The organism is Ruegeria sp. CL6 (assembly GCF_056536465.1).
This window is the reverse complement of record NZ_JBQFPR010000004.1, coordinates 1-57,371: the sequence shown is the minus strand read 5'-3', so window position 1 is coordinate 57,371 and position 57,371 is coordinate 1. Positions and strand designations below refer to the sequence as shown.

54 protein-coding genes (1 of these 54 running past the window's edge) are annotated in these 57,371 nt (G+C 57.0%); 36 read left to right on the top strand and 18 right to left on the bottom strand.

Going from position 1 to position 57,371, the window contains the following annotated elements; all coding sequences use genetic code 11:
* Positions 1-262, bottom strand: partial view of an aldehyde dehydrogenase family protein gene (locus ACR0LH_RS12605; protein WP_480721219.1) — the 5' end (the start) only. It extends 1,184 nt beyond the left edge of the window; only the first 262 of its 1,446 coding nucleotides appear in the window; its start codon is at positions 260-262; its stop codon lies off the left edge, out of view.
* Between the two features lie 101 nt (positions 263-363).
* Between ACR0LH_RS12605 and ACR0LH_RS12600 the strand changes: the two genes are divergently transcribed.
* Entirely contained in the window at positions 364-1,233 is an 870-nt protein-coding gene (locus ACR0LH_RS12600; RefSeq protein ID WP_480721218.1) for a LysR family transcriptional regulator, read from the top strand.
* Here the strand turns inward: ACR0LH_RS12600 and ACR0LH_RS12595 are convergent.
* Positions 1,230-1,955 carry a glutathione S-transferase family protein gene (locus ACR0LH_RS12595; protein ID WP_480721217.1) on the bottom strand — a complete coding sequence of 242 codons (726 nt, stop codon included), beginning with the start codon at positions 1,953-1,955 and terminating at the stop codon, positions 1,230-1,232. The genes ACR0LH_RS12600 and ACR0LH_RS12595 overlap by 4 nt on opposite strands.
* 440 nt (positions 1,956-2,395) lie before the next feature.
* On the opposite strand from ACR0LH_RS12595, the gene ACR0LH_RS12590 reads away from it, so the two are divergent.
* From ACR0LH_RS12590 to ACR0LH_RS12575, 4 genes are all read left to right on the top strand, one after another.
* Positions 2,396-3,346, top strand: coding sequence for an ABC transporter substrate-binding protein (locus tag ACR0LH_RS12590; protein ID WP_170385689.1), 951 nt, complete (start codon positions 2,396-2,398; stop codon positions 3,344-3,346).
* An 83-nt stretch (positions 3,347-3,429) separates the two neighbouring features.
* Positions 3,430-4,467 (top strand): glycine betaine/L-proline ABC transporter ATP-binding protein, encoded by a 1,038-nt coding sequence (locus ACR0LH_RS12585; protein WP_170385692.1) that lies wholly within the window; start codon positions 3,430-3,432, stop codon positions 4,465-4,467.
* Positions 4,460-6,049, top strand: coding sequence for an ABC transporter permease (locus tag ACR0LH_RS12580; protein WP_480721215.1), 1,590 nt, complete (start codon positions 4,460-4,462; stop codon positions 6,047-6,049). Before ACR0LH_RS12585 ends, ACR0LH_RS12580 begins: the two co-directional genes overlap by 8 nt.
* A 48-nt stretch (positions 6,050-6,097) precedes the next feature.
* Positions 6,098-7,072 carry an arginase family protein gene (locus ACR0LH_RS12575; protein ID WP_480721214.1) on the top strand — a complete coding sequence of 325 codons (975 nt, stop codon included), beginning with the start codon at positions 6,098-6,100 and terminating at the stop codon, positions 7,070-7,072.
* Here the strand turns inward: ACR0LH_RS12575 and speB are convergent.
* Positions 7,069-8,037: an agmatinase gene (speB, locus tag ACR0LH_RS12570; RefSeq protein WP_480721212.1), complete on the bottom strand. Its 969-nt coding sequence runs from the start codon at positions 8,035-8,037 to the stop codon at positions 7,069-7,071. The two genes, ACR0LH_RS12575 and speB, sit on opposite strands and share 4 nt — an antisense overlap.
* 60 nt (positions 8,038-8,097) lie before the next feature.
* On the bottom strand, positions 8,098-9,615 hold the full coding sequence (locus ACR0LH_RS12565) for a trimethylamine methyltransferase family protein (protein ID WP_480721211.1): 1,518 nt from the start codon (positions 9,613-9,615) through the stop codon (positions 8,098-8,100).
* 183 nt (positions 9,616-9,798) lie between these two features.
* On the opposite strand from ACR0LH_RS12565, the gene ACR0LH_RS12560 reads away from it, so the two are divergent.
* Both ACR0LH_RS12560 and ACR0LH_RS12555 read left to right on the top strand, forming a co-directional pair.
* Positions 9,799-12,234, top strand: a complete 2,436-nt coding sequence (locus ACR0LH_RS12560; protein ID WP_480721210.1) for a GcvT family protein — start codon at positions 9,799-9,801, stop codon at positions 12,232-12,234.
* Positions 12,235-12,324: 90 nt separating this feature from the next.
* Positions 12,325-13,296, top strand: coding sequence for a LysR family transcriptional regulator (locus tag ACR0LH_RS12555; protein WP_170385711.1), 972 nt, complete (start codon positions 12,325-12,327; stop codon positions 13,294-13,296).
* Here the strand turns inward: ACR0LH_RS12555 and ACR0LH_RS12550 are convergent.
* Complete coding sequence (locus ACR0LH_RS12550) at positions 13,293-14,318, bottom strand: LacI family DNA-binding transcriptional regulator (RefSeq protein ID WP_480721208.1); 1,026 nt, start codon at positions 14,316-14,318, stop codon at positions 13,293-13,295. The genes ACR0LH_RS12555 and ACR0LH_RS12550 overlap by 4 nt on opposite strands.
* Before the next feature lie 138 nt (positions 14,319-14,456).
* Here ACR0LH_RS12550 and ACR0LH_RS12545 point away from each other — a divergent pair, with 138 nt between their 5' ends.
* From ACR0LH_RS12545 to ACR0LH_RS12475, 15 genes are all read left to right on the top strand, one after another.
* Complete coding sequence (locus ACR0LH_RS12545; RefSeq protein ID WP_170385718.1) at positions 14,457-14,642, top strand: hypothetical protein; 186 nt, start codon at positions 14,457-14,459, stop codon at positions 14,640-14,642.
* Positions 14,643-14,666: 24 nt separating this feature from the next.
* Positions 14,667-15,812 carry a TRAP transporter substrate-binding protein gene (locus ACR0LH_RS12540; RefSeq protein WP_170486305.1) on the top strand — a complete coding sequence of 382 codons (1,146 nt, stop codon included), beginning with the start codon at positions 14,667-14,669 and terminating at the stop codon, positions 15,810-15,812.
* 86 nt (positions 15,813-15,898) lie between these two features.
* Positions 15,899-16,411, top strand: coding sequence for a TRAP transporter small permease (locus tag ACR0LH_RS12535; protein WP_170385722.1), 513 nt, complete (start codon positions 15,899-15,901; stop codon positions 16,409-16,411).
* 11 nt (positions 16,412-16,422) lie between these two features.
* Positions 16,423-17,751 carry a TRAP transporter large permease gene (locus ACR0LH_RS12530; RefSeq protein WP_170411718.1) on the top strand — a complete coding sequence of 443 codons (1,329 nt, stop codon included), beginning with the start codon at positions 16,423-16,425 and terminating at the stop codon, positions 17,749-17,751.
* Between the two features lie 12 nt (positions 17,752-17,763).
* Positions 17,764-19,071: a histidinol dehydrogenase gene (gene hisD / locus ACR0LH_RS12525; protein ID WP_480721206.1), complete on the top strand. Its 1,308-nt coding sequence runs from the start codon at positions 17,764-17,766 to the stop codon at positions 19,069-19,071.
* Positions 19,064-19,825, top strand: a complete 762-nt coding sequence (locus tag ACR0LH_RS12520; protein WP_480721205.1) for an SDR family NAD(P)-dependent oxidoreductase — start codon at positions 19,064-19,066, stop codon at positions 19,823-19,825. The genes hisD and ACR0LH_RS12520 overlap by 8 nt, the downstream gene beginning before the upstream one ends.
* On the top strand, positions 19,822-20,802 hold the full coding sequence (locus ACR0LH_RS12515) for an alcohol dehydrogenase catalytic domain-containing protein (protein WP_480721203.1): 981 nt from the start codon (positions 19,822-19,824) through the stop codon (positions 20,800-20,802). Before ACR0LH_RS12520 ends, ACR0LH_RS12515 begins: the two co-directional genes overlap by 4 nt.
* A gap of 9 nt (positions 20,803-20,811) precedes the next feature.
* Entirely contained in the window at positions 20,812-21,222 is a 411-nt protein-coding gene (locus ACR0LH_RS12510; protein WP_170486300.1) for a universal stress protein, read from the top strand.
* Between the two features lie 47 nt (positions 21,223-21,269).
* Positions 21,270-21,776, top strand: coding sequence for a sulfopyruvate decarboxylase subunit alpha (gene comD / locus ACR0LH_RS12505; protein ID WP_170385740.1), 507 nt, complete (start codon positions 21,270-21,272; stop codon positions 21,774-21,776).
* Positions 21,773-22,327, top strand: coding sequence for a sulfopyruvate decarboxylase subunit beta (gene comE, locus ACR0LH_RS12500; RefSeq protein ID WP_170385743.1), 555 nt, complete (start codon positions 21,773-21,775; stop codon positions 22,325-22,327). Before comD ends, comE begins: the two co-directional genes overlap by 4 nt.
* A 268-nt stretch (positions 22,328-22,595) precedes the next feature.
* Positions 22,596-23,156 (top strand): TetR/AcrR family transcriptional regulator, encoded by a 561-nt coding sequence (locus tag ACR0LH_RS12495; RefSeq protein ID WP_170804160.1) that lies wholly within the window; start codon positions 22,596-22,598, stop codon positions 23,154-23,156.
* Between the two features lie 287 nt (positions 23,157-23,443).
* Positions 23,444-24,742 carry a hypothetical protein gene (locus ACR0LH_RS12490; RefSeq protein ID WP_170804159.1) on the top strand — a complete coding sequence of 433 codons (1,299 nt, stop codon included), beginning with the start codon at positions 23,444-23,446 and terminating at the stop codon, positions 24,740-24,742.
* Positions 24,743-24,757: 15 nt separating this feature from the next.
* The gene (locus ACR0LH_RS12485; RefSeq protein WP_480721202.1) at positions 24,758-25,879 is read left to right on the top strand and encodes a cytochrome-c peroxidase; all 1,122 of its coding nucleotides are present in this window, start codon (positions 24,758-24,760) and stop codon (positions 25,877-25,879) included.
* Positions 25,879-26,619: an MbnP family protein gene (locus ACR0LH_RS12480; RefSeq protein ID WP_480721201.1), complete on the top strand. Its 741-nt coding sequence runs from the start codon at positions 25,879-25,881 to the stop codon at positions 26,617-26,619. The genes ACR0LH_RS12485 and ACR0LH_RS12480 overlap by 1 nt, the downstream gene beginning before the upstream one ends.
* 117 nt (positions 26,620-26,736) lie before the next feature.
* Positions 26,737-27,183 (top strand): hypothetical protein, encoded by a 447-nt coding sequence (locus ACR0LH_RS12475; protein ID WP_170778387.1) that lies wholly within the window; start codon positions 26,737-26,739, stop codon positions 27,181-27,183.
* Between the two features lie 78 nt (positions 27,184-27,261).
* Here the strand turns inward: ACR0LH_RS12475 and ACR0LH_RS12470 are convergent, their stop codons facing one another.
* Genes ACR0LH_RS12470 through ACR0LH_RS12460 form a run of 3 tightly spaced genes read right to left on the bottom strand, consistent with a single transcriptional unit; the run spans position 27,262 to position 29,540 of the window.
* On the bottom strand, positions 27,262-28,014 hold the full coding sequence (locus tag ACR0LH_RS12470; RefSeq protein ID WP_480721199.1) for an outer membrane protein: 753 nt from the start codon (positions 28,012-28,014) through the stop codon (positions 27,262-27,264).
* Between the two features lie 38 nt (positions 28,015-28,052).
* Positions 28,053-29,294, bottom strand: a complete 1,242-nt coding sequence (locus ACR0LH_RS12465) for a DUF3179 domain-containing (seleno)protein (RefSeq protein ID WP_480721198.1) — start codon at positions 29,292-29,294, stop codon at positions 28,053-28,055.
* Positions 29,295-29,354: 60 nt separating this feature from the next.
* Positions 29,355-29,540 (bottom strand): hypothetical protein, encoded by a 186-nt coding sequence (locus ACR0LH_RS12460; protein WP_480721197.1) that lies wholly within the window; start codon positions 29,538-29,540, stop codon positions 29,355-29,357.
* A 225-nt stretch (positions 29,541-29,765) separates the two neighbouring features.
* Here ACR0LH_RS12460 and xylB point away from each other — a divergent pair, with 225 nt between their 5' ends.
* The 3 genes from xylB to ACR0LH_RS12445 are packed head-to-tail and all read left to right on the top strand — an operon-like array spanning position 29,766 to position 33,471.
* Positions 29,766-31,220 carry a xylulokinase gene (gene xylB / locus ACR0LH_RS12455; RefSeq protein WP_480721196.1) on the top strand — a complete coding sequence of 485 codons (1,455 nt, stop codon included), beginning with the start codon at positions 29,766-29,768 and terminating at the stop codon, positions 31,218-31,220.
* On the top strand, positions 31,220-32,173 hold the full coding sequence (locus ACR0LH_RS12450; protein WP_480721194.1) for an aldose epimerase family protein: 954 nt from the start codon (positions 31,220-31,222) through the stop codon (positions 32,171-32,173). The genes xylB and ACR0LH_RS12450 overlap by 1 nt, the downstream gene beginning before the upstream one ends.
* Positions 32,170-33,471, top strand: a complete 1,302-nt coding sequence (locus ACR0LH_RS12445; RefSeq protein WP_480721192.1) for a cytochrome-c peroxidase — start codon at positions 32,170-32,172, stop codon at positions 33,469-33,471. Before ACR0LH_RS12450 ends, ACR0LH_RS12445 begins: the two co-directional genes overlap by 4 nt.
* Here the strand turns inward: ACR0LH_RS12445 and ACR0LH_RS12440 are convergent, their stop codons facing one another.
* Positions 33,472-34,983: a CRTAC1 family protein gene (locus tag ACR0LH_RS12440; protein ID WP_480721191.1), complete on the bottom strand. Its 1,512-nt coding sequence runs from the start codon at positions 34,981-34,983 to the stop codon at positions 33,472-33,474.
* Positions 34,973-36,238, bottom strand: a complete 1,266-nt coding sequence (locus ACR0LH_RS12435; protein ID WP_480721190.1) for an ROK family protein — start codon at positions 36,236-36,238, stop codon at positions 34,973-34,975. Before ACR0LH_RS12435 ends, ACR0LH_RS12440 begins: the two co-directional genes overlap by 11 nt.
* Before the next feature lie 103 nt (positions 36,239-36,341).
* On the opposite strand from ACR0LH_RS12435, the gene xylF reads away from it, so the two are divergent.
* The 10 genes from xylF to ACR0LH_RS12385 all read left to right on the top strand — a co-directional run bounded on the left by xylF (position 36,342) and on the right by ACR0LH_RS12385 (position 49,904).
* Positions 36,342-37,361 carry a D-xylose ABC transporter substrate-binding protein gene (gene xylF / locus ACR0LH_RS12430; protein ID WP_170486286.1) on the top strand — a complete coding sequence of 340 codons (1,020 nt, stop codon included), beginning with the start codon at positions 36,342-36,344 and terminating at the stop codon, positions 37,359-37,361.
* Between the two features lie 64 nt (positions 37,362-37,425).
* Positions 37,426-38,724, top strand: coding sequence for a sugar ABC transporter permease (locus tag ACR0LH_RS12425; RefSeq protein ID WP_170385785.1), 1,299 nt, complete (start codon positions 37,426-37,428; stop codon positions 38,722-38,724).
* Positions 38,724-39,527: an ATP-binding cassette domain-containing protein gene (locus ACR0LH_RS12420; protein ID WP_170778395.1), complete on the top strand. Its 804-nt coding sequence runs from the start codon at positions 38,724-38,726 to the stop codon at positions 39,525-39,527. Before ACR0LH_RS12425 ends, ACR0LH_RS12420 begins: the two co-directional genes overlap by 1 nt.
* A 9-nt stretch (positions 39,528-39,536) precedes the next feature.
* Positions 39,537-40,844 (top strand): xylose isomerase, encoded by a 1,308-nt coding sequence (gene xylA / locus ACR0LH_RS12415; RefSeq protein WP_480721189.1) that lies wholly within the window; start codon positions 39,537-39,539, stop codon positions 40,842-40,844.
* Between the two features lie 168 nt (positions 40,845-41,012).
* Positions 41,013-42,500 carry a YfcC family protein gene (locus tag ACR0LH_RS12410; RefSeq protein WP_480721188.1) on the top strand — a complete coding sequence of 496 codons (1,488 nt, stop codon included), beginning with the start codon at positions 41,013-41,015 and terminating at the stop codon, positions 42,498-42,500.
* 9 nt (positions 42,501-42,509) lie between these two features.
* The gene (locus ACR0LH_RS12405; protein ID WP_480721187.1) at positions 42,510-43,883 is read left to right on the top strand and encodes an amino acid permease; all 1,374 of its coding nucleotides are present in this window, start codon (positions 42,510-42,512) and stop codon (positions 43,881-43,883) included.
* On the top strand, positions 43,880-45,106 hold the full coding sequence (locus ACR0LH_RS12400) for an arginine deiminase (protein ID WP_480721186.1): 1,227 nt from the start codon (positions 43,880-43,882) through the stop codon (positions 45,104-45,106). Before ACR0LH_RS12405 ends, ACR0LH_RS12400 begins: the two co-directional genes overlap by 4 nt.
* Positions 45,107-45,159: 53 nt before the next feature.
* Positions 45,160-46,158, top strand: a complete 999-nt coding sequence (locus ACR0LH_RS12395; RefSeq protein ID WP_170385803.1) for an ornithine carbamoyltransferase — start codon at positions 45,160-45,162, stop codon at positions 46,156-46,158.
* A gap of 3 nt (positions 46,159-46,161) precedes the next feature.
* Complete coding sequence (arcC, locus tag ACR0LH_RS12390; protein ID WP_480721185.1) at positions 46,162-47,100, top strand: carbamate kinase; 939 nt, start codon at positions 46,162-46,164, stop codon at positions 47,098-47,100.
* Positions 47,101-48,365: 1,265 nt separating this feature from the next.
* The gene (locus ACR0LH_RS12385; protein WP_480721184.1) at positions 48,366-49,904 is read left to right on the top strand and encodes a ShlB/FhaC/HecB family hemolysin secretion/activation protein; all 1,539 of its coding nucleotides are present in this window, start codon (positions 48,366-48,368) and stop codon (positions 49,902-49,904) included.
* A gap of 159 nt (positions 49,905-50,063) precedes the next feature.
* Here the strand turns inward: ACR0LH_RS12385 and ACR0LH_RS12380 are convergent, their stop codons facing one another.
* From ACR0LH_RS12380 to ACR0LH_RS12355, 6 genes are all read right to left on the bottom strand, one after another.
* The gene (locus tag ACR0LH_RS12380) at positions 50,064-50,315 is read right to left on the bottom strand and encodes a hypothetical protein (protein WP_170554994.1); all 252 of its coding nucleotides are present in this window, start codon (positions 50,313-50,315) and stop codon (positions 50,064-50,066) included.
* 645 nt (positions 50,316-50,960) lie between these two features.
* A complete protein-coding gene (locus ACR0LH_RS12375; RefSeq protein ID WP_480721183.1) occupies positions 50,961-51,578 on the bottom strand; it encodes a hypothetical protein in 618 nt (205 codons plus the stop codon).
* Between the two features lie 92 nt (positions 51,579-51,670).
* Positions 51,671-51,970: a hypothetical protein gene (locus ACR0LH_RS12370; RefSeq protein WP_480721182.1), complete on the bottom strand. Its 300-nt coding sequence runs from the start codon at positions 51,968-51,970 to the stop codon at positions 51,671-51,673.
* 191 nt (positions 51,971-52,161) lie between these two features.
* Positions 52,162-54,009, bottom strand: coding sequence for an adenylate/guanylate cyclase domain-containing protein (locus ACR0LH_RS12365; RefSeq protein WP_480721180.1), 1,848 nt, complete (start codon positions 54,007-54,009; stop codon positions 52,162-52,164).
* A gap of 358 nt (positions 54,010-54,367) precedes the next feature.
* Positions 54,368-54,832: a GNAT family N-acetyltransferase gene (locus ACR0LH_RS12360; RefSeq protein WP_480721179.1), complete on the bottom strand. Its 465-nt coding sequence runs from the start codon at positions 54,830-54,832 to the stop codon at positions 54,368-54,370.
* Between the two features lie 13 nt (positions 54,833-54,845).
* The gene (locus ACR0LH_RS12355; RefSeq protein ID WP_480721178.1) at positions 54,846-55,103 is read right to left on the bottom strand and encodes a YjhX family toxin; all 258 of its coding nucleotides are present in this window, start codon (positions 55,101-55,103) and stop codon (positions 54,846-54,848) included.
* Between the two features lie 388 nt (positions 55,104-55,491).
* Here ACR0LH_RS12355 and ACR0LH_RS12350 point away from each other — a divergent pair, with 388 nt between their 5' ends.
* Positions 55,492-55,899, top strand: a complete 408-nt coding sequence (locus ACR0LH_RS12350; protein ID WP_480721176.1) for a (R)-mandelonitrile lyase — start codon at positions 55,492-55,494, stop codon at positions 55,897-55,899.
* A 177-nt stretch (positions 55,900-56,076) separates the two neighbouring features.
* Here ACR0LH_RS12350 and ACR0LH_RS12345 read toward each other — a convergent pair whose 3' ends face one another.
* Positions 56,077-56,289 carry a eukaryotic translation initiation factor eIF-2-beta/eIF-5 family protein gene (locus ACR0LH_RS12345; RefSeq protein ID WP_170486273.1) on the bottom strand — a complete coding sequence of 71 codons (213 nt, stop codon included), beginning with the start codon at positions 56,287-56,289 and terminating at the stop codon, positions 56,077-56,079.
* Positions 56,290-56,706: 417 nt separating this feature from the next.
* Positions 56,707-57,015 (bottom strand): adenylate/guanylate cyclase domain-containing protein, encoded by a 309-nt coding sequence (locus tag ACR0LH_RS12340; protein ID WP_480721175.1) that lies wholly within the window; start codon positions 57,013-57,015, stop codon positions 56,707-56,709.
* Positions 57,016-57,371 lie beyond the last annotated feature (356 nt).

Here is a 57,371-nt window from a genome sequence, read left to right as displayed (position 1 = left end):
CGCGCGACAGTAGCGTGCCCAGTTCCTCGGCCCGTGCCATGAGTTCGGTGCCGATGGCGTTCAGAACCGCCTGCTTGCGCTCGGGAAGGTAGGCGGCCCACTCGACCTGAGCGGCGCGCGCCTGATCCAGCGTGGCCTCCAACTGATCTGTGCTGGCCTGCGCGAAGGTGCCAACCAGATCGCTCAGGTCCGAAGGGTTGCGGTTCTCGATTTCGGATTCACCTGCCAGCCATTCGCCGGCAATCAGATTCAATTTGGTCACAATGCGCCCCAGAGTCCTATTTTGGTCGCGCGCAGTGTGCGGGGTTGTTGCGGTATCAGTCAAACTCAAATAAATTGAACAAAATTCAGAAAAACTGAAATATGGCGATCAAGATTGAGACATTGCGGTGCTTTTGCACCGTGGCGCAAACCGGCAACCTGATGGAAGCCGCCGACCGGTTGGGTAGAACCCAGTCCGCCGTTTCAATGACGCTGAAACAATTTGAAGATCACCTTGGTAAAAAGCTTTTTGAAGGTGAGCGAAAGAATCGCCTGTCCCCGCTGGGCAAGCAAGTGTTTGAATTGAGCCTGAAGCAGGTGCGCCAGTTCGATCAGACGGTTCTGGATATTGAAGCCGCTGTGGATGCTGAACACGGGTTGTTGCGGATCGTATCCGTACCATCGGTGGCGGCAATCGTGTTCCCCAAAGTGCTGCAGCACATGACGCGGACCTCTCCGGGCGTGAAGGTCGAGCTGCGGGATACGGACACTGCGCAAGTGCTGGACGCGCTGGCGGAAGGAAAGGCGGATATCGGCATTGCTTCGGGGTATCATGCGTTAAATGGTGTGACAGCTCTGCCGCTGTTTGAAGACAGGTTTGGCCTTGTCTCTGCCGTAGACCACCCGTTGATGACGCGAGCAACCCCCTTGGTGATCGACGATATCCTATCGGTGCCGTTCATTCGGAACGCGCTGTGTGACTTGATCCAGTCGCCGCGTTTGCATGAGGTGATCGGACAGGCGGATATCACCATTCACAACACACATTCCTTGATCACGATGGTCCGAACAGGGGGGTGGGTGACGGTGCTGCCGCAAACCGTTGCCGATTTCATTCCCGAAGCAACGGCATTTCGCCTGATCGAAGACCTGCCGGAGCAGCGGCAGGTTTATTTGTATGTCAGCGAAAGGTCTCGCTTTCCTGATCTGGCCAGAGCGACAACCGAGTATATTCTGTCGCACTGCACCTAGTCGGAGTCTGACTTCACATCACCGGCAAAGCGCGCGGCGTTTTCCTTTGCAAAGCCCGAGGCATCCGCTGCCGCGTCCCAGAACTGAGGGTTGGCCTTGGGGATTGTCAGCGCCTTTTGAACGGCGGGGCGGGCGTCGATCCGGTCGAACCAGGCATTCAGATGGGGCAGGCCGTCGACCTCGACCCGGGCCCAGACATAGGCGCGCGCCCACGGGTACAGCATCATATCAGCGATAGTGTACTCATCCGCGGCGACCCAGTCGCGCCCTTCCAGCCGAGAGTTCATGACCTCTAGCAACCTGCGGCTTTCATCGACATAGCGGCGGATTGAAAAGGGCTCAACGTGGCCGTTCGGTGCCGCGATATGCTGAAAATACATGGCTTGGCCCATCATCGGACCAATATGGCCCACCTGAAAGAACACCCACTGCATGACCTCGGACCGTTTGACCGGATCGGCTGGTAGGAACTTTCCGTATTTCTCGGCCAAGTGCCACAGGATCGCGCCGCTTTCAAAGATGGCGCGCCCTTCTGATCGGTCAAAGATCGTGGGAATCTTTCCATTGGGATTAAGCGTCAGGTACTCGGGGGTCTTTTGTTCCTGTTTTGAGAAGTTGATATGCGTCACGTCGTAGGGAACACTTGCCTCTTCCAGAAAAATAACGGGTTTGTATCCGTTCATCGTTCCGGCGGTGTAAAGATGAATATCAGGCTGCGACATTAGTCTACCTCTGCGAATAAGCGGCCCAAATGGTCTTTAAGCCATAAGAAATCGGACTCGATCGTAGGGTTTTCATAACATCCAAAGCTGCAAATGTCGGCAGAGTCTCCATTTCCAGATATGTGGCGTTCAGGTGCGTGGGTATTAACATGTCTGCGCCATTTGGGCGAAGCTCTGCTGCAGATTGTCATTGAACCCGAGTCCCTCAAATCGCAATAAACCGAAACTAATATATGATAATTTCGCATATGCGATTTTGGCTTAGGTAATTCTTGATGGGTGGCGCGCAGGCGTGCTTGACTTTTCTGACCAACCCGGCACCGCGAGCCGCTGGTCAAAAAACCGGAAAGCCACTGCTTTTTGATACTGTTTGCAAAGTGCGACGCCGGCCCGGGCCGGACAGAAAACAGCACCGTGAACGCCCAACATGGAGATACCTGATGAAAAAACTAGCCACGCTATTGGGAAGCGCGACAGTTGTCGCAGCCGGTCCCGCCATTGCTGCGGATATCGTGATCGGTGTGCCGAACTGGGCATCTGTAAATGCCACCGCGCATATCCTTGAGGTCGTAATCGAGGAAAACCTTGGCCTTGATGTGGAATTGCAGAACGGAACCAACCCAATTGTTTTTGAGGCTATGGACAGCGGGTCGATGCATGTCCATCCCGAGGTTTGGATGCCGAACCAGCAAAACCTGCATGACACATACGTCAAGGACAACGGCACGGTTGTGATGAATGAAAACCCTGTGCAGGCCGAACAGGGTATGTGTGTTCCGACCTATATTGCCGAACAGCACGATATTAAGTCCATCGACGATCTGAGCGATCCCGACAAGATAGCGATCTTTGACACGGACGGGAACGGCACACCTGAGGTCTGGATTGGCGCGCCGGGCTGGGCCTCGACCGTGGTCGAAAAGATTCGGGCCAAGTCTTACGGCTATGACCAGGTTTTCGACCTGACTGAGTACGAAGAGACGATTGCCTATGCCAATCTCGCCAATGCGACCAAGGCGGGTGATCCGTGGATCGGGTTCTGCTACAGCCCGCACTACATCTTTGTAACGCAGGATCTGACGGTTCTGGAAGAACCCGCGCATGATCCGGCCACGTGGACCATCGTTCAGCCCACGGATGACCCGGATTGGCTGGCCAAGTCCGAGGCGTCTTCGGCATGGAATGGTGCGACGCTCCATCTGCACTACGCTAAGGAATTGGAGGAAAACTATCCAGAAGTGGCCGCCCTGTTCCGCAACTACCAGATGCAGGGCGACGACCTGAGTGCGATGGGAAAGGCGCTGGCTGTCGACAATGTCGAAGCGGCTGATTTTGCCCGGCAGTGGGTGGCTGACAACGAAGACACAGTCATCGGTTGGCTCACCAACTAACATCCAATATCGGGGGCCGTCGCGACAGTTCGCGGCGGCCCTTTTCTTATATGCCGGGGCAAAGCCCTGCACATGAGGGGCAAATGGACGAACCTGTCGTAAAACTGGAAAATGTCTGGAAAATCTTCGGCGCACGGGCAGAAGAAGCCATGGCTGCCGTGCGCAGCGAAGGCATTGGTAAACCCGAAGTTCTAGAGCGTTTCAACTGCGTTGTCGGCGTGCAGGGCGCAACCTTTGAAGTACCGCGCGGCGAGATTTTCTGCATCATGGGCCTGTCAGGGTCCGGCAAGTCGACGCTGGTGCGTCATATCAATCGCCTGATTGAGCCGACCGCGGGCAAGATCGAAATTCTGGGGCGGGATGTCTCAAAGATTTCCGAGTCGGAACTGCGCCGCATCCGGGCGCAGCAGATCGGGATGGTCTTTCAGCACATGGCGCTGATGCCGCACCGTTCGGTGCGCGACAACGTGGCGTATCCTCTGGAAATCCGCAAAGTGCCGAAATCCAAGCGATGGGCGGTGTCCGACCATGCGCTCAGCCTCGTGAACCTGACCGGTTACGAAGATCGCCTGCCCAAAGAGCTTTCCGGCGGGATGCAACAGCGCGTAGGCATCGCCCGCGCGTTGGCCTCGGACCCGGAAATCCTGTTGATGGACGAGCCGTTCTCGGCGCTTGATCCACTGATCCGGTTGCAATTGCAGGATCAGTTCAAGGCGCTGGTGGCGCAGCTCAAGAAGACGACCTTGTTCATCACGCACGACTTGGACGAGGCGATCCGGATCGGACATCGCATCGCGATCATGAAAGACGGTGTGATCGTTCAGATCGGCACACCCGAAGATATCGTCATGAACCCCGCCGACGATTACGTGCGCGAGTTTGTGCAGGGCATCTCAAAACTCAAACTGGTCAAGGCGCACTCGATCATGGAGCCGATGGGCAGCTATTCCGGTTCACTCGACGGCGCACCGCGCGCGGATGAGGGCGCGGATCTGGACCAGTTGATCGACCTTGCGGTGAATACCGAGATGCCGGTGGTCATAACGGACGCAGGCAATGATGTGGGGATCGTGACCAAGCCGCGCCTGCTGCGTGGTATTCAGGGGGGCAAAAATGACTGACGCAACAACAGAGCTGAAAGTTACAGCCGCCTCTGACATCGAAGTCGATCGCGATGCGCTGGACCGCTCGATCAAGGAATTCGCCGGACCAAACGGCGACTATTACGTCAACGCGTTTCACAAGATCCATGACGCGACCAGTCCCGTGCCCAATACATTCAATCTGTGGGCTGCAGTGCTGGGGCCGTTCTGGTCGGCCTCGCGCGCGATCTGGGGGATGTTCTGGACCTTCCTGATTCTTGAGATCATCGCATGGGTTCAGATCGGCCGGGGCGCGTGGGGCAATCCCGGCGCTGACTTCGCGGAAAGGGCTGCGCGCCAACAAGAACGTGCGGCCGAGTTGATGGCACGTGCGGCGGATGCAACGGAAAAGGCGGATATCGACCGCTTTACCAAGCTGGCCGAGAACATCCAGAAGGCGGCGGATACCAGCCTAGAAAGGGCCGCTGCCGCGCAATCCGAAGCGGCAGGGATTCTGATCACGGGTCTGTTGATGTTGCTGGTTTTCAAACTGGTACAGGGTTTCTACGCGGATCGGGTCTATGAAAAGCAATACTCGAAATGGCGGATTGATCCGGACAGTACGGAAAGCGGACAGTCCAGGAGGAACACCGTGCTGGGTGCGGTCCTCATCGCAGCGATCGGTCCCTTGATCGTGTACAAGTTCACGGTCAACGCGTCGCTGCCTTTACTGGATGCTTTCCCGGAACAGGAGGTTTCCGCGATCTTTCTTGGCGAAGGCAACGGAACGCTGTTTTCTGCCCTCGCCAGTTGGATGGAAGCCAAGATTGACGCTGCTGCAGCGGCGGGTGGGGACGTCTTTGACGGGATTGTGGCTGGTGTCCGCTCGGTTCTGGATGCGTTAACGATTGCGTTGATCGGGTCCCCGTGGCCCGTCGTCATGCTGGTCATCTGCGTCACCGCATGGCGTGCGGCAGGTCCGCGTGTCGCGATCTTCACCGCCGCGTCGCTGGCCTATATCGCGCTTCTTGGGTACTGGGACGTCGCGATGGAGACGGTGGCTCTGGTTGGTGCTGCCGTGATCCTGTGCGTGATCTTCGGTATCCCGCTGGGCATCTGGTTCGGGAAGTCCCAGCGCGCCTATCGTGCGGCAGAACCTGTGCTGGACCTGATGCAGACGCTGCCTGCTTTCGTCTACCTGATCCCGATCATCGCCTTCTTTGGCACTGGCAACCCACCGGGTATTCTGGCCACGATCATCTTTGGAATGCCGCCCGTGATCCGCCTGACCGCCTTGGGGATGCGCGGTGTGCCCGAAAGCATCAAAGAGGCTGCGGTCGCCTTTGGTGCCTCGAAATGGCAGTTGTTGAAGGATGTCGAAATCCCGCTGGCCCTGCCTTCGATCATGACCGGGGTGAACCAGACTATTCTGATGTGCCTGTCGATGGTGGTGATCATCTCGCTGATCGGCGGCGGCGGTCTGGGCAAGGAAATCCTTGAGGCGTTGCAATACGCGGCCAAGGGACCGGGTCTGCTGGGCGGCTTTGCCATCCTGTTCTGCGCCATGGTCATCGACCGGATCGTGCAGGGGGCATTCCGGCGAGAAGACGAGAAAATCTGATCACATGCGCCCCCGCCTGCCGGGGGCGTTTTTTCAAAGGGGATGCAGATGACCGACCGATATGAACAGTCGATGATGGATAACCTTTATTGGTGGGGCGTGCCGACCCTGTTTCGCTGTCCCAACACCGGCCCCGAGGGGCAGGACATCGCCCTAGTTGGCGTCCCGCATTCCACCGGCAATGGCACGACCGAGCGGGATCAGCATCTTGGCCCCCGCGCGTTGCGGCATGTCTCGGCCGTGCAACGCAGGGTGCATTCGGTGTTCGAGATTGACCCGTGGAACAGCGCCAAAATCGCCGATGTGGGTGACGTGCCTTTTCCGCGCGCCAATGACAACGAAGACTGCATCGAACGGATCACCGCCTTTTACAATGATATCGACGCAGCAGGGGCGCGGCCCGTGTCGGTGGGTGGAGATCACTCGATCACCGGCGGCATCGTGCAGGCGCTGGGGCGCGGTGAATTGGCGGGTGGAGAGCCGGTTAGCTTTCTGCATCTGGATGCGCATACGGATGTGTTCACCAAGGTTGACCACTTTCTGGGCGCGAAAAAATCGGCGGCCCATTGGGGCGCTTATCTGGCCGATCAGGGGCAGGTTGATCCAACGCGCTCCATGCAGATCGGGCTGCGGGGTCATCCGCGTAGTCTGGACTGGCTGCAACCTTCCTATGACTACGGCTACAACATCGTCACCATGCGTGAGTTCCGCCAGCGCGGGCTTGCAGACGTGGTGGCGCAGACGCGCGAGGTGTTGGGCGATCGTCCGGTCTATATCACTTTCGATCTGGATTGCCTTGACCCGACCGTCGCGCCTGCGGTGTCCAATCTGGAGCCCGGTGAGAAGGGGTTCGACATTGACGAGGCCGTCGGCATTTTGCGCGCCGCGCGCGGGCTGAATATCGTCGGCGGAGACGTGGTCTGCATAATGCCCACCAAGGACAGCCCTAACAATATCACCGCCCTGACAGCGGCGGCGGTGATGTTCGAGATGATCTCGATGATCGCCGAAAACGTCAGTTAACGCCGCGCATCTACGGCCTGCGCCAACACGCAGAGCAGCTCGAACATCAGCGAAATCCCCAGCCAAGCGGTGCCACCCGAGGCGTCGAAGGGAGGTGAGACCTCGACCAGATCGGCCCCTACCAAGTTCACTCCGGCCATCTGGCGGATCACCTGCTGGGCCTGAAAACTGTTCGGGCCACCGATCTCGGGCGTGCCGGTGCCGGGGGCAAAGGTGGGGTCCACGAAGTCGATATCATAGGTGCAATAGGTCGGCGCGTCGCCCACGATGCTGCGCACCTCGGCCATGACATCGTTGATGCCGCGATCAAACAGTTCCTCGATGCGGATGATACGGATGCCCTGCGCCTCGCCCCACTCGATATCCTCGGTGTTATAGGCTGTGCCGCGAATGCCCACCTGAACAAAGCGTTTGGGATCGACCAGACCTTCCTCGACCGCGCGGCGGAACGGGGTGCCGTGGGTGAATTTATGTCCGCCGAAATAGCTGTCGAACAGGTCGGTGTGGCTGTCAAACTGGATCAGCCCCAGCGGGCCGGATTTGGCCAGCGCCCGTAGAACGGGCAGGGTGGTCAGGTGATCCCCTCCGGCGGTCAGGGGGGTGATGCCGCGTGTGGTCAGGTCGCTGTAGAACGACGTCACGCGGTCCAGCGTATCCTCGATGTCCACCGGGTTCGGGGCCACGTCGCCCAGATCGGCGCAGTTCATCATCGCAAAGGGCGCAACCCCGGTCACAGGGTTCATCGCGCGGATCATGGTCGAGTAGTCCCGCAACTGGCGCGGCCCGTGGCGCGCGCCGGGTCGGTTCGTGGTGCCGCCGTCCCAGGGGATGCCGACCAGCCCGATATCAACTTCGGCGATCCGTGCGTGATCCAGCGTCATGCCGGGTAAACGCATGAAGGTCGGCACACCCGCAAATCGCGCCAGTTCCATGGCCGAGACGGGCTGAAAGAAAGGGTCGGTCATCTGGGCCTCATTCATGTGCAATCAAGCTGACCCTAGCCGCCCCCGGGCGGTTGGGGAAGGTCAATCAAGGATGCGAAACCGAGCGCGGATTTCCGCATCCTGTTCGGCGGTCAGATATTGGGGGCGGTGCGTGGCCAAAATCTCTTTCGCGCGGGCGCGGGCGGTGGTCCAGGCGTCGCTGGCACCTTCGTCCGCCCAGGTACGCGGCTCGGTCCGGTCGGCGAGCTCGGGGTAATAATAGTCGCGCTCCATCGCGTTATAGGTATGGGTGCTGCCCAGAAAGTGACCGTCTCCCAGAACCGACTGGCAGATCGCATCGAACCCGAGGTTTTCCTCGGTCACTTCGATCCCGCGCAGGGCGCGGTAGGTGTGGGCGTGCATTTCGTTGTCCAGCACAAAGCCCTCGAAACTGGCCCCCAGCAGCGATGCGGTCATGCCCGAGCTTTCATAGATCAGGTTCCCACCTGCCAGTGCCGCCGCCAGAGAGGTGATGCCCTTTTCCGCCCCGTATTGCGCGTCAATCGCCTTGGCATCAGTCATCGAGGCCGCCACGCCCGACGGCAAACCCAGCCAGTTGCTGATCTGGGCCGAGGCCGCGTTGAGGATCGCAGTCTCTCCACTGCCGCCCGCAAAAGACCCGGTGCGCAGGTCGACGATGAAGGGCCAGTTGGAAAACACCATGGGAAAGCCCGGTTTGATTGTGTTGACCATCACAAGGCTGGCCAGCGTCTCGGCCAGCGATTGCGCCAGAAACCCGGCCAGAGTCGCCGGGGCCGTCGCGCCCGCTTGGGCTGCCGTGATGCAGGACATGGGGATGTTATGGGCGATACATGCATAGACCACGTCCACCGCATCCTCGCCATAGCGCAGGGGCGAGATGACCGGGCTGATATGCGCCTTCAGAAACGGGCGCGCGGCGAATGCGCCGGACCCTCCGGCCACGATATCCAGCATCTCGACGATGGGCGCGACATGTTCGGCCAGCGTAAAGGATGTGGCGATGGGCTTGGTCGTATTGCGGACCAGTGCATAGGCGGTGTTCACGTCCAGATCGAAATTGTCCGGCACGTCTGTTGCAACACAACACCGGGTGAACCAGCTGACATTGGGCAGCGTGTCCTGCAATCGGGTGAAGTCGTGCAGATCGGTCAGCGTCGATGGTCGATAAAGGCCCGTGTCGATATCCAACGTCTGAACCGCCGCGCCGCCGGTGCCAAAGAACACGCGGTCGCCGCCCACCTCGATCGAACGCGCCGGATCGCGGCCGTGAAAGGTGAACTGTTTGGCGGCGGACTGAATGGCCTGTTCGACCATGGCGCGCGGGAACAGCAATCGGTCGTCAGGGCCGGGTTCTGCGCCAGCGGTCCGCAGATCACCGGCCAATCGGTCCGGCACCTCTCCCATCCCGAGGGTTTCCAGCAGGCGCAGGGCGGTGTCATAAATCTGCGCGATCTCGGGTTCGGTCAATGGCTTGAAGGCCCCGCCGATCTGACCGGGAGGGCAAGGATCAACCATGGGTGCCGCTGCGCGTTGCGCGTGCCGGGCGCGTCTGCCGCTTCGTTTGCTGCCCGTGCTCATCCGGTTCCTTTCGTGGCGCTTCCCCCGAACCCTAAGCGCGGGTTTGCGCCCCATGCAAAGGCCAAGTGCAATTTGCAGAATCCGCAATCGCGGTTTCGATTTTTCAATACAAGCACCCGGCGGCTTGTCGCGCACAGGCATTGTTCCGCAAGACTTGGGCGGAACAATACAGGAGCCGCGCCCATGAAATCTCGGACCAAGGTCGTTGTCATCGGAGGCGGGATTGCGGGTTGTTCCACCCTCTATCACCTGACGCAGGAAGGGTGGAGCGATGTGGTTCTGGTCGAGCGGAATGAGCTGACCTCGGGCACCACGTGGCATTCGGCGGCGCAGGTGACGAATTTCGGGATGAACCAGACGATGGTCGGGCTGAAAACACACTCGATCCGGCTGTATAAGGAACTGGCCGAGGACCCGGACTATCCGATCAACTACCACCATGGCGACGGCGGCATCCGGCTGGCCAATACCGAGGCGCAGATGCAGGGCTATCGTCATTTCGCATCCATGGCACGTGGGATGGACGTGCAGTTCGAGGTGATCGATGCCGAGGAATGCGCGCGCCGCCACCCTTTGATCTCGACCGAGAACCTGATCGGCGGGCTGTGGGATCCGATGGATGGGGACATCGACCCCGCGCAGTTGTGTCAGGCACTGGCGCGTCGGGCGCGCAAGGCAGGGGCAGAGGTGTACCGCAACACGCCGGTCATCGGGCTGAAGCAACATGCCGATGACACATGGACCGTGCAGACCGAAAAGGGCGATATCGACTGCGATATCGTCGTCAACGCGGGCGGCTATCGTGTGAACGAGGTGGGCGCGATGATGGGGGTACATCACCCGGTCGCCTCGATGGAACATCAGTATTTCCTGACCGAAGAGATTCCCGCCATCCGGGATGCAGGCCACAGGATGCCTCTGCTGCGCTGCCCTATCAGTGACTATTACTGCCGGCAGGAAAAGAACGGGTTGCTGCTGGGGTTCTATGAACAGGACTGCAAGACATGGGGCATGGACGGGATCGACCCGAAATTCGTCAACGCCTTGTGCCCCGATGATCTGGACCGGGTGACGGATGTGTTAGAGGGCGCCTTTGCCCGGATGCCCGCGCTGATGGAGGCGGGGGTGCATACGGTGGTCAATGGCCCGATCACCTATACGATCGACGGTGCGCCTTTGGTCGGGCCGATCCCGGGTAAGCGCAATGCATTCTGCATCATCGGTCTGCGCGCGGGTCTGGGTGAGGGCGGTGGCCACGGCTGGTTGCTGGCGCAACAGATCGTGCATGGCGAGGCGTGTTACGACACGTGGTGTCTTGATCCCCGACGGTTCACGGGGCACGCGAATGTTGAACTGACGGCGCTGAAGGCCATCGAGGATTATCAGAACGAGTTCCGCTTTCACTTCCCGCACGAACATCGCCCTGCAGGACGGCCGGCCAAGACGACCCCTCTGACCCCGGTGCTGGCGACTGAGGGGGCCGAGTTCACCGTTGTGAATGGGTGGGAACGGATGGATTACATCAAGCCATCCCCCGATTTCGCGCCCGCCCACAGTTTCGATTTTGACGAAACATTCGATCTGGTGGCCGCCGAGGTTGCCAATGTTCAGACCAATGTGGGGTTGGCCGAGGTGAATGGTTTCAACCGGATCGAAATCACTGGCGCGGACCGTCACATCTTTCTAGACCGGATGTTCTGCGGCACCGTTACCCGCCGCGACGGGCGTGTGGGGCTGGGCTATCTGTTGAACCATCACGGTATGATCAAGGCCGAGGCGACGGTGGCCAACCTACCCGCCAGCGACCGCGGCCCTGAACGCATCTGGTACGGCTCGGCCGCGGCGAGTGAGTTTCACGACATGGACTGGCTGACCAGCCATTTGCGAACTGACGAAGACGTCCACCTGCGCAGCCTGACCAACGATCAGACCATCCTGATCCTCGCAGGCCCAAAATCGCGCGATGTCCTGTCCGCCTGTGCGCGCGGCGATTGGTCGGCCGAGGCGTTCCCGTGGCTCAGCGTTTGCGAGTGCTTTGTGGGGATCGCACCGGCCACCGTTATGGGTGTCAGTTTCTCGGGCGAGTTGGCCTATGAAATCCATGTGCCTAATGCGTCGCTCTATGCCGCATACTTGGCTTTACGTCAGGCCGGTGAACCCTTGGGCATGAAGCTATTTGGCGCGCGCGCGGTCGACTCGATGCGTATGGAAAAGAGCTTTCTGCATTGGAAGTCCGACTTGATTACCGAGTTTGACCCTTTTGAAACCGGATTGGAGCGGTTCGTGAAACGCGACAAAGGTGACTTTACCGGGCGCAAGGCGTTGGAGGCGCGCAAAGCGAACGGCCCGCGCAAAAAGCTGGTTGTCTTGCAGGTGCACACGGCGCGTGGCCCTGCACATCCCGGAGCGTCTCTTATGCAAGGGGATAGGGTTGTGGGTACGATTACGTCCGGCGAATGGGGGCATCGAACCGGCCTTAATCTGGCGCATGCCTTTGTCGAACCGGAACTGGCCGAAATCGGCTGCGAAATGGTGTTGGACCGCTGTGGCGAGCATGTGGCGGCCACCGTCGTCCCGGCCTCGCCCTACGACCCAAAACTTGACCGGGTCCGGTCTTAGATCAGGGCCGTTTTAACAACATCACCATTGCCGAACCCGCATTTCTCTGCTTGGCTTGTTTCGATGTAATCGAAACAACGGACGGTTGCTGTGTCGAAATCTCTAAGCCTGCGCTGGCTGGAAGTGTTTCAGCTTATCGCCAAGTCAGGGTCGATCCAACAGGTCGCGTCAGAAACCGGCCTTTCCATCAGTACGGTCTCAAACCACCTGCGCAGTCTTGAACGTGCGCTTGGCATCGAACTGGTAGATCATGGCCGCCGCCCGATGGGGTTGACCCCGGCCGGAGAGGTGTTCGCGCGCTATGTCCGCGATGGTCTGACGGTATTGAAACGGGGTGAGGCTGAAATCCGCACGGGCAACTGGCGTCACGCGACAGATTTGAGACTGGCCCTAATCGACGATTTCGACAACCAGATCGCGCCTGATCTGTTCCGGTTTCTGGCCCAAGCGCTGCCGCGCTGCAATTTTCGCCACTACACCCGCCCCAGCCATGAGATTATCGCCAAACTTCAAGAGCATAAGCTGGACGCAGGGGTCGCCACGCGCCCGTCAGAGCGCACAGAAGGGTTGATTGAATACCCGCTGATGCGCGACCCGTTCATCGTCATCCTGCCAAACAGTTTTGAAGGTCAGCCCGAAGAACTATTCGAGCCGGATGCGAGCCTTCCGCTGTTGAGGTACTCGCGGGACTACATGATTGGTAAACAGATCGAAATTCAGTTGACCCGAAGCAAATACAATCTGCCAAACCGGTTCGAGTTGGAGTGCAACCAGTCGATCATTGGACTGGTGGCTGAGGGCGCAGGATGGGCGATCACCACCGCAGCGTGTTTCCACCGCGCACAGCGGTTTCACGACAGCGTCAAAGCGATGCCGTTTCCCGGCCGGAACTTTGTGCGGACCGTGTCGCTATTCACCACCGAGGTCTATCCCGAAACGACATCGGCATTGATCCAAAAAGTCATGGAAAAGCTGATACGGCAACACTTCACCGAGCCTATGTGCAAAAAACACATCTGGCTGAAAAACGAATTCAGGACGATGGAAGCCGAGGCCGCTTAAATACCGCCCGGCGGCCCAAGCGACTGACCTTCGATGATACTGGTCGCCAGTTGTTCACCCTGGCCTGTGATTTGTTTTTCGACCATCTCGACCAATTGCAGAGCGGCCTTGCGACCCATCTCGCGGTGCGGGACATGCACGGTTGTTAGTGCGGGGCTTACAATTCGGGCCAGTTCGATGTCGTCAAAACCGGTGATCGAGACATCCTTGGGAACGTGCAGCCCGATGTCCTGAGCCCGCCGCAGCGCGCCGACCGCCAAAACGTCGTTCCCGCAAAGGATCGCCGTCGGACGCGTGGCTTGGCTCATCAACTCGGAAAACGCAGCGGCGCCGTTCTCAATCTCGTAAGGCGTTTCGATGATTGTCAGATGCTCAGTGTGCAATCCGTTCTGCCGTGCGGCGTCCTTCACGCCTTCGATCCGCAGGCGCGCGCGATCATTGCCTGCGCTGATGCCGGAAATCACCCCGATTTGGGTATGACCCATAGCAATCACACGGCTTGCCAACGCGTTCATCGCCGCACGGTTGTCAAACCCGATCGAGGGGACCGGCGCATCAGGCGCAAAAGACCACGCGGCCAATGTGGGGATTTTTCGACGGTCCAAAAACTCGTAAATCTTTGGGTCGCGGTCATGGCCAATCAGCAAAAGCCCATCCGCGCCCCGTGCCGCCAACGTCCTGATCTGTTCTTCTTCGATGTCGGGTTTGTAGGCCGAGCTGGACACCAAAAGGGTATATCCGTGCTGATGCAGCTCTTCTTGGAAGGCTTGCAGTCCGCGCGCGAAAATCGCGTTTTCCATTGTCGGAATGATTGCGCCGATGGTAAAGGTGCGCTTGGCGGCCATTACCCGTGCAGCAAAGTTCGGCGTGTAACCCAAGGCATCAACGGCCGACTGTACGCGTTCCCGCGTCGCCTTGACGACACGGTCAGGGTTGTTGAGGCAGCGTGAGACAGTCGCCGTCGAAACGCCTGCCATCTTAGCCACATCATCCAGCGTTGGTGCTGCCCCCAGTTTCGACATTCTCAAACCCGCAATTCACTTTTGCCAATAAGTCTAATCTCAACCGACCTTCAAGGAAAGCAGATATGTAAGCGCTTGCATTTTTGATGTAAGCGCTTACAAATGGCTTTGGGCCGAATCCTAAGGGAGTCCGGAAAAGTGTTTCTGACCGCATCCATCATCGTGTTTGTCATCTACTTTGCGAACGTGGCTTTGGGTGCCTTTGCAGATAGCGCATTTCTTGGGGACGTGGGTGAGATGTTGGTCCTGTTCGCGGCGTCGATCCTGTTCGTTGTCGCAATTCTGAAAAAGGAGGCTGACCGCAACGCAGAAGGCGACAGCTGAATTTTTTGCTTGGGAGGGCAATAGATGAACAACGACAGAAACGAGCTTGCGTCGGAAGAACGTCGCAATTTCCTGAAACTCAGCGCAAGCGGCGCGTTCACCGCGGCCTTGGTTGCAGGTGCCGGTGGGGTTCTTTGGTCGTCAGAGGCCGCAGCGCAGACGGCCAAGGAAGAACGCGAGCGTGAGCAGGCGGCAGAGCATGTGATGACCGTTGCCACAGCCTATGTGCTGGGCGCATCGCGCAGCTATCCGATCATGCAGTTGGACCTGAAGGAAAACATCCAGAACGCCACGAACGGGAAGGTCTATGTCAAACTGGCCCCCGGCGGACAGTTGGGCGCGGGTGGATCGCTGGTGCAGAAAGTGCAGGGCGGAACCATTCAGGCCGCACAGCATTCGTTGTCTAACTTTGCGCCCTTCGCCTCGACCGTTGATCTGATCAACATGCCGTATCTGTGCGGCTCGAACCAGAAATTCACCAATCTTGTGAATTCGGACACCTGGAAGAACGAAGTCCATCCCAAGGTCGAGGCCGCCGGGTTCAAGGCGTTGTTCTACGTTGTGATCGACCCGCGCGTTGTTGCTGTGCGGCAGGGCGGGAATGCCGTTATCACTCCGGGCGACATGAGCGGTATCAAGTTCCGTGTGCCGGGGTCCAAGATGTTGCAGCAATACTATCGCATGGTCGGCGCAAACCCGACGCCTGTCGCTTGGGGTGAGACCCCCTCGGCCATCAAGCAGGGCGTCGCGGATGCGCTTGATCCATCCGTGGGCGCGCTGTTCGTCTTTGGCTTTAAGGATATCCTCAGCCATGTGACCTTTACGCAGGCGGTGCCGGACAGTCAGGTCTATTCCTGTAATCTTGAGTGGTTCAACTCGATGCCGGCAGACGTGCAGGAAGGTATTATGTGGGCGTCCGAAATGACGAGCCATCAGAACCTTGCCAAAGTGCCCTCGGCCCGCGCCTATGCAATGGCCGAACTGAACAAAGCGGGCGTGGAGTTCCACTCGCTCAGCTCTGACCAACTGGCAGAGTGGGAAAGCGTCGGCGGATACCAGAACGCCGATTGGGATCCGTTCAAAACGGAACTCGCCGGGTCGATGGACGCCTTCGAAAAGCTGGTCGAGGCCGCAGGGACGCAGGGCAAGTACTTCGTTCACGACGCCTGATCGACCACCACACCTTCAAGCAGTCAGGCCGGTAAACGCCCGGACCAGAAGGCGCGCGCCTGACTGCCTGCACGCCGAGGGAACCGATGACCTTACTTCAAAACATAGACCGCAACGCCGAGCGCTGGCTGCTGCTGGTGTTCTACGTGATGCTGGTCATCACCATGGCCATCGAGGTTCTTCGACGCGAGATATTCGCGTACTCGTCGATCTGGGGTGAAGAGATCGTCCGCTATTCCTTTATCTACCTCGCGTGGATCGGTGCGGCGGCGGCGGTGAAGGAACGCGCGCATATTCGCATCGACGTGATCATGCACTACCTCGGGCCGCGTCCCAAGGCGCTGCTGTATATCTTCGGCGATCTGGTGATGTTCGGCGTGGCCGTCATCGCGCTCTATTGGTCGTATGAGGCGGTGCATGTCTCGGCCAAGTTCGGGTCGGTGACGGATGGGCTGCGGGTCTCAAAGGTCTGGTTCCTGATGGCCGTGCCCACTGGATTTGCGCTGATGATCTGGCGCTTGATCCAGTCGTTGATACGCGACCTGAAATGCCTGAGGGACGGCAAGCCCGTCTTTGAAGGCGACAAGCTGTTTGACTGAGGGGACACGCGATGCTCTGGGGTTCCCTCAATCAAACCGTTGAACTGGGCTGGGATTTCTACCTGCCGGTGATCCTTTTCGTTGGCCTGATCGCGCTGGCCGTGCCTGTGTGGGCGGCCATCGGCACGGCGGCGATTGTGATGCTGATCATGTCGGGCGATCTGCCGCTCAGCCTTGTGGGTGAAAGCCTGTTCACCGGCATCGACGCCTTTGCCCTGACAGCTGTCCCGCTGTTCATCCTGACGGGCGACGTGCTGGTTCGCACCGGGCTATCGCGCAAGTTTCTGGACGTGGCCGAGGCGCTGACATGCTTCGCCAAGGGCGGGTTCGGGTCAGCCACCGTTCTGGTCTGCGGCATGTTCGCCGCGATCTCGGGGTCCGATGCAGCCGGGGCTGCTGCCGTGGGGCGCATGACGATCAACCGTCTGGTCGAAAGCGGCTACCCCCGCCCCTATGCCTGTGCGCTGGTGGCTGCCGGGGCGTGTACCGGCATCCTAATCCCCCCTTCGATTGCCTATATCATCATTGGTCTGGTGCTGGGTATTTCGGCGTCCACGCTGTTTCTGGCCGCGTTGATCCCCGGACTGGCCATTCTGATCTCGATCCTTGTGACCAACATCATCATGAACCGGATCTACGCTTATGAGGGCGGCGGCATGATGACCATGGGTGAGTGGCTGGCCAATCTGGGCAAGGCGCTGAAATCCGGTTGGTATGCGTTCATCGTGCCGGGGATCATCTTCTACGGCATCTTCTCGGGCCGCCTGACGCCCACCGAGGCAGGTGCGACCGCCGTGGTCGTCACTATCATCATGGGCTTCATCCTGCGCACGCTGACGCTGGCCGACTTTCCGTCAATGCTGGTCAGTTCCGCCAAGGTGAACGGGGTGATCCTGCCGATCATCGCCTTTTCCGCGCCCTTGGCCGAGGCGCTGGCCATCATGGGTGTGCCGCAGGGGTTCGTGACCGCCGTGACCTCGCTGACCGATGATCCATATCTGCTGATCCTGCTGATGATCGGTATCCTGATCGCCGCAGGCTGCGTCATGGAAACGACGCCCAACATCGTGATCCTTGCCCCGATCCTGAAACCCTTGGCAGACAATATCGGCATGAACGAGATCCAGTTCTGCATCATGATGATCACCGCGCTGGGCGTCGGGTTCATTACGCCTCCGCTGGGGCTGAACCTGTTCGTGGTCTCGGGGATTACCGGCGAGTCGATCCTCAAGATCGCGGCCCGCGCCGTTCCGTTTGTTTTGACAATGCTGATCGTGGTTATTCTGATCGCCTATGTCCCGGCGGTTTCGACCACGTTGCTTCCTGAAATCTACCAATAGGGTATTTTGACCATGCCGCGCGAGTATTTGAAAAAAGCGACGCTAACCCCTCAGTCTCATGCAACCGAGGTGCATGACACGGTAAAGACAATCCTTGCCGATATCGAATCGGGCGGCGACGCCAAGGCAATGGAATACGCGGCCAAGTTCGACAAGTTTGAGGGCAACGTGCTGATGACACAGGCCGAGATTGATGCGGCCATCGCGCGGGTGCCCGAAAAGCTGAAAGCCGATATCCGGTTTGCCCATGACAACGTGCGTCGCTTTGCCGAAGCCCAGAAAGCGACCGTGTCCGATGTCGAGGTCGAGATCGTGCCGGGCGTTGTCGCCGGTCAAAAGGCGATCCCGGTGGATGCGGCGGGGTGTTACGTGCCCGGCGGACGGTATAGCCACATCGCCAGTGCGATCATGACGGTGACCACGGCAAAAGTAGCCGGATGCCGCCACATCACCGCGTGTTCTCCGCCAAAGCCCGGAGAAGGCGTTGCCCCAGCCATCGTGTATGCGGCTCATATCTGCGGGGCCGACAGCATTCTGGCCATGGGCGGCGTGCAGGGCGTGGCCGCGATGACCTATGGCCTGTTCGGTCTGCCGCGCGCGAATATCCTTGTGGGTCCGGGCAACCAATTCGTGGCCGAGGCCAAGCGTATTCTCTACGGCAAGGTCGGTATCGATATGATCGCAGGCCCGACCGACAGTCTGATCCTTGCGGATAAATCCGCCGACGCGCATGTGGTGGCAACCGATTTGGTCAGTCAGGCCGAACACGGGTACAACTCACCCGTCTGGCTGGTGACGGATGATCGGGAGCTGGCGCAACAGGTGATGGAACTGGTTCCAACCCTGATCGCAGACCTGCCCGAATTGAACCGCGAAAACGCCTCTGCCGCGTGGCGGGACTATGCCGAAGTGATTGTCTGCTCGGATCGTGAGGAAATGGCCGCCTGTTCCGACGCTTACGCGCCCGAACATCTGACTGTTCAGGCCGATGATTTGGATTGGTGGCTGGATCGGCTGACCTGCTATGGCTCTTTGTTTCTGGGCGAAGAAACCACGGTGTCTTATGGCGACAAGGCAACGGGCACGAACCACGTGCTGCCGACCTCGGGCGCGGCCAGCTATACTGGCGGGTTGAGCGTCCACAAATACATGAAGATCGTCACGTGGCAGCGCGCAACGCGGGAAGGGTCCAAACCTATTGCCGTCGCAACAGCCCGCATTTCCCGGCTGGAAGGGATGGAGGGGCATGCGCGTGCCGCAGACGTGCGTCTGGCCAAGTATTTTCCTGACGAACAGTTTGACCTGACCGCAGATGGATGACCCGCGCGCGCTATTTGACCTGACGGGCAGGGTTGCCTGTGTGACCGGCGCAAGCTCGGGCCTTGGGCGGCAAGTAGCCAAGGTTCTGGCGGCCGCCGGTGCGCGCGTTGTGGGTGTTGCGCGCCGGCCCGAGGCGTTGGCGGGGCTGACTGAGGAGATCGGCGCAAACTCCGATGCCGTCGTCGCGGACATATCAGACAGATCGCGCGTTGATGCGTTGACGCGGGACGTCTCGGCCAAGTTTGGCGCGCCGGATATCCTCGTCCACGCGGCCGGTCTGAACACCCGAGAGGCGGCGGATGACGTGACCCCCGAAGGGTGGGATCAGACAATGGCCGTGAACCTTAGCGCGCCGTTTTTCCTGAGCCAGTCAATGGTTCCCGAGATGAAGAAAAAGGGGTGGGGCCGCATCGTGAATTTCGCCTCGCTACAGACCACACGCGCCTTTCCGGGCGGGGTTGCCTATGGCGCGACGAAGGCAGGGATCGGCCAGTTGACCCGCGCAATGGCCGAGGCATGGTCGCCTTTCGGTATCACGGCCAATGCCATCGGTCCGGGGTTTTTCCCGACCGAACTGACGCGTGCTGTCTTTGATGATCCCGCGCGTGCGGAACGCAATGCAGACCAGACCTGTATTCGACGCAATGGAGAAATGGCGGACATCAACGGCCCGATCCTGTTTCTGTGCTCACGCGCGTCGGATTACGTCACCGGGCAGGTACTGATGGTTGACGGAGGGTTCACCGCAAAATGAAGGCTTTGGTCTATGAAGGTGTCGAACACGTGGTCTATCGGGATGTCCCGGATGCCAAGCCCAATCCGGGCGAGCACCTCATCCGGGTCGAAGCGGTAGGGATCTGCGGGTCCGACATGCACGCCTATCTGGGCCATGATGCCCGCCGACCCGCGCCGTTGATCCTTGGTCATGAGGCGGCGGGTGTTATCACGGGCGGTCCTCGTGATGGTGCGCGGGTCACCATTAACCCGTTGGTCGCTTGTGGGCGCTGCGATGCTTGCAATACGGGGCGTGAAAATCTGTGCCCGGACCGTCAGATCATCTCAATGCCGCCGCGCGAAGGTGCATTTGCCCAATATGTCGCCATGCCAAACAGAAATCTTGTCGAGGTGCCGCAGCATGTCAGCCTCGCGCAGGCTGCCTTGGCTGAACCGTTGGCCGTGGGGTGGCATGCGGTGCGCCTTGGGCTTGAAGCATTACATTCGTCTATGGAGCGTCGCGCGCTGGTTTTGGGCGGGGGTGCCATCGGGGTTGCCGCTGCGCTGGCCCTGTCCGCGATGGGGGTCAAAGAGGTGCGGATTGTTGAGCCCAACACGTTGCGACGCGCCTATCTGCAAAATGCGATCCCTTTTGAGGTCGTCGCTGAAACCGCCGATATGTTTCCGCTGATCATTGACGCGGTTGGGTTTGCCGCGACCCGCGCGACGGCCTCCGCTCTGGCACAGCCGGGCGGTGTGATCGCCCACGCGGGTTTGGGAGAGGACAGCGGCGGGCTGGATGTGCGTCGTATGACCTTGCAGGAAATCACGTTTTTCGGCACCTATACATATACGGCTGAGGATTTCCGAGAAACCGCACAGGCCATATTTGATGGCCGTCTGGGTGCGCTTGACTGGGTCGAAGCGCGCGCGTTGTCTAAGGGGGCACGCGCCTTCCAGGATCTGCGGCAGGGTGCGGTAGCCGCGCCCAAGATCATCCTCGCGCCATGGGAATAGGAGGTTTTTATGTACAAGAAAATTCTCGTGCCGATGGCGCTGGATCATGGGTTGTCACCGCATACATTGCAGGTCGCGCGTGCCTTGTCTGCCGAAGACAGCGAGATCATAGCCCTGCATGTCTATGAAATGCCGCAAGGGTCGGTCAGCGCATATCTGGACAAGGACGTGGTCGCCGAAGGGTTTCGCGCGGCCCGCAACCTGCTGCGCGACAAGGTGTCGGGCGTGGACGGGATAAAGTGCGACATCGTCAAAGGGCACACGGCGCGAACCATTATCGACTATGCCAATGACAACGATGTTGAATGCATCGTCATAGGGTCGCACAAACCCGGCCTCAGCGACTATTTCCTAGGGTCGACCGCGTCGCGTGTCGTCCGTCACGCAGCCTGTGCCGTGCATGTGCACCGCAGGCCGTAATTCGTCAATCGCGCCTTTGCGCCCAAATCAGGACTGACAGACCGGACATGAACATAGACAAAAAGATCACGGATGATCTGATGGCCAACGATATCTCGTTCGTCACCACCGTCCCGTGCAAGCAACTTGCGGGCGTCATCGCTGAGATTGATGAGCGCGAAGGCATCTACCACATCCCCTCCAACAAAGAGGATGAGGGGATGGGCCTGTGCGCAGGTGCATGGATGGGCGGGAAGCGCCCGGCCATCATCATGCAGAACACGGCAATCGGCGTGACGATCAACACGCTTGCGACGTTGATTCAGTATTACCGGATGCCTTTGCCCATGTTGATCTCGTACCGCGGGGAACTGCGCGAACCGATCGCCTGTCAGGTTGAAATGGCGGTGCATACCAAGGCGCTGCTTGCCCAGTTGAACATCCCGACCTACCACTTCCATCATCAGGCAGATGTCGAGGAACTGGATGCGATCCTGAAATACACGTTCATGTGCAACAAGCCGGTCGCCATTCTGACCGATGCCAACTTTTGGGGAGGCTACGGCGACCAATGATACGTTCAGAAATCCTTAAAGAAATCGCTCCGATCCTGCGGGATCAGCTTGTGGTCTGCAATATTGGCATCCCCAGTCAGGAGCTACACGCAATCGACGATCAGCCGACCAATTTCTACATGCTGGGAACGATGGGGCTGGCCTCATCCATCGGTTTGGGCTTGGCGCTTGCGCAACCTAAGCCGGTTATCGTCATCGACGGCGATGGGTCCGTTTTGACCAATCTTGGCACGCTGCCCACAATTGCAAATAACGTGGCTGACAATTACATCCTGCTGATCGTCGATAATGGGTCATATGGATCGACCGGTGATCAGCCGACATATGCCGGGCAGAAAACCTCGCTTGCTAAAATGGCTGAGGCGGCGGGCTGTGAACGGGTGATCGAATGTCAGGCAGAGGATACGGGCCGCGTGTTGCAAGAGGCACTGGACGCCAAGCAGATGACGATCATCGTTAGCAAGTGTGAAAGCGGTAACGCGAAAATGCCTCCGATTACGATGGACCCCGTCGTCATCCGCGACCGGTTCATGAAGGCGGTTCAGTCCTGAGCTGACCGTCGCAGTCTGCACATGTTCAATCCGCCGCCCTGTTATTGCGCAGGCGGCGGTTTTTTTGAGCACCCAACCCTTGGGTGAATTTGCAATGCCTGCGACACGCCTTTAAGCTGTTGGCAAAGTGGATAACTTATGTAAGCCGAGTGCAATTGGTAAAGTCAGGGCGGGAAAGTCGTGGCTTCCCAACCGCGATCGCGGACGGGGAAAATCAACAGCCGGAACCGCTGCCGTTTTATCGCGGGACTGGATTTTGGAAAGTTGAATGATGATAGTTTCTTCTACAATCTCGGGTGTTGACCCGCGCGATATCATGAATGTCGTCGCCCAATACGGTTTTCGTAAAACGTCTATGGAAGAAATTGCGCGGGCTGTCGGGTTGTCGCGCCAGTCTATCTACAAGAAGTTCGGGTCCAAAGAGGCGTGCTATACTTGGGCGCTGAAGACCTACATGGAGAATTTGTACCGCGATGTCTTCTCGGTTATGGAAAAGGCGGATGGTGCACCGCTAGAGGTTCTGGAAAAGGTTCTGCTGTACGTCGTGGGTGACTCGCTGGAATTGTCCAGAACACACCACGGGGCCGAACTGCTTGAGAACGCGCTGGACGTGGCCGCCGCGCAGCCGGAAAACTGGCCAGAGGCATATTTGGCCAAGGTGGGTGAGTTCCTGCTGCGTCAAGGCCTGGCTTCATCCCCTGAACGTGCGCAGGACCTGTCTTACCTTTTGATTACTGCGGCCCGTGGCGCGATGGTTGTTGCGCAGACAAAGGAAGACTTTGCGGCAGATATCCGTCGGTTGCTCAAGGCAATGTTTCCAGAGGATTAAAAGCGCGGCACTGCTTCGTTTTGGTCGCGACACAGATCAGCAACGCGTGGTTGTTGGCTTTCGTATCATCGAGTCTGGGGGGCGAGCCTGACGACCGTGCGATGCGGAACAGTCCCCCAAGGTCCGTTCTGTTATTGAATTTTCTGCCAGCCGTCTAAGGGCCGGCAGCCATCTCGTCTGACGTCCACTGGTGGTTGGTTTGGCGCAAATCCCACCATGTGATATGACGTAAGGTAAAGCATATTTCGCGCTGCTATTTTCATAACTGCATCACAAGGGGAAAGACCATGAGATTCAGTCGTTTAGTGCAAGGCATCTTGTTTGGCTCTGGCCTGATATTGATCGGAATGTCATCGGCACAGGCGCAGAACCGCGAGGAAAGTCAGGGGATGGTGCTGCTGCGAGGATTGCCGACATTGGACACGAAACACAGCGTGGCAATTGTTGAGCTGGACCCGGAGTCTGACCGTTTCGGGGAAATCCTGAGTGAAGTGGAACAGCCCGACATCGAACACCCTCTGCACCATTTGTATTATAGTCCAAATGGCAGGCTGTATTCGACCGGGCTGGATCCGTCTTGCAGTCTGGCCGAGATCGGTTTGTCGCGTGATTCAAACGGAGCACCCGTGATCTCTGGGTTCACCTGTCTGGATACCCAAGGGCAGATGGTGGGGGAAGACATCATGTGGACGACCTCCAACGGGCAGGAATACATGTTCGTCACGTTCATGGGCGGTACTGGTGGCGATGACGGTGGATCAGTAGGCGTGTTCGACCCGCAGACAAACGAAGTCGTCAAAATCATTGAAGCACGCAAAAGCCAGGTGGGTGAGGGTGAGCCTTATATCATGTATCCGCACGGGATTTCAGCCTTTGAGGACCGCATGGTTGTAACCTCGACCGTGCACCCGGATCTGGCCACCGGTGTTGGCAATGTTCTGACAATCATCGACCTGAACACTCTTGAGCCCATCGAGAATATACTGGTCGAAAAAGAAAAGCCGTTGGATTTCCCGTCCTCGCCGGTCGAGGTTCTGTTTGCGCGCCCCGGCATGCACCCGGAAATCCAGCCAGCAATCCTTGCAAACACGATGTTCGGGTTTGAAACCTGGAAAGTGCCTTATGACGCCGGCTCCAAAACGTTTGGCGCGCCCGAAGTCATCTACAGCGGCGTAGCCAATGATACGGCAGTCCCGCTGGAGTTTTACGGCACCGAAGATGAGCTGTTCATCTCTCATGCGCTGCCCGGGGTCGTAAAACGTTACGAATTGGCCGCCTTGCCGGAACTGGTATCCAGCGGCCCGGATATCGTCGCCGATCCGGGGGCGCATCATATGATCTTTTTTACCTCGGCCTCGGGGCGGGAACTGATCGCGATCCAGAACAATCTGCTCAATCTGGGGAACGGGGCCGAAGACGACCCGACGGATGTGGATTTCATAGCGGACCTGAACGCGCATACCATCTCGGTTCATGACCTTGAAACCGGCGAACGTATCGCAACCGTTAACTTCAAAGAGCGCTACAACAAGGGTGTGGACAACGTTGAAGGGTTGTTCGGTTCGGGTTTCGTACACCATCACTAGCAACCTGAGGGCACCATGCATCGGGTAATTCTCGCCATGACCGCAACCGCCGTTCTGGTGGTGGCGGGGTGGCTGATCTGGGATCGTGTCCGCGCTCCGTCCCCGACGCCGATCGCGAATTTCGCGGCCCCATTTGTGTTTGGACGTTTTGCCGTTCCGCCGGACAACCCCCTGACGGAAGAAGGGTTCGCCCTTGGCAGGCATCTTTTTTATGATCCCATGCTATCTGGCAATAACGAGGTGTCCTGCGCGTCCTGCCATGTGCAGGCGTTGGCGTTTACGGATGGGCGCGCCAGATCACCAGCCCTTTCCGGCGGCGAGCTGGACTTTAGCTCAATGAGTCTGGCGAACCTTCTGTGGGGGCAGGAACGGTTCTTTTGGGACGGCCGCGCCGCCTCGCTGGAGGAACAGGCGCTGATGCCGATTCAGCACCCCGACGAGATGGGCCAGGACATAGGAGAGCTGATTGAGGAGCTGTCCGCCTCGGGCAAGTACCGCAGGATGTTTCGTGATGCTTATGGGGACGTCAGCGCAGACAATATCGCGCGGGCCTTGTCGAGTTTCATGCGGATGTTGATTTCGTCCGACTCCAAGTACGACAAATACTTGCGCGGCGAGGTGCGCTTGACCGCTCAGGAAGAACATGGGCGCAAACTTTTCATGGCACACCCGGACACGAAGGTCTCGTTGCGGGGAGGAAACTGTATCGATTGTCACAGCCAGTTCTTGACCTCGGGTTTTCGGGATGCGTTCGACGGGTTCTCGAATAACGGGCTGGACCCGGATCACGCGCTTGCGCCGGGACTGATGGCAGTCACGGGCAACTCTGCCCACAAGGGGTTTTTCAAGGTTCCAACGCTGCGAAACATTGCTGTGACCGCTCCTTACATGCACGACGGGCGATTTGCGACGCTGGAGGAGGTCATGGCTCATTACAATGACGGGATCGTGGTCAGCGATACGTTAAGCCCATTGATCCTTGAGGCCGACAATGCGCCGGATAGGGCATCGGGCACCGTCGGGCTGCGTATGACACCAGAGGAGACGGACGCGATCATCGCATTTCTGAACACCCTGACCGACACTGCTTTTCTGGAAAATCCGCTGTTTTCCGACCCGCTCGCAGGAGACACCTGATGGAACGATCCAACGTCATGACCGGTCTTGCCTTTCTTTTGGTTCTGGTAATCGGAGCTTGGTTCGTTCTGGCCTCCAAATCTCAGAGAGAGACAGACGTGACTTTGTCCTTCCATGCCCGAATGGGAGATGATCCGTTGGTGTATGACGAGTTCATCTACGAAAACCCAGGTGGATCAGGGGTGTTTCGAGTGCGTGACTTTCGGTTTTTCGCCAGCAATCTGACATTGGTTCAGGGCGAGAAAACCTTTGCGGAACCGGACAGTTATCATCTGCTGAGATTTGATAATCCCGAAACAACCCATACGATCGAGTTGCCCAAGGTTCCGTTGCGCTCGGTCGAGGAAGTGCGGTTTCTAATCGGCGTAGATCCCGAGGCCAATGGCTCGATCGAAGCACGCGGAGAACTGGACCCGAACAGCCAGATGGCCTGGAATTGGGAGGTGGGATACAAGTTTGTTGTCTTTGAGGGTGCGCTCCGTATCGGAGAAGCCGTGTCCCCGCTGGTATATCATGTGGGTTTTTCTGAAAATGCGCGGGAAGTGTCGATCGCGCTGCCGCCCGAGCTTTCGTCTGAGACCACGATACACCTGAACGTGGACCTATCGAAACTGTTCGACGGCGCGTCGCAGATCGACATGCAGGTGCTGCCTTCGGTCAAATTCAATCGCACCGATGCCAGCCTGCTGGCCGAAAACTACGCGGATATGATTGCACCGGAATCCTTGAACGCGGAATGACAGGCGCGCTGAACGGGAACGGTTGGGGAAACAAAGTCAAAATTCCGCCCTGATTTTGTCAGATCAACTGCAAATTCGGGCTCCAGAAAGGTCAAGTCAGTTGGCATAGGAGCCCCAGTGAACCGCATCGTCAAACATATCGACCGGGAAAAGCGCAGGCTCTATTCAATCGCATTTTTGGCGTTTTCCGCAGGTTTTGTGCTGTATTCGCATGTTGACGTCACACGCATGGGGCTGCCGCTTCCTGTGCTTGTGGGATTTGTCTACATGGGATTGGTCGTGTGTGCATCGGCAATCACTTCCTATTTCCTTCCCAAGCTGACCCGAGTAACGGATGCCGTGGCCGTGACCCGTTTGGGTTTTGCCTTGTGGATTTCCAGCACGCAAAGCTACGAGATTGCGGCCTCTCCGGTGATTGGGGCCACCATTGTTGTGGGCGGGGCGGTGGTCCTTTTGCAAGTGCGCACATGGGTGGAGCAAGCACATCAGAACATGTCTGTCTCAAGGCCGCAGCAATGGTTCGCAGGTGCCACCCCGCAGCGCATCAAGGTACCTCTAACCTGAGCCGTATTCCTTGCGAGAAACGCAACCGGATGCTGGCGGAACACCACATGAGACCGCTTCTCATCGCACTCGCCAAACTCAAAAGCGGTAGGTTGCACCAAACAGTGGGCCGGATTGTTCGAACTTGAAGTCGCCTCCGTTAATCTCGTGGTCAAACGAGATGTAACGGTATCCGCCCCTAAGCAGCCACCTGTCGTTGATGGCGTAGTCCGCAGTCAGAAGAACTTGCCATGTTTCGCTGTCATTCGTGAAACCGCCATAGTCGAAAAAGCCCGTCCCGGACCATCTGTCGTTGAAATCAACGCGGGCTCTAACCCCGATCACGGGGTCGGTCCAGCTCTCGTCGATGTTGACCATGCGGCCCGGTGCAGTTCCCGGCAGAACAGTAAAATCTGTCTGAGTGCGGAACCATCTGAACCCTCCGGCGACATCAACCGTTGACGTGTCCGTGGTCAGGACCCGGTAGCCCACATATCCGCTTAGAAATTGAGTGGTAAGAGATGTTTCCACGCCAGAGCTGGCGGGGCCGGGGGTGGTGTTGCTGAACGAGAGGTCGGTATAGTTGTAATCCGCTAGTAACGACCACCGCCCGTTCGTCGCGGCAAACGTCCCCATAAAGGCAAGGTCAAGGTTTTCAAGCGCGTCTGCGAAGGACAGCGTTCCCTCTACCTTGCCATTGGGTGTTTCCTGCGAGACTTTGGTTTCAGGAGTAAACAGGTAAATCGTTGCTTGATAAGACCAATCAGACTGCTGCGCGGAAACAGAGGTTGGCAGCGCCACGGCTAACGCCAGTTTCAATGCTGTTTTTCTTAGCCTTTCGGTTGTTCTCATTGGTCCCTCCCAAGATCGCAAAGCGTTGTACTGTAAGGTTAGGCGGCCGCCTCACTGTTGTTCGATCCAAGTGCCGAGCGGTTGATGTCGGTGTCTGGAAAGAACTCGGACCAGACGTGCCAGAAAACACCAGCGCGCAGCGTTTCGACCCGTTTCAGCCTGCCCTGATCCGACATGCCCCAAAAGTCGCAGCGAGTCACAGGCTTGCCGCTGTCATTGTACCACACGCCAAGGCTTTCGTATTTGGGGTCCAGACTGACGACCACATCGCGTCCACCGACACTTGCGTTGACGGCCCAGTTATTCTCGACGACGAAGTCGTCCGTCCAGCAGGCGGCGTCGTTGCCAATCGTGATCCCCCAAACGTAGGTCTTGTTGGGCAGACGGTTGTCAGACCGTTCCATATTATCCATGACCGGGGCGTCTTCTTGATGCTGGCGACCGATCCCCCAGCCAAAGGTGATCTCGGTCACCATGTCCAGTAGGCGCAGAACGGGATTTGGTGAGGGCTTGTTGAGAAAGACTTCGCCTTCGGGAAAGGCTTTCTGAAAGCCGCGGAAGGTCATGCGGTAAGTCGGCCAGGGGGTCATCTGAGCTTCGGGCCGAAGGGGGCATGCCAGCCCGTCCGCATTTGGGTCAAGGTCGGCCTCGCGAAATCCATAGATATGCTGTATCGGCTCGCCGGTTTCATTGTCGCGCAGGATCAGGTTGTTCCCATGTTGTGCCAGAACCTCCAGATCCAGTCGTTTGCCCTCGATCCGAGGAGCGTAGCCCTGCCCGAGATTTGCCATCGCGCAGTAGGTCATCACGATGTCCTCGCCGCCCAATCCATTCACGTCGCCAGCTAGATGAGGCCGCATGATCTGGGCGTCCGGGTGCGCACGCGCATGCCCGTTGTTTTCAATCACGATAACGGGCGCCGACGGGCCGACGTATTTTCGGGCTTCGGAAATGGGAAAGAACGCGGCGTCGTTGAGTTGGTTTCGCAGCCCCAGATGCACCCAGACATAAGGAAAACCATAAAGGAAAATCACGAGTAGTGCCGAGATGACCCAAAGCCACAAAGGTCCACTGCCAAAGATAAAGTGAACAAGCGTGGCCACTGCAAAACCGCCCAACCCGACAGCAATCAGCCGGTATTCGTGGCGTATGAAGCGCACCATGTTTTTGCGCTTTACTTTCAATAGCATCTGCGAAACGTCGCCCAGATCACGGAAGTAGATGAAACCGATGCCAAGCGATACGATCAAGCTGAGTGCGAATATTACGTTTGCTGCCATAAGTGATCCCTGATGTTCCAAAAGTGCGACCGCCGCCGATGCTAGGCGAAAGGTTTCAGGCTATTGTTGTGACGAACTTTGCTTGGCGAGGAATGCCTTGACCGCTGTATCATCCCGGTCCCATTGCTGGGCGTGTTGGGTCTGAAGAACATAGAACTCTGCATCATGCTGGGTTGGCCCTTTCTGTGCATGGGCCTGAGCACAAATCAGGCCCGCCGAAAAAACGGCCAAGCAATGCAATTTCATTCTGTTCCTCCCAAAGGTGAGATTGAAAGTCCTGTTTTCTGAATAACGTGCTGATCACATAGAAACATTACTATGTAAGTCTGACAAGTCTCGAGACTGTTGAGCTGTCCTGCTTTTGGTCTTGGGAAGTGCCGACACAGGTGAAACGAGTGATAGGCATTGCAGCATTGACTTGATCCTGACATTAATTATTTTACTTGTTAAAAATAATGGTGGACTGTCAAATTGTATCTTGGATTAGACTTGGGGACGTCAGGTCTGCGGGGAATTCTCGTAGACGAAGCTGGCAGTGTTGTGTGCGATGCGGAAGCCAGCATTTCAACCTCGGCACCGCATCCGGGTTGGTCCGAGCAATCGCCGCAAGACTGGGTTGATGCTTGCAAGAAGGTTGTTGCAACGCTTCGGTCTGAAAACGAACAGGCTTTTGCCGCCTTACGCGGAATCGGGCTGAGCGGGCATATGCACGGGGCGACCTTGCTGAACTCGGACGGGAGGGTTCTAAGGCCTTGTATTCTTTGGAACGACACCCGGTCGTCTGAACAGGCAAAGGTATTGGATCAGAACCCCGAGATGCGTGCCATTTCGGGGAACATTGTTTTTCCGGGCTTCACAGCGCCCAAGCTGGAATGGGTGAGGGCACATGAACCCGAGGTGTTTTCGGAAACTGCAAAGGTTTTATTGCCGAAAGACTACCTTCGGCTCTGGTTGACCGGCGAGTATGTCAGCGACCTGTCCGACAGTGCTGGCACTTCGTGGGTGGATGTCGGTGCTCGGTGCTGGTCGGAAAGGGCGCTGAGCCTCAGTCACATGCGGCTGGATCAAATGCCCCGTTTGGTCGAGGGAAGCGAACCGGGGGGCGAGCTGCGCACCGAGCTGCTGCAAGAATGGGGACTATCCGGGAAGGTGATCGTTGCAGGGGGTGCCGGTGACAACGCCGCCGCAGCCTGCGGTATCGGCAGCGTAAAGGATGGAACGGGATTTCTGTCGCTTGGCACCTCGGGCGTATTGCTTGTCGCGACCGAGCAGTACGCGCCTGCGCCGGATACCGCAGTCCACTGCTTTTGCCACGCCGTGCCCGAGCGGTGGATTCAGATGGGTGTTATTCTTTCAGCAACAAACAGCATGAACTGGCTGTCGCAAAATCTGGGCCGTCCGGTCGAGGATTTGGCGGGCGATTTGCCCGACTCTGTGGACGGTCCATCGCCTATTACCTTCTTGCCCTATCTATCGGGTGAAAGAACGCCGCATAATGACAGCAACATACGGGCTGCTTTTCTGGGTGTGGACATTGCGTCGAACCCGTTGGACTTGACACGATCCGTGATGGAGGGAGTTGCTTTCGCGATGCGTGATTGTCTTGAGGCTTTGAAAAGCACGGGGACCGAACCGGGTCGATTGCTGGCGGTTGGCGGCGGCGCAAAGTCTCGGTTCTGGTTGGAAACACTGGCCACGGTTTTGAAGACACCTCTTGCTCTGCCAGCGGGCAGCGAATTTGGCGCGGCAATAGGTGCGGCTCGTCTGGCTATCTGTGCCGTCACGAACTCAAGCCCGGCAGACGTAATGACTCCGCCTGCCATTAACGAAACCATAGATCCGCGCGATGAATTCGTGGACGTCTATGAAAGTGAATATCAGCGCTATAGGCAGTATTATAAGGCGCTGGCATCCTTGGCTAAGTGATGAACGGGGATACCCAAAACCAACCCCAACTTGAGCAGGCCGTGCTGACGGATGGCGATATGCGGGTTTGCCTGCTGAGCTATGGCGCCATAACTCAGGGCTGGTGGCACAAGGGCACGCCCCTGATCCTTGGGTACGATGATCCGCAGGCGTATGTGTCCGATACAAACTATTTGGGGGCAATCGTTGGCCGGGTTGCCAATCGGATCTCAGGGGCTCAATTCGATCTCGGCAACGAAAGGGTCGAGCTGACAGCGAACGAACACGGGAACACCTTGCACGGTGGGGCGGTTGGTTTGTCTCATCGCAACTGGGCGTTAGAGCATGTTTCGCAGGCAGAGGCAGCCCTGAGCCTGATTTCCCAAGACGGAGAAGATGGTTTCCCGGGAACTGTCAGGTTTGAAGTCAACGTCAAGTTGGACTGCCCGCGTCTTGTTTATACGATCCAAGCCTTCCCGGACCGGCCCACCCCGATCAGCATTGCGCAGCACAACTATTATTCGCTTGGGAGCGCTGAGGGTATCTCGGCGCATAGGTTGAGACTTGCGTCTCAAAGGATTCTTGAATTAGACGCTTCTGGATGCGCAACGGGTGCAACGATCGAGGCGTGCGCTGGGCATTTGGATTTCACGAAAGCCAAAACTGTCCAAAGCGCGCCCGAAGATTTGGATCACTACTATTGTTTTGATCCCGACCGAGCCCTTGATGCGCCGATCGCAGATTTTACGTCCCCGTCCGGTTTGCGACTGTCTGTCATGTCCGACCAGCCTGGGGCGCAGATATATTCCGGGGCGAAGATGGCCCATCCGTTTTTCAGCCGGGCAGGGCTTTGCATTGAGCCGTCCGGCTATCCGAACGCGGTCAATATTGCGACGTTTCCTTCTATCTTGTGCAGCCCTGAAAAACCGTATCGACAGGTGCTTGCCCTAGAGGTGTCCGAGGGGTTGGCATGAGCTTACGGGCCATTGTCATAGCCACTCTCGGGTTCAGTGTTCACGCCGACAGCGCTGCTGCCCAGCCACTTGGACCCGCGCCCAAGTTCGTAGAGCCGGATCTGGCAAGCGCCCAGTTGGGGCAACTGCTATTTTACGATCCGATCCTGTCAGGAAACCGAAACATCAGTTGTGCAACCTGCCACCACCCCAAGCTTGGCACGTCGGATGGCGTGTCACTTGGAATAGGCGAGGGCGGTGTCGGATTAGGAGCCGACCGCCGGCTTGACCCCGCAAATCTGCCCGAACAGCGGATACCGCGGAATTCTCCGGGTCTTTGGAACCTCGGAGCAACCCAATTCACGACGTTCTTTCACGATGGGCGGCTGGAAGCGGACCCAAGCCAGCCCAACGGGATCAGAACCCCGCTGGGGACGCATATGAGGCCGGGGTTTAAATCCGCATTGGCAGCTCAGGCCATGTTCCCTGTTTTGTCACCCGACGAAATGGCGGGCCACTATTCCGAGAATGAGGTGAGCAAATCAGTGCGCCTTGGGCTTTTGACGCAGGAAGGCGGCGCATGGGATCTGATCGCGGCGCGGGTTGCGGAAATTCCAGAGTACCGGCAGCGATTTGAAGAAGTCGCACCGGGCGAGGCTATCTCGTTCACCGTAATTGCCAACGTGATTGCCGACTTCATTGCGTTTGAATGGCGCGCCGATAACAGCCCGTTTGACCGGGCCATGAGGGGCGATGAAGACCTGCCTGATGAGGCTCGGCAGGGGATGACGTTGTTTTACGGCAAGGCCGGGTGCAACGCGTGTCACTCGGGTTGGCTGCAGACGGATCACAAGTTCCATTCGATCGCGCTGCCTCAAATCGGGCCGGGAAAGGCGGCGAGGTTTGAAAGCCACGTCAGAGATGACGGACGTCTGCGCGTTACGGGGGACCCTGAGGACGCGTTTGCGTTCAGAACTCCATCCCTGCGCAACGTGACCCTGACCGCACCATACGGCCATAACGGAGCGTTTGGCCGTCTCGAAGATATGGTCCGCCACCACCTTGATCCGGTCACATCCTTGCATCGCTACGCTGTGGATGACGCGACGCTTCCAGACTGGCCGCAGGCGCAAGATCATTTGGCTTTGGAGGATGCAGATCACATCGATAAGATAGCACTGTCCAGCGATCTGTCGCCGGTCAGCCTGTCTGATCAGGAAGTCCGCGCGATCCTTAGCTTTCTGACCAGTCTTGAAGACCCGGCGGAACGGTTGGGCGTTCCAAGTCAGGTTCCGAGTGGTCTTGCGATTGATCGTTGATCACCGGTGAATTTGGACGATCTGGTTTGATGGGTATTCCTGCCACTTTGTTGTATTCCCATCTGGCCAGATGACGCGCAGACGCACGGTGTCGTCGCCTCCCAACCCAAAATGATGAAGCCCTGCAATGCCTCCGGCGTGACCGCCGCCGATCGTAATCTCGCGGGTTTGGACGCCAAGCGAGGTCTTGAGTTCGATAAATCCTCCGACTGCTTGACGATTTGGCCGGTTCTGAGAGATGTCAGCCAACAGCCAATTCCCCTCTGCGCGCTGGTTTTGACTGACCTCCAAATCAGTGCCGCGATTGACGACCACCAGATCAAGCCAGCCGTCATTGTTCAGATCGGCGACGGCTGCGCCTCGGGACTTGGACATTGACGCAATACCCGCTTGGGTGGCCGCCTCGACAAATTGACCGTCCGGTTTCTGGATCAGCAAATTGTTCGGATCGTTCAACGCGGCGTCTGGCATTTGCTCAACGTTGCCCTTGGCCACGAAAATGTCGTCGAGCCCATCGTTGTTCACATCGGCAAACTGCGCGTGCCATCCGGTCGAGGGTCTGCCATCACCGCCGGTGTGGGGCCTGTGCGCCGTGGTTCCTTTCTCAAAGGTTGCATCGCGCCACGTCGGACCAGTGGCATCCGGGTCGAACACCTGAAACTTCTGGTCGCCCATGGACGTCAGGTAGACCTCTGGGAACCCGTCTCCGGTCAAGTCGCGCGATGCGATGCCCATGCCCCAGATTGAATAAGGTATCCAGCCGTCGTTCTGCGTATAAAGACGCGGCCCTGTCTCCATCGCCCAAAGCTGCTCGTGCCCGTTGCGCACATAGTAATGGCGGTCGTTGCTGACACGCAGGTCCGCGCGCCCCTGTCTCGCCCAGTCTGAAAACAGGATGGACAGTGAGCAATATCCCGGCTCCAGGTGCTGAGGCTTTCGATATGTGTTCCCATCAGGCCGATACAGAACCGTCGGACCGCAGGTTTCAAAGGGACCGTTGGGATCGAACCGATCCACGTAGGTGCCAAAGGCCAGCGTCGGTAAAGTCTGGTCCTGTTCCCAAGTGGCGGAAAACCCTGTCGTCCAGTGATCTTCCGACTGGAAGTCCAGGGTGGTGAATGGGGTGAACGCGCAATCAGGCAGCCCCCGCAAAAGCATGTCCTGACCGACACGCAGAATGGCAAGGTCCGTCATTCCGTCGCTGTCGATATCAATGGGGTAAGCGCCGGTCACGCCGGTAAGCGCCAAGTGATCAGGTGTGCTGGTTTGGAAAGAGACTTTTGGTCCCGAGGTGTTCAGAAACAGTTGCGAAGGGTTGGCCCCGCCCGCCACAAAGAGTTCCGGCAATGAGTCGCCGTTGCAGTCGAAAACGGCGACACCGCCACCGACGAAGTGTTCCCATCCACCGTCATAGACATGAGAGGGCAACTCCACCCGGCTGAAAAGCGGCGCTTGGACCTCGGCCGTTGCTGCGGTGGCCAGTGTGACCAAAGCAATCAGCTCAGGACGCATGCGCCGCAAGCTCCTTTACCTTGAGGATCGAAACCTGTTCGATCCCGTGGGCTGCGGCACCCTTTGCCCACATCAGGTCGCCCCAATGATGTACCTTAATCTCGGGCAGGGGGGCATCCACCTTGACGACTCCGCTTTGGATCCGTGCCATGACGTCCTCGGAGCACAGATGCCCGAAACTCGTATGAGGGCCGGACACAATAATGCATTCAGGGTCAAACAGGTTGATCAGATTAGAGACGCCAAGACCGAACATCTGCCCCGCCCGCGCAAGCACCGAGCTTGCCCTTTCGTTCCCCGCGTTGGCAAGGTCGTGGATGTCTGAAATAGTGTTCATCTGCCTGTCATGTCCGGCAACGGTCATTTCGCGAATAAGCGCATAATCCCCGACATATGCCTCAAGGCAGCCACGCTGACCGCATTGGCACAACGCACCATCAAGCTGAACTTTGACGTGGCCAAATTCGGCGCCGCAGCCCCGCTCTCCGCGGTAGAGTTTGCCGCCAAGCACGATGCCAAGCCCAACGCCATGCTCTGTCGTAACGACCAAGAAGTTTCTTAGACCCTTGCCGAGGCCAAATAGTTGCTCGGCTTTCGCGACAAGGTTGGCGTCGTTTTCTATGAAGGCAGGACAGTGCAACGCATCCGCCAGCCGCCGACTGAAATCAACATTTCGATCTGTAATCGAGGAGGACCAGTGGACAAAATTCCTTTCGGCGTCGACCAGCCCCGCTATTCCGATTGAAACGCCGGACAGGTTCTGGATTGCGCCATCAATCCCCGCGCAGGTTTCTTCCAGTGCGCGACATACCTCTTGCACGAAATCACCGGGGGACATTCGCGCGTTGTCCAAAGCGTATTTGTGCGAGGCGACCTCGTTACCTTCAAAGTCGACGAGGATGACTGAAATGAATTGCCGTGCAACTTTCAGACCGGCGACCAGATAAGATCCCCCGTCCAGCTGTAGCAGAACGCGCGGTCGGCCTCTTTTGGCGGATTTGGACGGTGGGGCGCTCTCAACCTCTTTTATCAGCCCAGCCGAGATAAGGTCAGCGGTCGCAGCGGTGACCGTCGCCGGGCTGGTTTGCAGCGCAGACGCGATGTCGATCCGCGAGACCGAGCCTCGCGTTCTGATATGTTCCAGCACCCTGAGGCGGGTCGCATTTCTTTGGTCCACAGAGCTTGAAGAAACCTTGCTTTTCAGCATCTTGATCTCGCGAATCTTGTTGCTGCCCCAATCTAGTTGGAAATCCATCAATCTAACAGAGTAAATATTTTACTGGCTGAATTAAATATGATACTCAAGATCGTGAGAGCCACGAATCGAAAGAGCGCGGCTCAATAAACGGGAGGAAATCATGAAACGTATTCTCAGCTTTTCGGCTGCGGTTGCCTTGTTGGGGTCGGCTGCATTTGCCGAACCGGTGGTTGGCGTAAGCTGGTCCAATTTTCAGGAAGAACGCTGGAAAACAGACGAAGCCGCGATCAAGTCCGCGCTTGAGGCAGGCGGGGCCGAGTATATCTCGTCAGACGCACAGTCATCTTCTGCGAAACAGTTGTCGGACATCGAAAGTCTGATCGCTCAGGGTGTGGATGCCCTGATCATTCTTGCGCAAGATTCCCAGGCTATCGGCCCGGCGGTTCAGGCCGCTGCGGATGAGGGTATTCCCGTCATTGCATATGACCGTCTGATTGAAGACGACCGTGCCTTTTACCTGACCTTCGACAATGTTGAAGTCGGCCGGATGCAGGCCCGCGCAGTGTTCGCGGCGATGCCCAAGGGTAACTATGTCATGATCAAAGGGTCGCCCACGGACCCGAACGCGGATTTCCTGCGTGGTGGTCAGCAAGAGATCATCCAATCCGCAGTAGACAGCGGCGACATTGTCATTGTGGGCGAAGCCTACACGGATGGGTGGCTGCCAGCCAACGCCCAGCGGAACATGGAGCAGATTCTGACTGCGAATGAAAACAACGTGGATGCTGTTGTTGCATCGAACGATGGCACCGCCGGTGGCGTCGTTGCCGCGCTGACGGCGCAGGGCATGGAGGGGATACCGGTTTCTGGTCAGGATGGCGATCATGCGGCGTTGAACCGTGTCGCTTTGGGGACGCAAACCGTTTCGGTTTGGAAGGACGCGCGCGAGCTCGGAAAAGCGGCTGGTGAAATCGCAGTGGCCTTGAGCGGAGGAGCAAGCCCCGCTGACATTGATGGCGCTATTAGCTGGACCTCACCGGGCGGGACCGAAATGAACTCGGTCTTCCTGGCACCTGTTCCAATCACAAAGGACAACCTGTCTGTGGTTGTGGACGCCGGGTGGATTCCATTGGAAGACCTGTGTCAGGGCGTCGAGAACGGCCCCGCACCGTGTAACTAAATCGCACAATCCCCGGACCATTTGATCTGGTCCGGGGACCATTGCTGAATGTGAAAGATCGGAAATGACCGAAACTTCGTCTCAGCCGATACCTCAAAAAACTAAGCCCAGCCTGTTTCAGCAACTGGAACTGGATATGCGGCTTTTGGGAATGATCGGCGCGTTTGTCATCCTGTGTATTGGGTTCAACATCGTCACCGACGGGCGCTTTCTGACCCCTCGGAACCTGTTCAACCTGTCAATTCAGACGGTCTCTGTGGCGATCATGGCGTGCGGCATGGTCTTTATAATCGTGACACGCCACATTGACCTGTCCGTGGGCGCTCTTTTGGCGACCAGTTCCGCAGTCATGGCAATGACCCAGACCGAGCTGTTGCCGAATGTGCTGGGGTTGGGGCTGGACAATCCGGTGACATGGGCGATCACGCTAGTGGTCGGTCTTGTAGTCGGTACCTTGATCGGAGCATTTCACGGATGGATGGTCGGTTATCTGACGATCCCTGCGTTCATTGTTACCTTGGGTGGTTTCCTGGTCTGGCGGAATGTGGCGTGGTATCTGACCAGCGGTCAGACCATCGGCCCCTTGGACAGCAATTTCCTGAAATTCGGCGGCACGAATGGAACGCTGGGTACAACGGCAAGCTGGATGTTCGGCCTGTTTGCCGCGGCCGTTGCGATCTGGGCGTTGTGGAGTGGCAGGCGCGCCAAGGCGTCTCACGGCTTTCCGGTGAAACCTGTCTGGGCCGAAGCAACGCTGGCTGGGATAATCGCATTTGCGATTTTGGGATATGTCTATGTCGTGAATAGCTATGCCATCCCCACGCGAAGACTACAGCGGATGTTCGAGGCGCGTGGCGAAACAATGCCGGAAGGCTTGGTTGTTGGTTACGGCATCCCGATTTCGGTCCTCATCCTGATCATCGTGGCCGTGACTCTGACGGTCGTGGCGCGGAAAACGAGGTTTGGCAGGTATATCTTTGCCACTGGCGGAAACCCGGATGCAGCGGAACTTTCAGGGATCAACACGCGACTTCTGACCGTCAAGATATTTGCCTTGATGGGGTTCTTGTGTGCTGTTTCAGCCGTTGTCGCCTCGGCCCGTTTGGCAAACCACTCGAATGACATCGGAACGTTGGACGAGCTGCGCGTGATCGCGGCTGCGGTAATCGGCGGAACGGCTCTGTCCGGCGGGATCGGCACGATTTACGGCGCGATATTAGGGGCCTTGATTATGCAGGCCCTTCAGTCAGGGATGGCAATGGTGGGTGTCGATGCGCCGTTCCAGAACATCGTCGTCGGCAGCGTGCTGGTCTTGGCCGTCTATATCGACATCGTCTATCGCAAGCGATTGGGGGCAAAGTGATGCAGGTTCAGGACACGCAGAAATCGCCCTTAGGCTCTGGTCGCGGTTCAGGTGCGCCGCCCCTTGTCGAAATGCGGGACATCTCGATTTCGTTTGGGGGGATCAAGGCGGTGGACCACGTCTCGGTCGATCTCTACCCCGGCGAAGTTGTTGGCTTGCTGGGGCACAACGGCGCAGGAAAGTCCACACTGATCAAGGTTCTGTCTGGTGCCTATCAGATGGATCACGGCGAGATTCTGATCGACGGCAACCCGGTTGAGATCAACAACCCTCGGGACGCGCGCGCGAATAATATCGAGACGATCTATCAGACGCTGGCGCTGGCCGACAATCTGGATGCAACGTCGAACCTTTTTCTTGGGCGCGAGATGACGACGCCTTTCGGATTGGTCAATGACGCCGCGATGGAGGCCGAATGCCGCAAGATCATGGGGCAACTGAACCCGAATTTTCAGAAATTCAGTGACCCGGTTTCGGCGCTTTCGGGTGGTCAGAGGCAATCCGTGGCGATCGCAAGGGCGGTCTATTTCAACGCTCGGATCCTCATCATGGATGAGCCAACAGCCGCGCTTGGCCCGCACGAAACCCAGATGGTCGCGGACCTGATCCATCAACTCAAGGCTCAGGGGATTGGCATCTTCCTGATCGATCATGACGTTCACGCCGTGATGGAGCTGTGCGATCGGGCATCCGTGATGAAAAACGGCAAACTCGTCGGCACTGTTGAGATCGCCGACGTGACCGATGACGACCTGCTGTCGATGATCATTCTCGGCAAGCAGCCGGGACAAACAACAGAGTAGGGGGCAGGCATGACAAGCGGCTTTTTCAAGGGGATCGAAAAGATCCGGTATGAAGGTGCGAACAGCAGCAATCCGCTCTGCTTTCGTCACTACAACCCTGATGAGATCGTCATGGGTAAACGTATGGAGGACCACCTGCGTTTTGCCGTGGCCTGGTGGCACTCATTCGCATGGGAGGGAGGAGACCCATTCGGAGGTCCGACGCTGGAACGGCCCTGGCACCCGCAGGACGAGATGGGCCGGGCGCGCATGAAAGCGGATATCGCGTTCGAGATGTTTGAAATCCTCGGACAACCCTATTTCTGCTGGCACGACGCGGATATCCGTCCCGAACAGGGTAACTTCGCTGATAACCTCCGAACGCTTGAGGAAATCACGGATTACATCGGTAACAAAATGACTTCCGTCGGAACCAAGCTTTTGTGGGGGACGGCAAACATGTTCAGCCACCGCCGCTGGATGGCGGGGGCCAGTACGAACCCGGACCCGGATGTCTTTGCGTTTGCGGCGGCGACTGTGAAGTCTTGTATGGATGCGACGCATAAGCTTGGGGGCGAGAACTATGTGCTCTGGGGAGGAAGGGAAGGGTATGAAACCCTTTTGAATACCGACATGAAGCGGGAACTCGATCATATGGGGCGGTTCCTGAATATGGTAGTCGAGTACAAGCACAAGATCGGGTTCAAGGGCACCATTCTGGTCGAGCCCAAGCCGCAGGAGCCTTCCAAGCACCAGTACGACTACGACGCGGCAACCTGCATTGGTTTCCTGCGGAAATACGGGCTGGAGAATGAGGTGAAGCTGAATCTGGAACAAGGCCACGCTATTCTTGCGGGCCATAGTTTTGAACATGAAATAGCCGTTGCCACGGCCGAGGGGATGCTGGGTTCGATTGACATGAACCGGAACGATTATCAGTCGGGCTGGGATACGGACCAGTTCCCGAACAACACACCCGAAGTCGCGTTGGCCTACTACTACATTCTAATGTCCGGTGGTTTCGTGACGGGCGGTACAAACTTTGACGCCAAAATCCGTCGCCAGTCGATAGACGCCGAAGACCTGATTGCGGCCCATATCGGCGGCATGGACATCTGCGCAAGAGGATTGAAAGCAGCCGCAGCGATGATCGAAGATGGTGGTTTGGATAAGGCGCTGTCTGAACGGTATTCCGGCTGGGATACGCCAGAAGCACAGGCCATGCTGGGCGCTGGGCTCGATGAAATTTCGGCGCGCGTCCTGTCGCAAGGTATTAACCCGCAACCGCGTTCCGGGCGTCAGGAACAATTGGAAAACTACGTAAACCGGTTTGTGTGACGCGCAATGTATCGTTGGACGCCCGATCAGTTGACCACATTGATCGGGCTTTCAATTCCCGACTTTTCTTGACTCTCGGCCGGAGGGGCTTCTAACTATTGTTTTGAGACTACGACGTTCAATTAATTGAAGAACTACCCGCCCAGTCCAATCTAGCGCGAGTTATTCATGTCCAAGTTCAAGTTTCCGACCGCCTTTACGATCCTTTTCATTTTGATCGCCGTTGTCGCGGCCCTGACCTGGGTTATCCCCGCAGGAGAATACGAGCGACAGATGAATGAAGCTCTGGGCAGCGAAGCCCCGGTTCCCGGCACCTATCACGAGGTCGAAGCGAACCCACAGGGTTTGACCGCAGTCATATTGGCTCCGATCGCTGGTATGTATGATCCGGGCCTGCTGGGAAGTTCGTCCAGCGCCGCAATTGATGTCGCGTTCTTTGTTCTGATCATCGGTGGTTTCCTGATGGTTGTGACCAAAACCGGGGCGATCGACGCAGGTATTGGGTGGTTGCTGCACCGGTTGGAGGGGCGGGAAATCCTGATGATCCCGATCCTGATGACGGCCTTTGCGTTTGGAGGAACCAGCTATGGAATGGCGGAAGAGTCGCTGGCGTTTTATGCGCTGATCATACCGGTGTTCATTCGCGCTGGATATGACTCGTTGACCGGTGTAGCTGTGATCATGCTGGGGGCGGGCATCGGGACGCTCGGTTCGACGTTCAACGCGTTTGCGACAGTGGTTGCCTCACAGGGTGCGGGAATTCCATTCACCAATGGGATCGTGCTCAGGTTTGTTATACTCGGGCTGTGCCTTGCCGCGGGGATTGTCTTTGTCATGAGGTATGCCAAGCGGGTCAAGGCAGACCCGTCCGCGTCCGTGGTCGCGGATCAGACCGAAGAAAACAGGGCGCATTTCCTGAAGGGCTCTGAAAGCGATGACGCATTCCCCGAAATGACCCGGACCCGTTCGATCATCCTCAGCCTGTTCGGGCTGACATTTGCGGTCATGATTTACGGCGTGGTTGCGCTGGGCTGGTGGATGGCCGAGATGTCGGGCCTGTTTCTTGTCATGTCGATCATCGTCTGGTGGGTTGGAAAGCTTGACGAGGGGTCGCGGATGGACGAAGCGACCTTTGTTGAAACCTTCGTTGATGGTGCGCGGGATCTGCTTGGTGTCGCACTGATTATCGGTGTTGCGCGCGGCGTCGTCGTCATAATGGATGCCGGTAAGATCACAGATACGATCCTCGCCAGCGCCGAAGGTTTCGTGTCCGGTCTGAGCGAGTTTGCATTTATCAATGCCATGTTCGGCATTCAAATCCTGATGTCCTTCCTTGTTCCGTCCTCGTCAGGATTGGCGACGCTTTCAATGCCGATCATGGCACCCTTGGCCGACTTTGCCGGGGTGGGGCGGGATCTGGTCGTAACAGCGTATCAATCGGCAAACGGGTGGGTGAACCTGTTCAACCCAACCTTTGCCGTCGTTATGGGCGGTCTGGCGATCGGACGAGTGTCCTATGATCGATGGTTGCGCTTTGTCTTTCCGTTGCTTGTCGTGCTGGCGGTCATCATTTGTGCGGCGCTTACGGTTGGGGCGATGGTGGACCCGGGTATAGACACACCAGCGGCCGAGACAACAGAACCCACGTCCGACTGAGCCGCTAGGATGACCGATATTTCCTCGACAAAAACGACTACGGGGGCTCTTGGGTTGACGGCCTGTATCGCGCTGGTCGTGGGGAACATGATCGGCTCCGGCGTTTTCCTGCTTCCTGCTTCCCTCGCCCCATTTGGACCGATTGCAATCGGTGGATGGATACTCACATCTGCGGGCGCGCTGGTATTGGCGATCATCTTTGGAAGGCTGTCTCGGGTCGTATCCAAGCCGGGTGGTCCTTACGCGTATTCCCAAGAAGCGTTCGGAGATTTCGCGGGGTTCATCATTGCGTGGGGATATTGGATCGCCCTGTGGACAGGGAACGCTGCGGTGGCCGTCGCGCTTGTGGGGTATCTGGGCTTTCTGTTTCCGGTGATTGTCGATGTTCCCATGTATGGACTGGCAACGGCTTTGGTCGCGATTTGGTCGTTGACGCTGATCAATATACGCGGCGTTGAAGGGGCTGGAGTGGTCCAGATTGTTACCACTGTCCTCAAGCTGGCCCCGCTTATCCTGATCGGTACACTCGGCATATTCTGGATCGAACATGAGAACTACATCCCCGTAAATCGCAGCGGTACGACTGCGATTTCGGCGATTTCGGCGGCGGCTGCGTTGACGCTTTGGGCATATCTCGGGCTGGAATCCGCGACGGTGCCCTCCGGCGATGTAGTCGAGCCCGAAAAGACAATCCCGCGCGCCACGGTGATCGGGGTTATTATCGCAGCCTGCGTCTATATCTCGGTAACGGCCGTTTCGATGGGGGTTATTCCGCCGGAAACTCTGGCGGTGTCCGCCGCTCCGCTGGCCGCAGTCGGAGAGGTCATGTTCGGCACCTACGGCGGTATTCTCGTGGCGTGCGGAGCTGTCATTTCTACTTTTGGCACCCTCAACGGCTTTACGCTGCTTAGCGGGCAGGTTCCTTATGGGGCGGCTCTGGATCGGGTTTTTCCCGCTGCACTGGGACAGAAATCCAAATTCGGCACGCCAGCAAATGCGTTGATCCTGTCCAATGTGCTGGCCTCTGTTCTGATCATTCTGAATTTCGCCCAAGGTTTGGTTGCGGCATTCAATTTCGTCATTTTGCTGGCCGTGGTCGCCAGTCTGCTTCCATATGCGATCTGTTCGGTCGCCGAGATCATGATCCGGCTCAAGGGCGGCGAGGTTCTGCACGGCCCCGAACTTGCCAAAGTTGTCGTCCTGGGGGCTTTGGGCTTTGTCTATTCCGTTTGGGCTTTCATCGGGTCCGGTGCCGAGACCGTTCTTATCGGTTCGGTCTTGCTGCTGGCCGGAGTGCCAATTCACGTCTGGGTGCGCTGGAGCCAGGCCAAAGACATTGAAGTTAATCAGAAAACCGCTGCCTCGAAAGGAGAGTTGCCATGAAGCTTGGTGTCCATTCCGAGATCGGAAAGCTCAATAAGGTGATCGTGTCGCGCCCATCCCTTGCGCATGACCGCCTGACACCCGGAAACTGCGAAGAGCTTCTGTTCGATGATGTGATCTGGGTGGAACAGGCGCGAAAAGACCACGCCGAGTTCTGTTCGCTCATGCGCGAACGCGGGGTCGAGGTGTATGACATTCAGGATCTATTGGCCCAGGCGATTGACGCGGACCCGGCGGCGCGCGCCTTCATGCTGGACCGCCTGATTACGCCCAACATGGTTGGTCTTGGGTTCTCGGTCGAGATGCGAGCCTGGTTGGACGAAATGGACGCCAAAACGCTGGCTCGTCACATGCTGGGTGGAATAATCTTTGCCGACCTGCCCAAAGGCATGATTGATGAGCAGTTCGGTGATCTTGTTTCGCTGGGTGATTTCATCCTACCCGCCATTCCGAATGCGCAGTTTCAACGGGACCCATCCTGCTGGATTTTCAACGGCGTCACCACGAACCCGATGTTCTGGCCCGCCCGCAAGCCCGAAACTCTGATCATGCGAACCGTCTATCGGTATCACCAGATGTTTAAGGATGCCGAGTTCGAGTTCTGGTGGGGCGACAGCGACGATGACTTTGGTCTAGCGTCGGTCGAAGGCGGCGATGTGCAACCTGTTGGCAAGGGTACTGTTTTCATCGGAATGGGTGAACGCACGACGCGGCAGGCGGTCGCGCAGGTTTCCGAGGCGTTGTTCAGAAAAGGCGGTGCTGAACGTGTTGTCGCCTGCGCAATGCCGAAAAGTCGCGCGGCCATGCATCTGGATACGGTCTTTACCTGCCTCGACTACGACAAGGTGACGGCGTTCTCGGAAGTTGCGGACCAGATCACCTGCATTTCGATCCGCCCCGGCGACCGAGGAGACTTAGACATCCATGTCGAAAAAGGTCACCTGTTTGATGTCTACAAAGAGGCATTGGGTTTGAACTCGCTTGAGGTCATTTCGACCGGAGGAAACGAATTCCAGGCCGAGCGCGAGCAATGGGACGATGGGAACAACGTCGTTGCCCTCTCGCCCGGAGTTGTCGTCGGCTATGCGCGCAACACATTTACAAATGGAAAGATGCGCGCAGCAGGCGTCGAAGTCATCGAGATATCCGGACAAGAGCTTGGCCGGGGTCGGGGCGGTGGTCACTGCATGACATGTCCGATTGACCGCGACCCAGCTTATTAAACTCGTAAAGAGCGCACCGGATTGCGCAAACTCATTTTTTAGGGAGAGACACAATGGCATTTAATCTAAAGGGTCGCAGCTACCTCAAGATCGCAGATTTCAGCCAGCGCGAAATGCTTTACCTGCTGGACCTGGCCCGTGACCTGAAGCGAGCAAAATACGCTCGGGCCGAACAGCCGTCGCTGACCGGCAAGAACATTTGTCTGATTTTCGAGAAAACCTCGACCCGCACACGGTGCGCCTTTGAAGTCGCCGCCTATGATCAAGGGGCCAACATCACCTATCTTGATCCGTCGGGGTCGCAGATTGGCCACAAGGAATCCATGAAGGATACAGCCCGAGTTCTGGGGCGTATGTTTGATGGGATCGAGTTCCGCGGTGCCGGTCAGGACATGGTTGAGGAACTGTCAGAGTATTCCGGCGTCCCGGTCTACAACGGCCTGACGGATGATTGGCACCCCACGCAAATGTTGGCGGACATGCTGACGATGATCGAGCACGCAGACAAACCGCGCAAGGACATCGTCTATGCCTATTCCGGTGACTGTCGATCGAACATGGGGAATTCGCTGCTGATGCTGGGTGCATTGATGGGGTGCGATGTGCGTATGATTTCACCCAAGGAAACGCAGCCCCATGACGATGTGCGCGAGTTGGCCATGGCGCGGGCCGAAAAGTCGGGCGCGCGTGTCACCATCACCGATGACACCTCGGCTGTGGAAGGGGTCGATTTCATTCACACCGACGTCTGGGTGTCGATGGGAGAGCCTAAGGAAGTTTGGGCCGAGCGGATCAAGTTGTTGTCTCCGTATCAGGTGAACATGGACCTGATGAAAAAGTCCGGTAATCCAAACGTAAAGTTCATGCATTGCCTGCCCGCATTCCACAATCTGGAAACCAAGGTCGGCAAAGACATCCACGAACAGTTCGGCATTTCCGAAATGGAAGTCACTGAAGATGTGTTCGAGAGCGATATGAACATCGCGTTTGAACAAGCCGAAAACCGGATGCACACCATCAAGGCGATCCTCGTCGCCACACTGGGAGCCTGAGCAATGGGACGCGTTGTTGTAGCACTGGGCGGCAACGCGCTTCTCAAACGGGGTGAGGCGATGACGGCCGACAATCAGCGCAGGAACGCAAAGATTGCCGCAAATGCCCTTGCCCCGCTGTGCGAAGCGCATGAGACCGTGATCACCCACGGCAATGGTCCTCAGGTCGGGATGCTGGCCTTGCAGGAAATCATGTACACCGATGTCGAGGAATACCCATTGGACGTTTTGGTCGGCGAGACGATGGGCATGATCGGCTATATGATCGAGCAAGAGCTTGGAAATATACTGCCCTTTGAACACCACATCGCCACCTTGCTGACGATGATCGAGGTCGACCCGGACGATCCCGCCTTTCGCGACCCAACCAAATTCATCGGTCAGGTCTATTCAGAAGCAGAGGCGAAAAAGGAAGCGGCCGAGAAAGGCTGGACCGTAAAGCCGGACGGGGATTATTGGCGCCGTGTCGTCCCGTCACCCCGACCCAAACGCATTTTCCAGGTCGAGCCCATACGTTGGATCCTTGAAAGGGGCGCAACTGTCATTGCGGCTGGCGGCGGCGGGATTCCCACGATGTATGAAAAAGGGGCCGACCGGAAACTGGTGGGCGTTGAAGCCGTTATCGACAAGGATTTTGCCTCGTGCCTGTTGGCCCAGAACCTCGGTGCGGATTTCTTTGTGATCGCGACCGATGCCGATGCGGTTTTCCTCGATTGGGGAACAGCCGATCAAAAGGGAATACGGTCGATTACCCCGGACGCTTTGGACGAATATGAGTTTCCTGCCGGGTCGATGGGCCCGAAAGTGCAAGCGGCGCAAGACTTTGCCAGAACAACCGGTGGCCGCGCGATCATTTGTGCCCTTGCCGATGTCCCGGCAGCCGTTCGCGGCGAAAAAGGAACTACGGTGTCCATTGATGTCGGCGCAACTGTGTTTCACTAGAGAGACTTACCTCGGTTGGGCCGTCTGTTAACGCTCGATCGACGGTCGTCCACGTTCAGGGCCAAATCGCGCTTGGCTTATCTCGGCCGGGTTTTGCGGGCATGTTGAATGGCCCGAAGGCCACAGAGGCTTGGGTCTTGGTCAGCTTCTGCGTGCCGCTAGGCAAAATTTGCGCCGATTGAGTTCTGATTTTCTCGCTAAAAGTTCTGGATGAGTGAACAGTGAGGCGGTTTTTCCCGTTACTGTCCCTCATTTTTCCCGCAATTTTTAGAAAAAAGCCGCAAAACAGCGCCGTTAATATTCAGTTCAAATGGCCGGTGGTAATTTTTTCGACATGTTCAGTAACGAGTTCAATATGTTTAAATCAAGCACAAGGGAGCTGTTCCCGCTCGCCCGGAAGATCGCTGTTTCGATCCGCCTCGGAAACGGCTCCCTAGTACCTTTCAAAGTGGTAATGGAGGTCGCGGCTCCGATTTCGGTCTTCGCGATTTTGTTGTTGTATTGCCTCCAGAAAGCGTCTGTAGACAGTTATGTGTCCTTCCTGATGTGATCCAGATGAGTAATCTTGGCACTGCCAAGTCTAAGATTGTTTAAAGATTGCCGCCTTGTGTGCTCTGGTTCACAGACCTTTCCATTGGCCTAGGTTAACGTAGCGTCAATGTTAGGAGGCCACCATGTCCCGTTCGACTTCAATCGCAACACACGTTGACCCCTCGTATCCTTCTGCAATCGTGCAACCTTTGGTCCGGTTATTGCGTCGCTGTTCCCAGATGCAGCGGCAGGTGAACCGCTACCATTGAGGCATACCCAAGCCGAGCGCCTTGATCAGTGATTACGTCACGTCCAATTTTGTGAGACTTAGCGATGAGTGATCTTCAATCGTCGTTGAGTTCGTAGGCTGCCCTATCTTTAGAAAATTTCCCTCCAAGTGTCTTAGGCGCTGGGACATGAACGCGTGTTTGTTTCAGGTTCCTTGGTTAGACCGATGCGGTCGTTGCCCCTTCCGGGTGGCGCTTTGGTTCGTCGGGCGGCCCAGCTTTGATTTAACAAGATCCTAAAAATCTAAGTGTGATCTTGTTCCGAGACGCGGTTTCCTCAGGTGCAGGACTTGGGTGGTGGCACCGTTCCAGACCAGCGGATTTCCCCTTCAAGTGTGGACCGTATTTGCCACAGATTTCCATATTTTTATTATTTCACGCGTCCGCATTGACCACGCCATGCTATTCAAAACTCCAGTTTTCAGAACCCGAAAGAGGTTTACGGAAATGCGCATAGTTAAATTGTTATTTGTAACCCTTGTTCTGTGTGCCGGTGCAATTAAACCAAATTCTCTGCGCGCCCAGATTTGGGATATTGAGGCCCGACATTCGGTTCAAGGTGTCACGGTATATGACGGTGACGAGCTTTTAACTTTTGCAGGGCAACTGGCGTATAATCGTTCTGGGCGTATCACGGCGGGTGACGTTGCCGAAATCATAACCCAGATATATCGCGAAGATGGTTATTTCCTTGCCGAGGCATGGCCCGCACCCGACGGGCGAAATATCATAGTTGATGAAGGAAATATTGAGACCATCAACATCGAGGGCGTAGACGGCAGGACTTTCAAAACACTCGAGAGGATTTTTGCCCCGCTGACGACCGAAGCACCTTTGACGCTGAAGCGCTTTGAGCGCGCAGTAATGCTCGCCGAAGATATCCCCGACCTTGAAGTATCGACCGAGATTGATTTTCCGAATGGTCCCGGTGGAAGGCTTCGTGTCTTGGGAGACCCACTTCGCAAGCAGGCAGGCAGCGCAACACTTGATAACCCTCCTCGTGAACTTGGCGAAGCGTTGAGCTTTTATGTCGTGCAGGAGTTCTATTCCACGCTGGCCGTAGGCGACCTGCTGAGGTTTGAAGGATCGGGTGCCTATAACTGGGATGTAGAAGACGAGCGTTCGCTCTGGGGGGCTTTGACGTACCGAACACCGCTGAATAGTGAAGGTTTATATGGCGAGATATACTACGGGAACATAAATGCTCGCCGGGACCTTTCCGGCGACTTTGCGCGCACCGATATCGACGGCGAAAACCTGACTGTCGCGTTGGGTTACCCCGTGATCCGCGATGTCGCAAGATACGGCTATGTTCTGCTGGATTATCGATTGTCCAAGGCGGATTCAGTCAGTGGCGGCGAGCCGCTATCTAGCGACGCAAGCGTACTTGGACTGACCTACCTTTTCGGCAAGAATTACACGGATGGTCGCGCACTTGAGGCAGGGTTAACCCTGTCATTTGGGAACAACGAAAACGAAACAGCCGACGCAAATTTTGACGACGGTGACCCTTCGTTCTGGCATCTACGTGGAGGGGTCGGGTACGAAAGCCCACTGACGGGATTGTCGCCCAATACCGCATGGCGCACGGAAATCTGGGGTCAATACACGCCAGATCGCTTGCCATCGGTTGAAGAGTTTTTTCTTGGGGATCGATATGCCCTTCGCGGGTATCGGTTCGATGAGGTCGACGGGGATTCCGGGATATCCGCCCTTTTTGAGGTGTCGCATTCCTATTTCCCCAACTCGCAAAGCGTTAATCGCCTGACGCCTTTTGCATTTTTCGATGTGGGGTATGTCTCGAACAACGACCCTGCCAGTTTCGAGGTCAAGGACGCGACACTGGCTTCTGCCGGCATCGGTTTGGATGTAGACTTCAAGCGGAATTTCTTCCTTTCCGGATATGTTGGCGTTCCTTTGCGGGACGGACCTTTGACAGATTCTGGCGATCCGGGCGGGTATCTGGCCTTAACAACAAGTTGGTGAGGACGTTATGAAACTGAACACCACATTGATCTTTTTTGCGGCTTTACTGGTCGTTGAAACAGCGGCAGCGCCAACACTTGCAAGAGGAAACCACTACGGTTGGTGTCGAGGTGTCGGAAACCCGCATCAATCCAGTCAAGGATGCGGACAAGCCGGAGGTCAAAGGCCCAGCAACCAAGTTTCGGGTCCGACCCAACCAACCGCAAACCAGTTACCACCCAAAGGGACACAGCAAACGCCGTCTTCGGTTGTAGTTCCTGTTCTGGCTCCTAACGCCATTCCCAACCCCATACCGGGACAAGTTCCCGTAGCAACACCGATCGCCGTTCCCGGACAGGTTCCATCCCCGATCGTTGCTCCAAACGCAATTCCGCCTTTGGTTCCCACACCTACACCGAACCAGGTTCCCATCGCGGTGCCCCCTCAAGTTCCACCGCAAGTCGCCGTTCCGTCTCAGGTGCCGACCGCGACGCCGAACCAGATTCCTGTTGCCGTCCCGGGGCAAGTCCCGCAACCCATTGCGATACCTCCACAGGTGCCGACTGCAACGCCAAACCAGGTTCCGATTGCAGTGCCCGGCCAGGTGCCGCCATTGGCTGCTCGTCCAATTGCCACGCATGTCGCTGTTCCCGGTCACCCCAAACCTCATGGTGTCGTGACAATCACGCGCCCAAAGCCCCGACCGTCAAAGAGAGCGGTGGCACAACCCGGAAAAACCCAGGTGACCCATCACCAGACCCACCAGACGGCCTCAAAGAAGTTTGACCATATTGCTACGACAACGGGGCGCCACGACTCGCACGATCTACCGCGCTTTCGGAAGGCCGAGACCGGAGAGCATTGGGATTGCGTCGCAAGCGGCTTTGGCCAGCGACGGTATGACGCCGGACGGGGAGTGTTACTCAGCAGTGGGGCGCTACGACACCTCGGCAATGTAGATGCCATGGCACGGGATGTTCCTGCGCGACATCCGAAACATTCAGGGTGCATCATTTCCGTAAAGCGAAAGAGGTAGGTCCTCTATCTTCAAACCGGGTTACTGCGACTTTCCACGGATCAGTCAATGCCGATGCCGATGTCAAACGTCACCGGTTGGGCGCCCGCGTTGACAACCTCGACAACGTGGTCGCCAGACTGCCAAAGCTGGCCTCGGTACGGAGTGTCCGAAGAAATCAAGTCCAACAGAAATGAGCCGTCTGGATTGACTATTTTGTAGTCCAAAGCTCCGCCCCGTGATCCGACATCGACATTCAGAAACTGGCCGTCACTTGCGCCTAGGATATATCGCACCGACGTGCCGGGCTTGAGGGTTGCGCTCATGGCTGTGCCGCTTGTTCCCGCATCGAATTTTACGACTTGATCCCCTGAAACTATGGGCGCAGAAGCGCCGTCCATTGCGCCGCCTCCGTCATCAGCCGCGTCCGCGTTTTCCCCGACGGCCCGCAATTCAGCGACTTCGGGACCGGACCAAACGATACATTCGTACTCGATCCCGTTTCCGTCGCGAAGTCGGACCATAGTCGCGGCTTCGCTGAATTCTTGCCCCAGGACTTCGCCGCCAATGTTCCCAAAGCGCGAGACCAATTCATCAATACAAGCGTTCGCCTCGTCGGATATGTCTGAAAGTGCGGGCATGGGTAGAATGGCAAGTGCCCAAAAGTATCTCTTAAGCATCACGTTGTCCTTTCGATTGATAGGGTCGCTCTATGGGCATGAACTTGGGACCCGACGCCGGGACTTATTAAACGGTTGCAGCTATTCAGCGCCTAAAGCGCCCCCTCATTGCTGAGAGATTCTATGCCCGCCGTTGTGCCATCGCTGTAAGCTATGCAGTTCCAGGGCGCCTGATCCGGACCTACGCCGACTTGCACTTGTGTTCCGGCCTCGCTGAAGGCAGAGGCAAGGACGACAACCTGTGTATTGTTCGTGGCAGCGGCCACATCGCGCAAGCAGGCTTGTTGCGCAGGCGTTGTTTCGGCATAGCCACTTGTGCTGCTGGCATCATCGCAAGCGGTAAGTGCAAGAGTAGCCGCGCCAACCAATGAAAATACGCTGAATCTGGTCATTGAAAATTTCCCTTCGCAACTTTGAAAAGTTCAGGTCGTGGGTGGGAATAGTGGAGGATACTTATTCGCATCTGTCAATGAATCGGTGCCGATATAGATTTTGAACCAGCCGGCATCTGCTTCGGTATTTATCCATTGATTTTCTACAGTCTCGTCATCAGCTTGGTGAGCTGTTAAAACAGGCTTCGTGGCTAGCTTGTTGTTAGCGAATAGATTTCGACCAACTCCTCTCTGCCGCGAAGTTTGTGTGCGCCGATACGCTCAAATTCTATTGGCTGGACCAACGCGCTGCGAACAGAGCTGGAGACAAGGATATTCACCTCACCCTGAGTGTTGCCCAATACTCTACCAGCTTCTTCCAGCCGTTGCGCGACATTCACTGCGTCTCCGACCACGGTATAGCTGAGCCGCCCTTCGCTGCCGATATTTCCAACGACCACTCGGCCTATGTGGATGCCGATACGCAGCCTGACTGAATAGGCCAGGCCCGCTTCTACCCGCTCATGTCGGTTATACTCCGAAATCCACTTTCCGATCTCGATTGCGGCGTTACACGCGAGGTCAGCGGCATCGTCCTGATGTTCCAGAGCCCCCCATATGGCCATAACCGAGTCGCCGATGAATTTGTCGATTGTGCCGCCGCTTTTTTGGATGCAATCAGCCAGCCCCGCAAAATGGTCGTTGAGAAACAACGCCGTTTGCGGGGCGGTAAGGTGTTCCGACAGCGTCGTGAACTCGACGATATCCGTAAACATTATGACGACATCTCTGTGGGACGAGTCGATCCGTTTTCCTGCATTGCGGCGCATCAATTGGCGGACCAATCGTTTCGGGACGTAGAGTTCAAACCATCTCAGACCTTCCAGCATGAAATTGTATGAACGCGCCGCCTCGTCCAGTTCCCGGAAAAAGGAGCCTTCGATTTCAGCGATGTTCGAGATATCCAGATCGTGAACGCGTTTCGCACTTTCGGACAGGCGCCGCACCGGTTTGGCGATCTTCTGACCGATCAAGGCCGCCACCCCAGCCGAAACGACCGCCATGATTAGGCAGAATATTATCGCCCACCTCAGTCGAGCCGCTTCTGCAATAATGTCGTGGGCTTCAAAGTAAGTAGCAACCGTGAGAGGTTGAACGCCATAGGCAGACAACTCCTCAAAGAATACAACATACTCCCAGTCGGCATATGCAACGAAGCGGGTGTTTTCACCGGTTAGAAAGTACTTTGCGACGCTGAATTGGTCATTTGGCAGCCACATTGCCGAAACAATAGGGTCAGAGAAACGGTCCTGCTGCGGAAGCGGTGCCGCGCGGTTCAGGCCAGCGTAACCAAACGCCATGAGCGGGTGGGCCAGCACCGCATTTCTTCCGTGCAACATGAAGACATTTGCGCCGAACTCCATTTCCTGATCAGCCAGGAATTCAGACAGTTTTACCACCGAAATCCAAGCTGACAGAACGCCGGTTATCCGACCTTTCTGTATGACCGGCCTTTGGTATGTCAGCACAGACTGGCCGTATTCTTCACGCCAGAGAATATTGCCCCAATGGGCTTTTCCAGTTTCAATTGTCTCGTCGATAAGCTGGCGTAAATCGACGTCGTCGCCGAGCTTCATGAAAATGGGAAGCGTCTCGTCTTCGTCACGCTCAACGCCCGTCAAGATTTGCTCTGTGTCGATAAACTGTATCCGTAGGATCTGGGGGGTCGCTGAAACGGCACCAAGCAGCAGGCTAACAAATTCTTCAGAACCGTCCGGCTCCACTTCTCCGGATGAAATCCTGCTGGCGATGAAATCGATCTGGTCTGAAGCTGCAGTCAGATAACGCTCAACCTGTTGGCGTTGTGCGCCAATTATGAGTTGCGCTTTCTGCGTCAGTAGTTCCGAGGTATTTCGGTAGCCGACGACCAGCCCTACGCCCAAGACACCTGCGACCGAGGTCAGAACAAAAAAACCCAGCCCAAGCGCCAAGGCGACCGACATGGAGGCATGCCACTTGCCGCCATTCCGTTGGGCAGTTTTTGGTTTTTCGCCCCCCATGACACGCCCCGTGAACGAGACCATAGATCAGTGTAATTCGTCAGATTATATACAGTTTACAGAGTTTTTTAAAGTTTGGCTTGGACGAGAGGCGCGCGATACCCGCCTTTAGCGCGTTTTGAGCCTCAACACCATTCACCCGCAATAACCTTGAAATCGCCGGTTCATTATTTTGGTTTCACTGACCCAAATACCTGTTGTCATTCCATGTTCTGAAGGACTGGCCGGGGTGGCGCGGACGTTCAGGCAAACTGCCGCGAACGACCGTTCTGCGCCCTAACTTACCAAGTTGTTGCATCGTAGCGAACGTAGGAAATGGAGCGCCCCCCGCCACTAGGATAGCGGAGGGCTGTGCTGTCTAGAGGGCTTTTCGGAAGATCACTTTGTCATCACCTTCAGCCCAGAAGTCGCGGATACGTGCTTCTTCTTCATAGCCATTCTGAGCGTAGAACTTGCGTGTCAATGCGAAGTCATCTGTACCAGACGTATCTACGATCAAGATGCGTTGGCCCTTGTCTATTAGGCGCTGCTCGGCTGCGCGTACCAACGCCGCCCCCAACCCTTTGCCTTGCAAATCTGGGCGCACCGCTAGGGCGAGCATGTTCCATGTGCCATCGGCCAGGTCTTCTGGAGCCGTGTAGCACAGGCCCACAGCTTCTCCGTTTCTGTGGCAAGTCAGCCAGAAGGCTTCTGTTTCTCCCGCCAAGTAAGGGGTCAGCATATCCGCAAGCATCTCGCTTGGAAAAAGCTCTGTCCCATCCAGCACGGCCCGAAGCCCCGCAATGTCATCGGTCGAAGTTGCTTTGATGATTGGGTTTGTCATTTTTTGTATGTCCCTATCGGTTGTCGTACTGAGGGTTCACAGAGCGAATGCCGAGCCTAGTGGCGCGATAGGGTCGTCCGTTTTCAGATTTGATGAACCGCCGTTTCTTCAAACGGTTGAATAGCTTCAACGAGCAATCAGCCAAAACATGGCCGTCGCGTGTAAAGCAGGAATCTGCGCGCACTTTGCCGTTCGTCATGCGCTCAAAGTGGATGGCTCCACCTTGTGCCAGAACGTGCAAAACACGCTGTTCGTGTTTTGAGATATTCAATGGATTGTCTCTTGGTCTTATTTCAGCCGAAAAGGCATCCGGCATCTCGCGCGGACGTCTTTTGGTTCAAGATGGTCCAATCGGGTGGACCTTAGCGGCGGGCCGCAATCGTAGACATAAAATCTCCATCGCTCTGCGTCGGTGCAGCGCGTGGCCGTGAACTAGTGCGATAAATACCATTTGGCAAGCGGACATCTGGAAAATCAATGCAAAAGGCAGCAAAGTCCGCAACTCGGATGTAAATCCTGTTTAAACCGATGTCCGGTTCCAGTCGCTTTCTGGGCATTCGACAATGGTGCTCAGACGGCCACGTCGACCCGGCGCGCTTCTGGGTTTGAAATCGGAATTCTGCTAAGTCCCAATAAGCAGCGCAACGAAGGAGCACATCATGGAGATTCACCGCGCCGGGGACCGGCCCTCTCAATTTCCCGGCAATGAGTATTTCACCGGCACGGTCCGCTTTGATCCCGTTGTAACGGAAAACGATCCCTCGCCGGTCAAGATCCTTACGGTGACCTTTGAGCCCGGCGCACGGACAGCGTGGCACACGCACCCTGCCGGTCAAACGTTGCATGTTTTGTCAGGCTTAGGCCTGGCTGGTTCTGAGGGGCAGCCAGTACAGGTGTTGCGCCCTGGCGATACAGTATGGTTCGCGCCAGGAGAGCGGCATTGGCACGGCGCGTCACCGGACTGTGCGATGACCCATCTGGCTGTGCAGACCTCTGTCGAGGGCAAGACTGCGGAGTGGATGGAGCATGTCTCAGACGAGGATTACAGCGCAGCCCGCGCAGAATGACGCGTAGGCCCTACCGAGCAAGACGCAGTAGAGTAACCCCTTCAGGACCCTTCTACGCCCATTCAAAGGCGGGTAGCGGATTTTCCTATCGTGACAGGTGCGGCCATCGTTTCGTCCCTGATAGGCCCGCACAGCGCGTTTTCACTTTTCTGGATTTCAGACCCCTTAGCCGCCCATTTACCCAGCAAAATCCCAGCGCTGCAGAACGTCTCTTGCCCGTGCCATTTTCTGCGCATGGGCCACAACCTCATGTGCTCCGTCGCGCATCTCTTCATCTAGCAGGTAAGGCTCCTCGTACCCACATGCATTGCAGGCAGCTTTCTCACCCGTAATCACCGTATCCGGCGAGCCGCATTCCGGGCATCGTGCCTGGACGTCATCGTTGAACATATCGCGACCTCTCCTTCGTTTATCGATTGCCAGAACCGGGTCCGCCCGCCAGCATTGCTGATTGGCGCATCCGCTTGAACTCGTTTGGGGTGACGGTTCCGCCGCTGACATCGATACCTTTTGGAATCCGCGCTCTTTTATGTCCGATCGCGCGAACGCTGCCCCTTGTGATCTCCAGACAGGTCGACTCGTAGCATGTCAGCCCGCTTGAGTTGATTTGGATGACGGTCTGACCGTTCGCGTCAGTGACCAATGGAGCCTGGGTAGGAGGACTGCACGCTGAAACCAGCAACGCGAACCCAAAATAAATCCATCTGTTCATACGAAATTCCCCTTTTTCTCTAAAATAGGCTGGCAGCTGTTCAGTCAAATCTGTCGGGTGATAGTTTCGAGCGCATAGAAAACGCTTACGAAATATCATCGCATGACCGCATCAAACCAAAGCAGCTTTTGCCAATGCTTGTTGTGCTGCTCGGCACTGTCGTAGGTCGTTCGAAAAACTTCGACCGGTTCGCGGATACCCTTGAGCGTGACCTCTCCTGCAGAAACCGACGGGAATTCGTCTTCCACGGCGATCGCCGCGCGGGCGCTGAGCAGTATCTCGCCGTCCTCGGCCTTTTCGCAGAGACGTGCCGCCAAGTTGATCGCAGTGCCCGAGGCGGTGTAGTCTGATCGATCTTCGTAGCCGACCATTCCTACGGTTGCATATCCGAGCGACACGCCCACACCGAACCCAAGTCTATGACCAAACCCCCGACGAGAACGCCGAGGGCAGACAGGTACTTCATGGATCAAACGCCTGCAGTTGCTTCATTATTTAGATGCAGGGGTTCTCTCGGTTTCTGGGGGCGGACTTTCAGATTAGTTGCGGGAATGACCGGGTTGCAGACAAAGCCGCCCACAAGGCCAATTAAAAAATGTCCAGACAATGGTGGTCGACCAGTTTCATGCCTAAAGGAAAAACAACCGTGCGCCCTAATCAGAACCGAACGCTTAAGTTTGCACCGAGGCCATGTTCTTGGCCGTTGGAGCGAACTGAATAGCCATATCCTGCCGTTAGTCTGGCCAGATCAGAGATCTGA

Coding starts and splice junctions, on each gene's coding strand:
- ACR0LH_RS12600 (WP_480721218.1), top strand. CDS start 364: ATGGCGATCAAGATTGAGACATTGCGGTGCTTTTGCACCGTGGCGCAA.
- ACR0LH_RS12595 (WP_480721217.1), bottom strand. CDS start 1,955: ATGTCGCAGCCTGATATTCATCTTTACACCGCCGGAACGATGAACGGA.
- ACR0LH_RS12590 (WP_170385689.1), top strand. CDS start 2,396: ATGAAAAAACTAGCCACGCTATTGGGAAGCGCGACAGTTGTCGCAGCC.
- ACR0LH_RS12585 (WP_170385692.1), top strand. CDS start 3,430: ATGGACGAACCTGTCGTAAAACTGGAAAATGTCTGGAAAATCTTCGGC.
- ACR0LH_RS12580 (WP_480721215.1), top strand. CDS start 4,460: ATGACTGACGCAACAACAGAGCTGAAAGTTACAGCCGCCTCTGACATC.
- ACR0LH_RS12575 (WP_480721214.1), top strand. CDS start 6,098: ATGACCGACCGATATGAACAGTCGATGATGGATAACCTTTATTGGTGG.
- speB (WP_480721212.1), bottom strand. CDS start 8,037: ATGACCGACCCTTTCTTTCAGCCCGTCTCGGCCATGGAACTGGCGCGA.
- ACR0LH_RS12565 (WP_480721211.1), bottom strand. CDS start 9,615: ATGAGCACGGGCAGCAAACGAAGCGGCAGACGCGCCCGGCACGCGCAA.
- ACR0LH_RS12560 (WP_480721210.1), top strand. CDS start 9,799: ATGAAATCTCGGACCAAGGTCGTTGTCATCGGAGGCGGGATTGCGGGT.
- ACR0LH_RS12550 (WP_480721208.1), bottom strand. CDS start 14,318: ATGTCGAAACTGGGGGCAGCACCAACGCTGGATGATGTGGCTAAGATG.
- ACR0LH_RS12540 (WP_170486305.1), top strand. CDS start 14,667: ATGAACAACGACAGAAACGAGCTTGCGTCGGAAGAACGTCGCAATTTC.
- ACR0LH_RS12535 (WP_170385722.1), top strand. CDS start 15,899: ATGACCTTACTTCAAAACATAGACCGCAACGCCGAGCGCTGGCTGCTG.
- ACR0LH_RS12530 (WP_170411718.1), top strand. CDS start 16,423: ATGCTCTGGGGTTCCCTCAATCAAACCGTTGAACTGGGCTGGGATTTC.
- hisD (WP_480721206.1), top strand. CDS start 17,764: ATGCCGCGCGAGTATTTGAAAAAAGCGACGCTAACCCCTCAGTCTCAT.
- ACR0LH_RS12520 (WP_480721205.1), top strand. CDS start 19,064: ATGGATGACCCGCGCGCGCTATTTGACCTGACGGGCAGGGTTGCCTGT.
- ACR0LH_RS12515 (WP_480721203.1), top strand. CDS start 19,822: ATGAAGGCTTTGGTCTATGAAGGTGTCGAACACGTGGTCTATCGGGAT.
- ACR0LH_RS12510 (WP_170486300.1), top strand. CDS start 20,812: ATGTACAAGAAAATTCTCGTGCCGATGGCGCTGGATCATGGGTTGTCA.
- comD (WP_170385740.1), top strand. CDS start 21,270: ATGAACATAGACAAAAAGATCACGGATGATCTGATGGCCAACGATATC.
- comE (WP_170385743.1), top strand. CDS start 21,773: ATGATACGTTCAGAAATCCTTAAAGAAATCGCTCCGATCCTGCGGGAT.
- ACR0LH_RS12495 (WP_170804160.1), top strand. CDS start 22,596: ATGATGATAGTTTCTTCTACAATCTCGGGTGTTGACCCGCGCGATATC.
- ACR0LH_RS12490 (WP_170804159.1), top strand. CDS start 23,444: ATGAGATTCAGTCGTTTAGTGCAAGGCATCTTGTTTGGCTCTGGCCTG.
- ACR0LH_RS12485 (WP_480721202.1), top strand. CDS start 24,758: ATGCATCGGGTAATTCTCGCCATGACCGCAACCGCCGTTCTGGTGGTG.
- ACR0LH_RS12480 (WP_480721201.1), top strand. CDS start 25,879: ATGGAACGATCCAACGTCATGACCGGTCTTGCCTTTCTTTTGGTTCTG.
- ACR0LH_RS12470 (WP_480721199.1), bottom strand. CDS start 28,014: ATGAGAACAACCGAAAGGCTAAGAAAAACAGCATTGAAACTGGCGTTA.
- ACR0LH_RS12465 (WP_480721198.1), bottom strand. CDS start 29,294: ATGGCAGCAAACGTAATATTCGCACTCAGCTTGATCGTATCGCTTGGC.
- ACR0LH_RS12460 (WP_480721197.1), bottom strand. CDS start 29,540: ATGAAATTGCATTGCTTGGCCGTTTTTTCGGCGGGCCTGATTTGTGCT.
- ACR0LH_RS12450 (WP_480721194.1), top strand. CDS start 31,220: ATGAACGGGGATACCCAAAACCAACCCCAACTTGAGCAGGCCGTGCTG.
- ACR0LH_RS12445 (WP_480721192.1), top strand. CDS start 32,170: ATGAGCTTACGGGCCATTGTCATAGCCACTCTCGGGTTCAGTGTTCAC.
- ACR0LH_RS12440 (WP_480721191.1), bottom strand. CDS start 34,983: ATGCGTCCTGAGCTGATTGCTTTGGTCACACTGGCCACCGCAGCAACG.
- ACR0LH_RS12435 (WP_480721190.1), bottom strand. CDS start 36,238: ATGGATTTCCAACTAGATTGGGGCAGCAACAAGATTCGCGAGATCAAG.
- xylF (WP_170486286.1), top strand. CDS start 36,342: ATGAAACGTATTCTCAGCTTTTCGGCTGCGGTTGCCTTGTTGGGGTCG.
- ACR0LH_RS12425 (WP_170385785.1), top strand. CDS start 37,426: ATGACCGAAACTTCGTCTCAGCCGATACCTCAAAAAACTAAGCCCAGC.
- ACR0LH_RS12420 (WP_170778395.1), top strand. CDS start 38,724: ATGCAGGTTCAGGACACGCAGAAATCGCCCTTAGGCTCTGGTCGCGGT.
- xylA (WP_480721189.1), top strand. CDS start 39,537: ATGACAAGCGGCTTTTTCAAGGGGATCGAAAAGATCCGGTATGAAGGT.
- ACR0LH_RS12410 (WP_480721188.1), top strand. CDS start 41,013: ATGTCCAAGTTCAAGTTTCCGACCGCCTTTACGATCCTTTTCATTTTG.
- ACR0LH_RS12405 (WP_480721187.1), top strand. CDS start 42,510: ATGACCGATATTTCCTCGACAAAAACGACTACGGGGGCTCTTGGGTTG.
- ACR0LH_RS12400 (WP_480721186.1), top strand. CDS start 43,880: ATGAAGCTTGGTGTCCATTCCGAGATCGGAAAGCTCAATAAGGTGATC.
- ACR0LH_RS12395 (WP_170385803.1), top strand. CDS start 45,160: ATGGCATTTAATCTAAAGGGTCGCAGCTACCTCAAGATCGCAGATTTC.
- arcC (WP_480721185.1), top strand. CDS start 46,162: ATGGGACGCGTTGTTGTAGCACTGGGCGGCAACGCGCTTCTCAAACGG.
- ACR0LH_RS12385 (WP_480721184.1), top strand. CDS start 48,366: ATGCGCATAGTTAAATTGTTATTTGTAACCCTTGTTCTGTGTGCCGGT.
- ACR0LH_RS12380 (WP_170554994.1), bottom strand. CDS start 50,315: ATGGGAACCTGGTTCGGTGTAGGTGTGGGAACCAAAGGCGGAATTGCG.
- ACR0LH_RS12375 (WP_480721183.1), bottom strand. CDS start 51,578: ATGCTTAAGAGATACTTTTGGGCACTTGCCATTCTACCCATGCCCGCA.
- ACR0LH_RS12370 (WP_480721182.1), bottom strand. CDS start 51,970: ATGACCAGATTCAGCGTATTTTCATTGGTTGGCGCGGCTACTCTTGCA.
- ACR0LH_RS12365 (WP_480721180.1), bottom strand. CDS start 54,009: ATGGGGGGCGAAAAACCAAAAACTGCCCAACGGAATGGCGGCAAGTGG.
- ACR0LH_RS12360 (WP_480721179.1), bottom strand. CDS start 54,832: ATGACAAACCCAATCATCAAAGCAACTTCGACCGATGACATTGCGGGG.
- ACR0LH_RS12350 (WP_480721176.1), top strand. CDS start 55,492: ATGGAGATTCACCGCGCCGGGGACCGGCCCTCTCAATTTCCCGGCAAT.
- ACR0LH_RS12345 (WP_170486273.1), bottom strand. CDS start 56,289: ATGTTCAACGATGACGTCCAGGCACGATGCCCGGAATGCGGCTCGCCG.